Below are 55228 nucleotides of genomic sequence, written 5' to 3' on the forward strand. Positions count from 1 at the left end.
CTGCCGGCTGGCATAGGGCAAGGCGTCGCCGGTGCGCTGGGCCAGGTGGAAGGTGCCGCTGGCGTCGGCCAGGTAGAGTTCCAGGTGATCGAGCGGCGGGTAGGCCAGTTCCAGCAACCAGGCGCGGGGCGCAGCCGAGGGCAAGGCGGTGTAGCGCAGCTGGACTTTCAGCCAGAACACCGAGGTGGAGTAACCGGCGTTGAGGACCTCGGCACGATGCGGGCGAAAATGCTCGGCGAACGAGGGCGCACTGACCTGCGCAATGCTGGCATTGCCATCGCGGTCTTCGAACACTTGCATCACTTGCCCCAGCGGCAAGCTGCGGGTGGAGTCGTCGAAATCGACCGCCGGGGCCAGTAACGGCAACCAGCCCAGCACAACAATCAGCAAATAGCGCATACAGCCCCAGCATGGCCTGTCCCGGTCGCGTCGCGTAGCCTCCTGTCCGTTTGAGGCGATGCAATCCGGCAGTAACCGTTATCGGTTTATTCGAGCACTCTAGCATAGCTTTCCGAGCCTGCCAGATGCCACTGAAAACTTTACGCCGAAGGCTCTAGAACGCCACTTTCAGCGATTTCACAAGTACAGTTCAAACGCCCGTTGAAAAATCCCCGGCGCCGGGGCGGACCCAGCAAAAGCGTTTGGTGATAAGCTCGCGCACCATGAATACCTACAGCTCCCGCCCCGTTGTCCTCTGTCTCTCCGGCCACGACCCCAGTGGCGGTGCCGGCTTGCAGGCAGATATCGAAGCCCTGATTGCGCAAGGCTGTCATGCCGCTCCGGCCGTGACCGCCCTGACCGTTCAGGATACCGTCAATGTCACTGACTTCCGTGTCCTCGACCGCGAGTGGGTACTGGCCCAGGCCAATGCCGTGCTGGCCGATTCGACCGTAGCGGCGGTCAAGCTGGGCATGCTCGGCTCGACCGAAATGGTCGATACCGTGGTCGAACTGCTCAGTGCCCACCCGCACCTGCCGCTGGTCTGCGACCCGGTCCTGCGCGCTGGCGGTGGTGGCCGCCTGGGCAAGGATGAAGTCGGCTACGCCATGCGCGAACGCCTGCTGCCGCTGGCAACCATTGCTACCCCCAACCTTCCCGAAGCGCGCATCCTGGCCGAGCTGCCCGACGGCAGCGCCGATGAATGCGCCGAAAAACTCCTGCCGTTTGTCAGACACCTGCTGATCACCGGCGGTCACGGTGACGAACACGAAATCCACAACCGCCTGTACAGCCGCGACGGCCAGCGTCATACCTGGACCTGCCAGCGCCTGCCCGGCAGCTACCACGGTTCCGGCTGCACCCTGGCCAGCGCCCTGGCCGGCCGCCTGGCCCTTGGCGAGCAACTGCAAAGCGCGGTGCGTTCGGCCCTGGACTACACCTGGCGAACCCTGCGCGACGCCGAGCAACTGGGCAAAGGCCAGTACGTGCCGCGCCGCCTGCCCCTGGATTTCTGTTCCTGATCTTCGCTTGAGGTCTACACCATGAAGTTACGCGGCCTGTATGCCATCACTGACAGCCAGTTGCTGGCCGGCAAGTTCCTGCCCTATGTCGAAGCGGCGCTTGAAGGCGGCGTGACCTTGCTGCAGTACCGTGACAAAAGCCAGGACGAGTCCCGTCGGCTGCGCGAAGCCGAAGCCCTGGCCAAGCTGTGTGAGCGCTACAAGACCCAACTGATCATCAACGATGACGCCGAACTGGCCGCACGCCTGGGCGTCGGCGTGCACCTGGGGCAGACCGACGGGCCGTTGACCCCGGCGCGGACCCTGCTCGGGCGCAACGCCATCATTGGTTCAACCTGCCACGCGCAACTGGACCTGGCCGAGCAGGCCGCCCGAGAAGGCGCCAGCTACGTCGCCTTTGGCCGCTTCTTCAACTCGGTGACCAAGCCGGGCGTGCCCGCCGCCGACATCGCCTTGCTGGAACAAGCGCGCACCCGCATCAAGCTGCCGATCTGCGTGATCGGCGGCATCACCCTCGACAACGCCGCCCCGCTGGTCGCCCACGGCGCCGACCTGCTGGCGGTGATTCATGGCCTGTTCGGCGCCGACAGCACGCAGGAAGTCACCCGCCGTGCCCACGCCTTCAACGCCCTGTTCGCATCTGCCTGATTGAGAGAGCCCATCATGTCTCGTTCCGAAACCCTGTTTGCCAACGCCCAGAAACACATCCCCGGTGGCGTCAACTCGCCGGTGCGGGCGTTCAAGAGCGTTGGCGGCACGCCACTGTTCTTCAAGCATGCCGCTGGCGCCTATGTCACCGATGAAGATGACAAACGCTACGTCGACTACGTTGGTTCCTGGGGCCCGATGATCCTTGGCCACAGCCACCCGGACGTGCTCGACTCGGTGCGCAAGCAGCTGGAACACGGCTTGTCTTACGGCGCGCCAACCGCCATGGAAACCGAAATGGCTGACCTGGTCTGCTCGATCGTGCCCTCGATGGAAATGGTCCGCATGGTCAGCTCCGGCACCGAGGCGACCATGAGCGCCATCCGTCTGGCCCGTGGCTACACCGGCCGCGACAGCATCATCAAGTTCGAAGGCTGCTACCACGGCCACTCCGACAGCCTGCTGGTCAAAGCTGGTTCCGGCCTATTGACCCAGGGCGTGCCAAGCTCGGCCGGCGTGCCGGCAGCCTTCGCCAAACACACCCTGACCCTGCCGTTCAACGACATCGACGCGGTCGAGAAGATGCTCGCCGAAGTCGGCCAGGAGGTCGCCTGCATCATCGTCGAGCCGGTAGCCGGCAACATGAACTGCGTGCCACCGGCGCCGGGCTTCCTCGAAGGCCTGCGTACGCTGTGTGACAAGCATGGCGTGGTGTTGATTTTCGACGAAGTGATGACCGGCTTTCGCGTCGCCCTGGGTGGCGCCCAGGCGCACTATGGTGTTACTCCGGACCTGTCGACCTTCGGCAAGATCGTCGGCGGCGGCATGCCGGTCGGTTGCTTCGGCGGCAAGCGCAAGATCATGGAACAGATCGCGCCGCTGGGCCCGGTCTACCAGGCCGGCACCCTGTCGGGCAACCCGCTGGCCATGGCCGCCGGCCTGACCACCCTCAAGCTGATCAGCCGCCCGGGCTTTCATGACGAGCTGAGCGCCTTCACCAGCCGCCTGCTCGATGGCCTGCAACAGCGCGCCGATGCTGCTGGCATCCCGTTCGTCACCACCCAGGCCGGTGGCATGTTCGGCCTGTACTTCAGTGGCGCCGACGATATCGTTACTTTCGATGACGTCATGGCCAGCGATGCCGAGCGCTTCAAGCGCTTCTTCCACCTGATGCTCGAAGGTGGCGTGTACCTGGCGCCAAGCGCCTTCGAAGCCGGCTTTACCTCGATCGCCCACGGTGACACCGAGCTGCAGATCACCCTGGATGCGGCTGAGAAGGCGTTTGCCAAGCTGTAATTCAGTGGACCATCGCGGGGCAATCGTGCGCCTGCAGGCGCACGATTGCCCCGCGATGGGGCCTTGCAAAGCAGAAAATCGAGTAAAGACTTTGTAAGGTAGGCGCTGCTTATCCCATAATGTGCCACCAGACACTTTGGCCGCAGCTTTGCAGAGGTATGTCGATCCCCATGAACCGCACCGGCCGCGCCCTCGCCCTGGGCTGCCTGTTGCTTCTTCAGCCCCTGCTGGCCACGGCAGGCGGTAACTCGTTGCTGATTCCGGCAACGGGCCGCTGCACCCTCGATTCCCAGCCCGAAGACCTGCCGCAAGCCCTCGCCGCCTGCCAGGACGCGGCAAAGTCCGGGGATGCCCAGGCCCAGTACGAGTTGGGTGAGTTCTACTACGAGGGCACCAACACCCCGCGCGACCTCAACCAGGCCCTGAGCTACTTCGAGCAAGCCTCGCTGCAAGGCCACGCCGAGGCGCAATACCGCCTGGGCAGCATGTTCTACAAGGGTGAAGGTGTGGCGGCCAACAATGTGCAGGCCTACATCGTGCTGAAGATGGCGGCGGTCAACGGCGCCGAAGATGCCCTGGACATGGCCGACGAGGTGTCTGCGAAGATGCCCCGCGATGAACTGGAAGTCGCCACCCAGGTGCTGGGGCAGATTTTCCGCAAGTACCTGCTGGAGCTGCAGACCGCCGAAGGCCGCACGCCCTTCTCGCCGCTGCCCTGATCCCCGCTTACTTTTCCGGCATTGGCATCGGGAATGGCATTACATTGCCAGTACCGCGTGCTTCGCTGATCTTCGGCGTGCCCAGACGCTCCACCTCGTCGATACGCACGATCGAATGCATCGGCACAAAGCTGCGCACCACGCCTTCGAACTGGGCCTTGAGCTTTTCTTCGCTCGGGTCGACCACCACCTGGGTGCGCTCGCCAAAGACAAACTCCTCGACCTCAAGGAAGCCCCACAGATCGCTTTGGTAGATCTGTTTGGCGTACATCTCGTACACCTGGCCCTGGTTGAGAAAGATCACTTTGTAGATCGGAGCTTCGCGTTTGGTCATTTTTGGCGGGGACAATCAAGGGTGGTAAAGAAGTCGCAAACTATAACATAGGCACCGGGCCGACAACGCTAGGATCCACGGCGCCGGGCCCTTATAATGTGCGGTTCTTCGAATTACCAGATGATCTCCCATGGCCAAGAAGCTTTACATCGAAACCCACGGTTGCCAGATGAACGAGTACGACAGCTCGCGCATGGTCGATCTGCTGGGTGAACATCAAGCCCTTGAAGTCACGGCCCGCGCCGAAGACGCCGACGTCATCCTGCTCAACACCTGCTCGATCCGCGAGCGTGCCCAGGACCGGGTGTACTCCCAGCTGGGCCGCTGGCGTGAACTCAAGGACCTCAAACCGGACATGGTCATCGCCGTCGGCGGCTGCGTGGCCAGCCAGGAAGGCGAGTCGATCCGCAAGCGCGCGCCGTATGTCGACGTGGTCTTCGGCCCGCAGACCCTGCACCGCCTGCCGGAGATGATCGACGCGGCGCGCACCACGCGTCTGCCGCAGGTCGATGTGTCGTTCCCGGAGATCGAAAAATTCGACCACCTGCCCGAGCCACGTATCGACGGCCCCACCGCCTATGTCTCGGTAATGGAAGGCTGCAGCAAGTACTGCACCTTCTGCGTGGTGCCCTACACCCGCGGCGAGGAAGTCAGCCGGCCGTTCGACGACGTGCTGGCCGAGGTCATCCACCTGGCCGAGAACGGCGTGCGTGAAGTCACCCTGCTGGGGCAGAACGTCAACGGCTACCGCGGCCAGACCCACGACGGCCGCCTGGCCGACCTTGCCGAGCTGATCCGCGTGGTCGCCGCCGTCGATGGCATCGAGCGCATCCGCTACACCACCTCGCACCCGCTGGAATTTTCCGACAGCCTGATCCAGGCCCACGCCGAGGTGCCGGAGCTGGTCAAGCACCTGCACCTGCCGGTGCAATCGGGCTCCGACCGGGTGCTGGCGGCGATGAAGCGCAACCACACTGTCCTCGAATACAAGTCCAAGTTGCGCAAGCTCAAGGCGGCGGTACCGGGCATCTGCATCAGCTCGGACTTCATCGTCGGCTTCCCCGGCGAAACCGAGAAAGACTTCGAGCAGACCATGAAGCTGGTGGCCGACGTCGGTTTCGATTTTTCCTACTCGTTCGTCTACAGCCAGCGCCCGGGCACCCCGGCCTCGGACTTGCCGGACGAAACCCCGGAAGAACTGAAAAAAGAGCGCCTCAAGGCCCTGCAGCACCGCCTCGACACCCAGGGCTTCGAGATCAGCCGACAAATGGTCGGTACGGTCCAGCGCATTCTGGTCACCGACTACTCGCGCCGCGATCCTGGCCAGTTGCAGGGGCGTACCGAGAATAATCGTATCGTCAACTTTCGCTGCGACAATCCCAAGCTGATCGGCCAGTTCGTCGATATCCATATCGACGACGCGCGCCCACACTCGCTGTTCGGCTCGCTGGCCCACTGAGCTGTCCTGCCGGGCCTGGTTACAGGCCCGGCGACCCTTGATCGTTTCAGCGCTTTCGCCCTGCAGCGGCTAGGGTTATCCTTGAGACCATATCCTTTGCCGTTGGGCGGCTGAAAAACGACCTTGAACGCACCTATCGAACCACATCGTTTCATCCTCGAGCCTTTCGAGGCCCATCGCTTCGCCAACCTGTGCGGGCAGTTCGACGAGCATTTGCGCCTGATCGAACAGCGCCTGGCCATCGAAATCCGCAACCGCGGCAATCAGTTCGAACTGATCGGCGAACCCAAGCACACCTCCTCTGCCGAGCAACTGCTGCGCCGCCTCTATCGCGAAGCCAAGGCCACCGAGCTGTCGCCGGAAATGGTCCACCTGTACCTGCAGGAATCGGCCGTCGAAGAGCTGGAGAACCCGGCCGTCAACGAAGTCAGTGTTTCCTTGCGCACGCGCAAGGGCATGATTCGTCCGCGCGGGCTGAACCAGCAGCGCTACGTGAAGGAAATCCTCGGCAACGACATCAACTTCGGCATCGGCCCGGCCGGTACCGGCAAGACCTACCTGGCCGTGGCCTGCGCGGTTGATGCCCTGGAGCGTGAACAGGTGCGACGCATCCTGCTGGTGCGTCCGGCGGTCGAAGCGGGTGAAAAACTCGGCTTCCTGCCCGGCGACCTGGCACAGAAGATCGACCCGTACCTGCGCCCGCTGTATGACGCGCTGTACGAGATGCTCGGCTTTGAACACGTGGCCAAGCTGATCGAACGCCAGGTGATCGAGATCGCACCGCTGGCCTACATGCGCGGCCGCACCCTGAACAACAGCTTCATCATCCTCGACGAAAGCCAGAACACCACGGTCGAGCAGATGAAGATGTTTCTCACCCGGATCGGTTTCGGCTCCACCGCGGTGATCACCGGGGACATCACCCAGGTCGACCTGCCGCGTGGCACCAAGTCGGGCCTGGCCCATGTCATCGAGGTGCTCAAGGGCGTGCCGGGCATCAGCTTTACGCACTTCCAGCCCAAGGACGTGGTCCGCCACCCGTTGGTGCAGCGCATTGTCGAGGCCTACGAGCGCTTCGACAGCCAGCAGCAGAACCCGACCGAAGGCAAACACCGCGATGCTTGAGCTCGATCTGCAGCTGGCAAGCGATGCGAACCACCCGACCGAAGATCAATTCCGCCAATGGTGCGAGCTGGCCCTGCGCCAGCGCACGGCCGACTCGGAAATGACCATCCGTCTGGTCGATGAAGCCGAAGGCCGCGAACTGAATCACACCTGGCGGCACAAAGACTACGCCACCAACGTGCTGTCGTTCCCGGCCGATGTGCCTGACGAGTTGCTCGACATTCCGCTGCTCGGCGACCTGGTGATCTGCATCGCCGTGGTCGAACGCGAGGCTGTCGAACAGGGCAAGGCGCTCGAGGCCCACTGGGCGCACCTGGTCATCCATGGCTGCCTGCACCTGCTGGGCTACGACCACATCGACGACGATGAGGCCGAGGAAATGGAAGCACTGGAACGAACGTTGCTTGCTGAACTGGGTCATCCGGACCCGTACGCCGACGACGAACACGACGACAATTCAACACTGATATCTGCAAAGGATCACGAGTAACCGCCATGAGCGAAGATCGATCGAGCAACGGGCAAAAGTCCTGGCTGGGCAAACTGACCCAGGCTTTTGCCCACGAGCCGAAAAACCGTCAGGAGCTGCTTGAGCTGCTGCGCGAAGCCCATCAGAACAAGCTGCTCGACAGCGAGGCGCTGACCATTGTCGAGGGCGCCATCCAGGTCGCCGACCTGCAGGTGCGCGACATCATGGTGCCGCGCTCGCAGATGATGAGCATCAAGGCGACCCAGTCGCCGCGTGAGTTCCTGCCGGCGGTGATCGACGCCGCCCACTCGCGCTACCCGGTGGTCGGCGAAAGCCACGATGACGTGCTCGGCGTGCTGCTGGCCAAAGACCTGCTGCCGTTGATCCTCAAGGAGAACGGCGACAGCTTCAACATCAAGGACCTGCTGCGCCCGGCCACCTTCGTGCCCGAGTCCAAGCGCCTGAACGTGCTGCTGCGCGAGTTTCGCGCCAACCACAACCACATGGCCATCGTCATCGACGAGTACGGCGGCGTGGCGGGCCTGGTGACCATCGAAGACGTCCTCGAGCAAATCGTCGGCGACATCGAAGACGAGCATGACGTCGAGGAAGACAGCTACATCAAGCCACTGCCCAGCGGCGACTTCCTGATCAAGGCGCTGACGCCGATCGAGAACTTCAACGAGTTCTTCGACAGCCAGTTCTCCGACGACGAGTTCGACACCGTCGGCGGCCTGGTGATGAGCGCCTTCGGCCACCTGCCCAAGCGTAACGAGACCACCGAGATCGGCCCGTACCGTTTCCGTATTCTCAACGCTGACAGCCGCCGGATTCACCTGCTGCGTCTGACCCCTATTACCCGTTAAGGACAACCATGCGCTGGATCACCCGCCCCGGCTGGCCCGGTAACCTGCTGGCCGTGGCGGCCGGTGCAATCACCACCCTGGCCCTGGCGCCGTTCGACATCTGGCCGCTGGCATTGCTTGCGGCCGGCCTGTTCTACCTCGGCCTGCGCGAGCTCAGCCCGCGCCAGGCCCTGGGCCGCGGCTGGTGCTTCGGCTTTGGCCTGTACGCCGCCGGCACCAGCTGGATCTACGTCAGCATCAATACCTACGGCGGCGCCACGCCGCTGCTGGCCACCGGGCTGTTGCTGGCGTTCTTTGCCGCCATTGCCTGGTTCTTCGCCCTGCCCGCCTGGCTCTGGGCGCGCTGGCTACGGCGCAACGAGGCGCCGTTGGCCGATGCCCTGTGCTTCGCCGCCTTATGGGTCGGCCAGGAGGCGTTCCGCGGCTGGTTCCTTACCGGTTTCCCCTGGCTGTACTCCGGTTACAGCCAGCTCGACGGCCCGCTGTCGGGCCTGGCGCCGCTGGGCGGCATGTGGCTGATCTCGTTCTGCCTGGCGCTGTGCGCGGCGCTGCTGTGCAACCTGCCACGCCTGCGCGCGCGCACGTCGTTTCTGGCAGTGGCCGTGGTCTTGCTGCTGGCCCCCTGGGCCATCGGCCTGGCGCTGAAAAACCACGCCTGGACCAGCCCGGCGGGCAAGCCGCTGACCGTTGCTGCGCTGCAAGGCAACGTCGAGCAGGAAATGAAGTGGAACCCCGAACACGTCAACGCTCAACTGGCCCTGTACCGCGACATGAGCTTCAGCTCCAAGCCGGTCGACCTGCTGGTGTGGCCGGAAACCGCGGTGCCGATCCTCAAGGACCAGGCCCAGGGCTACCTGGACATGATGGGCAACTTCGCCGCCGAGCGTAATACCGCCTTGATCACCGGGGTTCCGGTACGTGAAGTGGTGCACGAGCAACGCCGCTATTACAACGGCATCACTGTCACCGGCGAAGGCGATGGCACCTACCTCAAGCAAAAACTGGTGCCATTTGGCGAGTACGTGCCGCTGCAGGACATGCTCCGTGGCCTGATCGCCTTCTTTGACCTGCCAATGTCGGACTTCGCCCGTGGCCCGGCCGATCAGCCACTGTTGCAGGCCAAGGGCTATCAAATCGCGCCGTACATCTGCTACGAAGTGGTTTATCCGGAGTTTGCCGCAAGCCTGGCGGCCCGCAGCGATATCCTCCTGACCATCAGCAACGACACCTGGTTCGGCACCTCGATCGGCCCCCTGCAGCATCTGCAGATGGCGCAGATGCGTGCCCTGGAAGCCGGCCGCTGGATGATCCGCGCCACCAACAACGGTGTCACCGGCCTGATCGACCCGTTCGGGCGCATCACCGCACAGATCCCGCAGTTCGAGCGTGGCATCCTCTATGGCGAAGTGGTGCCGATGCAGCAACTCACCCCGTACCTGCAGTGGCGCTCCTGGCCATTGGTGATTCTCTGCGCGCTGCTGCTGGGCTGGGCCCTGCTGGCCAGCCGGATCGCCAAGACCGTCTAGTAGAACAGCTTGTAGCCGAGCAGGCCGACTGCCTCATTGAGCAGTTGGCCGCTCTGCCACAACGACTTGCCTTCCGGCAGCCAGCCACCGAAGGGTCGGGCATGGTCACGACCCAGAAAGCCCACCGGTGCCGGCACCACGACAAACCCCGCCTGCTCGAAGCTCCAGCGTGAACGCTGCATGTGCCAGGCCTGGGTCACCACCACTACGCGCTTGATCCCCAGAGGCTGCAACAACTCGGCACTCATCTGCGCGTTTTCCCAGGTGGTACGGCTGCGCTCTTCCTTCCAGCGCACGCTGACCCCGAGGTCTCGCTGCAAGGAATCGGCCATCAGCTGCGCTTCGCTGGGCGGCGTACCGTAATGCAATCCGCCGCTGGTCAATACTGGCAACCCCGAGGCCTTGGCCAGTTGCGCGGCGTAACGCATGCGCTCCATGGCCACGCCCGTGGGCTGGTCCTGCGAGTCCCAGGCAGGGTCGCCGCGCTCGCGCCCGGCCCCGAGGATGACGATGGCATCGGCCTGTTGCGCAAGCCCCGCCCACTGGCTGCTGGCCAGGGCCGGCTCGCTTTCCAGTTGCCGGGCAGCCTGCTCCACCACGATCGGCAGGCTCATCAGCCACAAGCCGCCCAGGCCCAGGACAAAGCACAGGGTCGACAGCCGCGGCCAGGAATTGCGCAGCCACCAGGCAGCAATCAGCAAAAGAAACAGGATGCCGGGCGGCATGATCATTTGTTTGATGAGATAGCGAATGGGCACAGGACACCTCCTTGGAGGTGCGCAGCCTAAGAGGAACGGCACCTGGCAACAATAGTCAGGTGCCGCTCCGGGAAGTTTTTGCTGCAGTGGCGCACTCCGCCTTGCGCCGGAAAAACCCGAACAGCTACTTGAAATGCAGCGTCCTGGACTTCGCTGTGGTAGCGGAGCGCTTGTCCTTGAGCCAGACAACTCTGGCCGCAGGTGGCGTCTCCACGTGTGGCAATGCGCCGACGCGTCCATGCCCGCCCTCCGGAAGGGATTCCAGATAGGCCTTGATCACTTCGAATTCAGCGCGGCTCAAACCACGCAACTCCAATTCAGCAGGCACTTCATCGCGTAATCGAACGGAGGTTCTGGCGACCTCGAGGGCCAGGCCCAGACGATCGATCAGCCGTTCGTAAAGCTCCGGTTTGGTTACTTGTTGCTGCGACTCTCCCATCCGTTCACCTCATTGAAGATAAATATATCTCCCCCCACACATGAGCTTAGCGTTACTCGCAAAAGCAGCCGGACGCCGCGACCAACGGCCCGCCGCGCCAAAGGCGGTGCAATCAGGGTTTCCCTCGGTGGACAGGGGTCATGTATGCTAGGGCGTTCACCATACTTGACACCGGATTGCCGATGCAGCGGTTTGATCGCTGCCTGGATAAGGTCTCCCATTTCTCAGCGCAAAGTAGCCATGCACGAACTCTATCAGCCCCGCGAAATCGAAGCCGCCGCCCAGTCTTACTGGGATGAGCGAAAGTCTTTTGAAGTCAGTGAACAGCCAGGCAAGGACACGTACTACTGCCTATCGATGTTCCCGTACCCAAGCGGCAAGCTACATATGGGCCACGTGCGCAACTACACCATCGGTGACGTGATCGCCCGTTACCAGCGCATGCTCGGCAAGAACGTCCTGCAGCCAATGGGCTGGGACGCCTTCGGCATGCCGGCGGAAAACGCCGCGATGAAGAACAACGTCGCCCCGGCCAAGTGGACCTACGAAAACATCGACTACATGAAGACCCAGCTCAAGAGCCTGGGCCTGGCATTCGACTGGTCGCGTGAAGTCACCACTTGCAAGCCGGACTACTACCGCTGGGAACAGTGGCTGTTCACCCGCCTGTTCGAAAAAGGCGTGATCTACCGCAAGAACGGTACCGTGAACTGGGACCCGGCCGACCAGACCGTGCTCGCCAACGAGCAGGTCATCGACGGTCGCGGCTGGCGTTCGGGCGCGCTGATCGAAAAGCGCGAAATCCCGATGTACTACTTCAAGATCACCGACTACGCCGACGAGCTGCTGGAAAGCCTCGACGAGTTGCCGGGCTGGCCTGAGCAGGTCAAGACCATGCAGCGCAACTGGATCGGCAAGTCCCGCGGCATGGAAGTGCAGTTCCCCTTCGACCAGGCCAGCATCGGCCACGCCGGGGTGCTGAAAGTCTTCACCACCCGTCCGGACACCCTGATGGGCGCCACCTACGTGGCCGTTGCCGCCGAGCACCCGCTGGCCACCCAGGCCGCCCAGGGCAACCCCGAGCTGCAAGCCTTCATCGATGAATGCAAGAGCGGCAGCGTCGCTGAAGCCGACATCGCCACCCAGGAGAAAAAGGGCCTGGCCACCTCGCTGTTCGTCGAGCACCCGCTGACCGGCGAGAAGTTGCCGGTGTGGGTCGCCAACTACGTGCTGATGCACTACGGCGATGGCGCAGTAATGGCGGTACCGGCACACGACGAGCGCGATTTCGAGTTCGCCCACAAGTACAACCTGCCAGTGAAGGCCGTGGTGCGCACCAGTGCCGGCGATGAAGTCGGCAACGAGTGGCTGGCCGCCTATGGCGAGCACGGCCAGCTGATCAATTCCGGCGAATTCGACGGCCTGGACTTCGCCGGCGCGTTCGACGCCATCGAAGTGGCGCTGATCAAGAAAGAGCTGGGCAAATCCCGCACCCAGTTCCGCCTGCGCGACTGGGGCATCAGCCGCCAGCGCTACTGGGGCTGCCCGATCCCGATTATCCACTGCCCGTCCTGTGGCGATGTGCCGGTACCGGAAGAGCAACTGCCGGTCATCCTGCCAGAAAACGTCGTGCCCGATGGCGCCGGCTCGCCGCTGGCGCGCATGCCCGAGTTCTACGAGTGCAGCTGCCCGAAATGCGGCACCGCGGCCAAGCGTGAAACCGACACCATGGACACCTTCGTCGAGTCGTCGTGGTACTTCGCCCGCTACGCCTCGCCTAACTACGAAGGCGGCATGGTCGACCCGAAAGCGGCCAACCACTGGCTGCCGGTCGACCAGTACATCGGCGGTATCGAACACGCGATCCTGCACCTGCTGTACGCGCGCTTCTTCCACAAGCTGATGCGCGACGAAGGCCTGGTCACCTCCAACGAGCCGTTCAAGAACCTGCTGACCCAGGGCATGGTCGTTGCCGAAACCTACTACCGCGTTGCCAGCAACGGCGGCAAGGACTGGTTCAACCCGGCCGACGTCGAGATCGAGCGCGACGCCAAGGCCAAGATCATCGGCGCCACGCTGAAAACCGACGGCCTGCCGGTCGAGATCGGCGGCACCGAGAAGATGTCCAAGTCCAAGAACAACGGCGTTGACCCGCAGGCGATGATCGAAGCCTACGGCGCCGACACCTGCCGCCTGTTCATGATGTTCGCCTCGCCGCCGGACATGAGCCTGGAATGGTCCGACTCCGGTGTCGAAGGTGCCAACCGCTTCCTGCGCCGCGTCTGGCGCCTGGCCCAGGCCCACGTGGCCCAAGGCCTGCCGGGCAAGCTGGATGTCGCCAGCCTCGATGACGGGCAAAAAGTGATCCGCCGCGCCATCCACGCAGCCATCAAGCAGGCCAGCACCGATGTCGGCCAGCACCACAAGTTCAACACCGCCATCGCCCAGGTGATGACCGTGATGAACGTACTGGAGAAAGCCCCGCAAGCCAGCGAACAGGACCGCGCCCTGCTGCAGGAAGGCCTGGAAGCTGTAACCTTGCTGCTGGCACCGATTACCCCGCACATCAGCCACGAGCTGTGGCAGCGCCTGGGCCACCAGGACGCAGTGATCGATGCGGCCTGGCCGGTACTGGACGAGAGCGCCCTGGTCCAGGACAGCATCGTCCTGGTCATCCAGGTCAACGGCAAGCTGCGTGGCCAGATCGAAATGCCGGCCGCGGCCAGCCGTGAAGAAGTCGAAGCCGCCGCGCGCAGCAACGAGAACGTGCTGCGCTTCACCGAAGGCCTGAGCATCCGCAAGGTCATCGTGGTACCGGGCAAGCTGGTCAACATCGTCGCCAACTGACAGGAAAAGCCGGCCCGCCACAGCGCGGGCCGGCGCACAGAATCGGCCCACAAGGGAGCTACAACATGATCAAACGCAATCTGCTGGTAATGGGCCTGGCCGTGATGCTCAGCGCCTGCGGTTTCCAGCTGCGCGGTACCGGCAACACGGAACTGGCGATCAAGGAACTGGACCTGAGCGCGCGTAACGCCTACGGCGATACCGTGCTGCAGTTGCGCCAGGCATTGCAAAGCAACGGCGTCAATGTCCACGCCGGCGCGCCTTACAAGCTGGTGCTGACCAACGAACAAGAGTCCCAGCGTGCGGCAACCTACGCCGGTTCCGGGCGCTCGGCCGAGTACGAACTGACCACCGTGCTGAGCTACAGCATCGAAGGTCACAACGACACCAACCTGCTCAACGACAAGCTCGAAGTGCGCAAGATCTACGTGCATGACGGCAACAACATCACCGGTTCCGACCAGGAAGCCAACCAGACCCGCAAGGAAATGCGCCGCGACCTGGTGCAGAACATGCTGGTACGCCTGCAACTGCTGACTCCGAGTCAGCTTGAAGGCCTGCAACAAAAGGCTGACGAACGTGCGCAAGCCGAAGCCGACGCCCTGGAAGCCGCCCGCCGTGCCCAGGACGAAACGCCTCAGCAGTCGCCGCTGCAACTGCCGCGCAACTGAGACTGAACGGGGCACTTCGGTGCCCCGTCTGCCATCATGAAACTCACTCCCGCCCAGCTCAACAAACACCTGCAAGGCAGCCTCGCGCCGGTTTACGTGATCAGCGGCGATGACCCGCTGCTGTGCCAGGAAGCGGCCGACGCCGTGCGTGCCGCGGCGCGCCAGCAAGGCTTCGATGAACGCCAGGTGTTCAGCGCCGACGCCAACTTCGACTGGGGCACCCTGCTCCAGGCCGGGGCCAGCCTGTCGCTGTTCGCCCAGCGCCGCCTGCTCGAGCTGCGCCTGCCCTCCGGCAAGCCTGGCGACAAGGGCGCGGCGGCGTTGATCGAGTACTGCGCCAAGCCTGCCGAAGACACCCTGCTGCTGATCAGCCTGCCCAAGCTCGATGGCAGTGCGCAGAAGACCAAGTGGGGCAAGGCGCTGATCGAAGGCCAGCACGTCCAGTTCGTGCAGATTTGGCCGGTAGACAGCCACCAGTTGCCGCAATGGATCAGCCAGCGCCTGTCCCAGGCCGGGCTGAGCGCCCAGCGCGACGCGGTTGACCTGATCGCCGCCCGGGTTGAAGGCAACCTGCTGGCAGCAGCCCAGGAGATCGAGAAGCTCAAGCTGCTGGCCGAAGGCAATCAGATCACGGTTGAAACGGTCCAGGCGGCGGTAGCCGACAGTGCCCGTTTCGATGTGTTCGGCCTGGTCGATGCGATCCTCAATGGCGAGGCGGCCCACGCCTTGCGCATGCTTGAGGGCTTGCGCGGCGAAGGGGTCGAGCCACCGGTGATTCTCTGGGCCCTGGCCCGGGAACTGCGCCTGCTGGCCGGGCTTGCCCAGCAGTTCAGCCAGGGCGTGCCGCTGGACAAGGCCTTCAGCCAGGCCCGGCCGCCGGTGTGGGACAAGCGCAAGCCGCTGATGAGCAAAGCCCTGCAACGCCATTCGGCGCAGCGCTGGAGCCAGTTGCTGCAGGATGCCCAGCGCATCGATGCGCAGATCAAGGGCCAGGCCCAGGGTTCGCCGTGGACCAGCCTGGCGCGCTTGTCGTTGTTGATGGCGGGGCAGCGCCTGGCTTTGCCGGCGGAGTGAAGCCGGGGGCTGCTTTGCAGCCCATCGCTGGCAAGCCAGCTCCCACGACCGTCCCTGTGGGAGCTGGCTTGCCAGCGATGGCTTCAACGCCTATATTGCGCCCCACACCCACCCTGCAGGACTCCCTGTCATGAGCAAAAAACCCGCAAAGCCCGGGCCCAACAAGGCCAAATCCATCGTCGCCCAGCCCTTGTTCCGCAGCCGCCAGGAACGCGCCGGCAAAGGCAAAGGCAGCTACCGCCGCGAAGCCTTCCAATCGAGAGATTGGGAGGCTTCTTACTTTTTGGCCGCATAAAGGCAAGAATCCGGCAGGCATGGTATGGTCGGCACCTGACCTGAAATACCTGGACCTGTGCATGCCCCTTTGTCTTTCCCGTCGCTGGCAACCTCGCCAGCTGATTGCCGCCTCCAGCCTCATCCTGCTTGTCGCCTGCGCGGAGAAACCCACCGCCGCCGATGCGCTGCCGCTGGCCCCTGCCCAACCGGCTCCAGTCGTCACCCTGCCCACCCCTGCCGTCGACACGCTCAGCGAGATCCAGCCGCTGCAAAGCTTCGCCCAATGGCAGGCGGGATTCCGCCAGCAAGCCCTGCAAGCGGGTATCAATGCCAGCACCTTCGACCGCGCATTCCTCGGTGTCACACCCGACATGGACGTGATCAAGGCCGACCGCAGCCAGCCTGAGTTTACCCGGCCGGTATGGGAGTACCTCGATGGTGCGCTGTCGCCACTGCGGGTACGCAACGGCAAAGGCCTGCTGGAAAAACATGCCGAGTTGCTGAGCCAGATCGAACAACGCTACGGCGTCGACCGCAATGTGCTGGTGTCGGTGTGGGGAATGGAGAGCAACTTTGGCCAGTTCCAGGGCAACAAATCGGTTATCCGCTCTCTCGCCACCCTGGCCTATGAAGGCCGCCGCCCGGCATTCGCCCAGGCGCAGTTGATCGCGGCGCTGCAAATCCTGCAAAACGGTGATATCCAGCCCGACGCCATGAAGGGCTCGTGGGCCGGGGCCATGGGCCAGACCCAGTTCATCCCCACCACCTACAACACCCATGCCGTGGATTTTGACGGCGACGGCCGCCGGGATATCTGGAACAGCTCGGCTGACGCCCTGGCCTCGACTGCGCATTACCTGCAGAGCTCCGGCTGGAAACGCGGCGAACCCTGGGGTTTTGAGGTGCAGCTGGCGCCTGGCTTCGACTACTGGCTGGCCGATGGCAGCCAGCGCAAGCCGGTATCGGAATGGCTGCAGATGGGCCTGAAACTGCCCGCCGGCGTACGTTTGCCAGCCGGCAGCGAGCAGCTGTCCGCCGCCCTGCTGTTGCCGGCCGGTTATCGCGGCCCGGCATTCCTGGTACTGGACAACTTCCGCGCGATCCTCAAGTACAACAACTCGTCGTCCTACGCCATGGCCGTCGGCCTGCTCGGCCAGCGCTTCGATGGCTCGGGCTACATTGCCGGCTCATGGCCCAAGGATGACCTGCCACTGAGCCGCAGCGAGCGTGTCGAGCTGCAGACCCTGCTCAGTGCCCGCAACTACGACGCCGGCGCCGCCGACGGCATCATCGGCGCCAACACCCGCAAGGCCATCCGCAGCGCCCAGCAGGCCTTGGGCTGGCCGGCTGATGGCTATCCGACGCACAAGCTGCTCGATAGCTTGCGTCAGCGCTGAAGCACCTCGCGGGGCAGGTCACTCTGGCCTGCCCCGCGATGGCGCTCAAACAAATCCTGCTCCAGTCGCAAACACTTGCCATCGGCATCCAGGCACACCCTGGCCCCCATCGGCAACGTCAGGTTCGGGTCGCAATGACCACTGCGCCAGCCGGCCAGCACCGGCACCTGCAGCGGTGCAAAGAACTGGCGCAGCAAGGGCGCCAGCGCCTCTAGTGCAATCCCGGCGAAATCCCCGACCAGCACGCCACGAATCCCTTCGAGCTTGCCCGCCAGACGCAATTGCGTCAGCAGGCGGTCGACCCGGTACAGCGGCTCGTTGACGTCTTCGATAAACAGAATACCGCCATCACAGTGGAGTTCTGCCGGGGTGCCCAGGGTCGCGCACAACAACGACAGATTACCCCCCAGTAAAGGCCCGCTGGCAGTGCCTGGCAGGATGGTGGTCAATGGCCAGGCCTGAGGGTGCTCAAGACGGTCACCGGCGCCCAGCTGGCCGCGCAGCTGCTCGAACAGCGAAGAGAGTGTCGGCTCCTGCTTGTTGCCCAGCAGCTCCGACTTGAGCATGGCACCATGGAAAGACACAAACCCGGCATGACGGGCAATCGCCGTGTGCAGCGCGGTAATGTCGCTGTAGCCGACCAACGGCTTGGGATGCCGGCGCAGCAAGTCGAAATCGATGTTTTCCAGCAGGCGCATGCTGCCGTAGCCACCGCGCAGGCAGATGATGGCATCGACATCCTTAGCGGCAAATGCACTGTGCAGGTCTTGCAGGCGCTGCGCATCGCTACCGGCCAGATAACCCTCGGCGGCGGTCACTCCCGGGTAGATCCGGCAGCGATAGCCGCGCGCTTCGAACCACTGGTTGACCTTGAGCGTATCGACCTGGGCGGGACCTGCCGGGGCGATGATTGCGATCAGCCCGCCAGCGGGCAAGGCGCTCGGTAACGGCAAGGCATGCGCCAGCACGCCAGCCTCTTGAGTAAAAGGTAGGTTCATCCAGACAACTCCTTGTGTGGACAGGTCGGCAAACAAAAATGCCGATGTCGCTTTGCAGCAGACATCGGCATCGAGACAACCAGGCTGTCGATCAGAGCTTGATCTTGGCCTCATGCGCCTGCTGGTCGGCATGGTACGAAGAACGCACCAGCGGACCGGAAGCAACGTTCTTGAAGCCCATCTTGTAACCTTCTTCGGCGAACCAGGCGAAGGTGTCCGGGTGCACGAAACGCTGCACCGGCAAGTGGCTGCGCGACGGCTGCAGGTACTGGCCGAGGGTCAGCATGTCGATGTTGTGCTCGCGCATGCGATGCATCACTTCGATCACTTCTTCGTCGGTTTCGCCAAGGCCCAGCATCAGCCCGGACTTGGTCGGTACGTGCGGCACCAGTTCCTTGAACTTCTGCAGCAGGGTCAGCGACCATTGGTAGTCCGAACCCGGACGCGCGGCCTTGTACAGGCGAGGTACGGTTTCGAGGTTGTGGTTGAACACATCCGGCGGGGTTTCGGCGGTAATCGCCAGGGCCACATCCATGCGCCCGCGGTAGTCCGGCACCAGGGTCTCGAGCTGCACACCCGGCGACAGCGCGCGGATCTCACGGATACAGTCGGCAAAATGCTGGGCACCACCGTCGCGCAGGTCGTCGCGGTCCACCGAGGTGATCACCACGTACTTCAGGCGCAGGTCGGCAATGGCCACGGCGAGGTTCTTCGGCTCGTCGACGTCCAAGGGCTTCGGCCGGCCATGGCCGACGTCGCAGAACGGGCAGCGACGGGTGCAGATGTCACCCATGATCATGAAGGTCGCGGTGCCGCCCGAGAAGCACTCGCCCAGGTTCGGGCAGGAGGCTTCTTCGCAGACGCTGTGCAGCTTGTGCTTGCGCAGCAGTTGCTTGATGCGGTCGACTTCCGGCGAAACCGGGATACGCACGCGAATCCAGTCAGGCTTCTTTGGCAGCTCGTCAGTGGGGATGATCTTTACCGGGATACGCGCGACTTTTTCCGCGCCACGCAGTTTGACACCCGCCTCGACCTTCGGCCGAGGCGCTGGCGTCACGCTTTGCACTGGTTCTTGCACAACAGTAGTCATATTCAGAAGATTCCGCCCGTAAGGGTCGTCTGCTCAGCATAGTCGAGGTGCTTGACCAGCTGCCCGCGCAGCCTTGCCCTTACCTCAGAGAGTTCGATCGAGCCTGCCTGGTCGCGCAGCTGGGTCATGGCCAGCCCCGCATACCCGCAGGGGTTAATCCGGCGGAATGGCGCCAGGTCCATGTCCACGTTCAAGGCAAGGCCGTGGAACGAACAGCCATTGCGAATCCGCAGGCCGAGCGAGGCGATCTTCGCCCCGTCGACATAAACGCCTGGGGCATCGGCCTTGGCCGCCGCCTCGACGTTGTAACTGGCCAGCAACTCGATCAGGCAACGCTCGATGCGGCTGACCAGATCGCGCACGCCAAAACCCAGGCGGCGTACATCCAGCAGTAGGTACGCCACCAGCTGACCCGGGCCGTGATAGGTCACCTGGCCGCCGCGATCGGTCTGCACCACCGGGATGTCACCCGGTACCAGCAGATGCTCGGCCTTGCCGGCCTGGCCCTGGGTGAACACCGCCGGGTGTTCAACCAGCCATACCTCATCCGCGGTGCCCGGGCCACGCTGGTCGGTAAACCGACGCATGGCCTCCAGCACCGGCTCGTAAGGCAGCAGGCCGAGGTCGCGAAAGCCGAGGCACGCGGGCATCAGAGCACCATTTTCACGATTCCGGTCGCGCGCAGGGCGCTGTTGATATCGTGCAACTGGTCTTCACCCGTGGCGATGATGTGCAGTTGCACCGTGGTGTACTTGCCTTCCTTGCTCTGACGTTCAGCCAGGGTACTCATGTCGACCGTGGCGTACTTCTTGAGGATCTCGATCACCGTGTCCTTGAAATTGACCACGGTGTCGCCGATGACCTTGATCGGGTAATCGGCGCAGGGGAATTCGATTTTGTGCGACTTGTCAGCTTCGGTCATAGCAGTAACGGCCTCGTAAGCCGTGGCAACAACAACGCCCCCGCATGAGTGGCGGGGGCGTGGCAGGTCACGATATCAGTTGAACAACCCGTAGAAGAATAGCCGAATGCTATCCCACACACGACGGAAGAAACCACCTTCCTCAACGCCATCCAGCGCGATCAGGTCGGCACTGTGGACAACCTTGTCATCCAGTTTGACTTCCACTTTACCGATCACGTCACCTTTGTTGATCGGAGCGATCAATTGCGGGTTCATGGTCATGCTTGCGGCCAGCTTTTTCAATTGGCCTTTAGGCAAAGTCATGGTCAGGTCTTCGGCGAGACCGGCTTTGACCTGATTGGTTGCGCCCTTCCAGACCGGTGCCTGGGCAAGCTCGGTACCCTTCTGGTAGAAGGTCTGGGTTTCGAAGAAGCGGAAGCCGTAGGTCAGCAGCTTCTGGGTTTCGGCCGCACGCGATTGCTCGCTGTTGGTACCGAAGACCACGGCGATCAGGCGCATGCCGTCACGTACTGCCGAAGACACCATGCAGTAGCCGGCTTCGTCGGTGTGGCCGGTTTTCAGGCCGTCGACGGTCTTGTCGCGCCACAGCAGCAGGTTGCGGTTAGGCTGCTTGATGTTGTTCCAGAAGAACTCTTTCTGCGAGTAGATCGCATAGTGAGCCGGGTCTTCGTGGATGATCGCGCGCGCCAGCACTGCCATGTCGTGGGCCGACGAGTAGTGCTCGGGGTTCGGCAGGCCGGTCGGGTTCATGAAGTGGCTGTTGCTCATGCCCAGGTCGCCGGCGGTCTTGTTCATCATGTCGGCGAAGGCGTCTTCGCTGCCGGCGATGTGCTCGGCGAGGGCGACGCTGGCGTCGTTACCCGACTGGATGATGATGCCGTGCAGCAGGTCGCTGACGCTGACCTGGGTGCCGACCTTGATGAACATCCGCGAACCGCCGGTGCGCCAGGCGTTTTCGCTGACGGTGACCGGGTCGTTTTCGCCGATCTGCCCGCGGCGGATATCCAGGGTCGCGATGTAGGCGGTCATCAGCTTGGTCAGGCTCGCCGGAGGCAGACGCTGGTCACCATTGTTCTCGACCAGGATGTTGCCGCTGGAGGCTTCCATGAGCACGTAGGACTTGGCAGCCAGTTGCGGCGGCGACGGCATCATTTGCTCTGCCGCGAAGGCGGCGGGGGCAATCATCAGCGGTACAAGCAGGCAAAGGCGTTTGGCAAAGCTGGTTATGTTCATCCGTCTCTCGAAATGGCTAATGGGCTCATGCCCTCATGGGCAAAACGTTTACAGGCGCATGGCCTGACGGGCAAAACCGCCATTGTACATGGCGGCTGCGCCCGGCTGCATGACAAACCGATCAGTCCCCCCGATCAGTCTGCCGTGACGACTTTGGGCTGCCCCAGATTGGCCAGGCGCACGCTGTCCTGCATCTGCTGGGCTTCACCCTGGCTGTTGATCGGCCCCAGGCGGACCCGGTGCAGGGTCTGCTGGTTGCGCACGATCGAACTGATGAACACCGGTGCGCTGACCATGCTGCTGAGCTTGGAGCGCAGCAGTTCGGCGGCATCGGGGTTGGCAAAAGCGCCGACCTGCAAGTAAAGACCATTGCTGGCCATCGTGTTGTTGCTGGCGACTTGCAGGGGTACGACCGCAGCGGCGTGCTGCTGCGGCGGTGGCGTCCATTGCTCGACCGTGCCGGTGCTGGCCGGCAGCGCCTGGGTCTGGGCCACTTGCGGCTGGTCGAGGACCATCGGCGCCGGCTGGCCCCGCTGGGCCCACCATTGTTTCGGGTCGATGCCTTCGACGCGCACCCGCGCGGTGCCGGTCTCGGCATAGCCGAGCTTCTTCGCCGCCGCGTACGACAGGTCGATGATGCGGTCGGAATAGAACGGCCCGCGGTCGTTGACCCGCAGGATCACGCTGCGCTGGTTATCGAGGTTGGTAACCTTGACGTAGGCCGGCAGCGGCAGGGTCTTGTGCGCCGCGCTCATACCGTAGAGGTCATAGACCTCGCCGTTGGCGGTGTTCTGGCCGTGGAACTTGGTGCCGTACCAGGATGCCGTGCCCTCGGCGCGGTAGTTGCGCGAGTCGGGGATCGGGAAGTAGGTCTTGCCCAGCACGGTGTAGGGGTTGGCCTTGTAGTTGCCGGTGTGCACGGTCGGGGTCGCGTCGGGGATCTTCGAGACGTCGACGTCCCACCAGGGCGCGCCGTCCTTGTGGGCCCGGTTGATGTCCAGGCCGGGCTTGGCCCGCACGACATTGGCATTACCCTGGGTGGAGGTGCTCGGGCGGCTGCTCGAACAGCTCACCAGCACCAGGCCCAGGGCCGCGCAACCCAGCAGTTTCAGCGATGTAGCGGAGAACATTACGCGCATTACTTGGCGCCCCGTGCTTGAACCAGCAGGTCCGAGAGCTGATGCACTGCCATGGCATACATCACGCTGCGGTTATAGCGAGTGATCGCGTAGAAGTTTTTCAGGCCCAGCCAGTATTCCGGGCCATTGTCACCTTCGAGCCGGAAGGCGGTGACCGGCAGATCATCGCGCAGCGCATCATGACTCGACCAGCCCAGTGCCCGCAACTCCCCGACCGTCTTGACCGCGTCGATGCCCGGGCTCAGGCCCTCGTCGACGCGTTCGCCACGCACCGTGGCGCGGCTGACCACCTGTTCGCCGGCTACCCAGCCATGACGCTTGAAGTAGCTGGCAACGCTGCCGATGGCATCGTCCGGGTTGTTCCAGATATTGATGTGGCCGTCGCCGTCAAAATCCACGGCGTAGGCGCGAAAGCTGCTCGGCATGAACTGCGGCAAGCCCATGGCCCCGGCGTAGGAGCCCTTGAGGGTCAGTGGGTCGACCTGCTCTTCACGGGCCAGCAGCAGGTACTCGCGCAGCTCCTTGCGGAAGAATTCGGCACGCGGCGGGTAATCGAAGCCCAGGGTCGACAGCGCATCGATCACCCGGTAATTGCCGGTGTTGCGGCCAAAGAAGGTTTCGACGCCGATGATCGAGACGATCACCTGGGCCGGCACGCCGTACTCCTGTTCGGCGCGGGCCAGGGTGGCCTCATGCTGGCGCCAGAAGTCGACGCCGCGGGCGACGCGGGCGTCGGTGAGGAACATCGGCCGGTAGTCTTTCCAGGGTTTTACCCGTTCAGCCGGGCGCGAGATCGCGTCAAGGATCGACTGCTTGCGCTGAACCTCGCGAAACACCCCCATCAGTTGCTCACCGGCAAAACCGTAGTCGCGGGTCATTTCGCCGACGAACTCGGCCACCTGGGGCGAGCCGTCGTAGTCGCCGGCAGCAGCGCCTTGCGCGCCGCCGAGCAAACCTACAAAGCCGACCCAGGGCGCACAACGAGCCGCCCAGCCACGCATTGCTTGCATGTAATTCTTCACCTTATTCAAACCTGCGCAATCCATTTGCGATGCGTATGGATCGACATTAAAACCCCAAACGCTGACAGCAGCGTCACCAACGAAGTTCCGCCATAACTAATGAAGGGCAGCGGCACCCCCACCACGGGCAACAAGCCGCTGACCATACCGATATTGACGAACACATAAACAAAGAAGGTCATGGTCAGGCTGCCAGCCAGCAGCTTGCCGTAAAGCGTCTGGGCCTGGGCGGTAATCACCAGGCCGCGGCCGATCAGCAGCAGGTAGATCAAAAGCAGCGCGCAGATGCCGACCAGGCCGAACTCCTCGCCAAGCACGGCAATGATGAAGTCGGTGTGGCTTTCCGGGAGAAAGTCCAGGTGCGACTGGGTGCCCAGCAGCCAGCCCTTGCCGAACACCCCGCCCGAGCCGATCGCCGCTTTCGACTGGATGATGTTCCAGCCGGTGCCCAGCGGATCGCTTTCCGGGTCGAGAAAGGTCAGTACCCGCTGCTTCTGGTAGTCGTGCATGACGAAGAACCACATCGCTACCGCCACCGGCACTGCCGCCGCCACCACGCTGAGGATCCAGCGCCAGCGCAGGCCACCCATAAACAGTACGAAGGCGCCGGAGGCGAGGATCAGCAAGGCGGTACCCAGGTCTGGCTGGCGCACAATGAGGATGAACGGCAGGCCGATCAGGATCAGGCTGATCACCACGTGCTTCAAATGCGGCGGCAGCGAGCGCTTGGCCAGGTACCAGGCGATGGTCGCCGGCATGATGATCTTCATGAACTCCGAGGGCTGGAAGCGGATCACCCCGGGAATGTTGATCCAGCGCGTGGCGCCCATGGCGTTGTGGCCCATGACGTCGACCACCACCAGCAGGATCACCCCGACCACATAGGCAAGGGGCACCCAGCGCGCCATGAAACGTGGTTCGAGCTGGGCAATGACGAACATCGACACCAGGCCGATGCCGAACGAACTGGCTTGCTTGAGCAGCAGGTCCCAGTTCTTGCCGCTGGCCGAATAGAGCACGAACAGGCTGCCGGCAGCCAGGGTCAGCAGCAGGATCAGCAACGGGCCGTCGACATGGATGCGCTGCAGGAAGCTTGCGCGACGACGCATTACGTCCTCGCTGGAAAGCATGCGATCGAAATTGTTCTTCACTGGGCCGATTCCTGAACGACGGTGGCGGGAGCGAACTCGGATTTGAGCCGGCCATGCTCGTCGAGCAACCAGGCGTCCATTACCTGACGCATCACCGGCGCCGCGACGCGGCCACCCGCTTCGCCGTTTTCGATCATCACCGAAACCACGATCTTCGGGTTCTCTGCCGGGGCGAAGCCGACGAACAGGGCGTGGTCGCGGTGGCGTTCCTGAACCTTGTTGCGGTCGTACTTCTCGCCCTGCTTGATCGCTACCACCTGGGCGGTACCACTCTTGCCGGCAATCCGGTACTGGGCACCGGCGGCGGCGGCGCGGGCGGTACCGCGGGCGTTGTGCATCACCTGCTCCATGCCATGGGTGACCCTGGCCCAGTCGGACTTGTCACGCAAGACGATGTCTTCCATCGGGTTCTCGTCCACCGGTGGCTGGCCTTCGATGGTCTTGGCCAGGTGCGGACGGTTCCACTTGCCCTTGCTGGCGATCAGGGCGATGGCCTGGGCCATCTGCAGCGGCGTGGTCTGCATGTAGCCCTGGCCGATACCGAGGATCAGCGTCTCGCCCGGGAACCAGGCCTGGCGGCGGGTGGCGCGCTTCCATTCGCGAGTCGGCATCAGGCCGGCGGACTCCTCGAACATGTCGAGGGAGACTTTCTGCCCGAGGCCGAACTTGTTCATGTAGCTGGACAGACGGTCGATGCCCATCTTGTGCGCCAGGTCGTAGAAGTAGGTGTCGTTGGAGCGCATGATCGCCAGGTCGAGGTCGACCCAGCCGTCGCCGCTGCGGTTCCAGTTGCGGTACTTGTGGTCATAGTTGGGCAGTTGGTAGAAGCCCGGGTCGAACACCCGGCTGCTGGCGGTGACCACACCACTGTCGAGGCCGGCGATGGCCACTGCCGGCTTGATGGTCGAACCCGGCGGGTACAGGCCGCGCAGCACGCGGTTGAACAGCGGCCGGTCGATCGAATCGCGCAGCTCGGCATAGGCCTTGAAGCTGATGCCGGTGACGAACGGGTTGGGGTCGAAGCTTGGCTGGCTGACCATCGCCAGTACTTCGCCGGTATTTGGGTCGAGTGCGACAATGGCGCCGCGGCGCCCGCCCAGCGCGGCCTCGGCAGCTTCCTGCAGCTTGATGTCGAGGCTCAGGACGATGTCTTTGCCGGGGATCGGGTCGGTGCGCTTGAGCACCCGCAATACCCGGCCACGGGCGTTGGTCTCAACTTCTTCGTAACCCACCTGGCCGTGCAGTTCCGGCTCGTAGAAGCGCTCGATGCCGGTCTTGCCGATATGGTGGGTGCCGCTGTAGTTGACCGGGTCGAGGGTCTTCAGCTCTTTCTCGTTGATCCGCCCGACATAACCGACCGAGTGAGCAAAGTGCGCTCCCTGCGGGTAATGGCGCACCAGCTGCGCGACCACCTCGACGCCGGGCAGGCGGAACTGGTTCACCGCAACCCGGGCGATCTGTTCTTCGGTCAGCTCGAACAGGATCGGCACCGGCTCGAACGGCCGGCGGCCCTGGCGCATGCGCTTTTCAAACAGGGTGCGGTCGTCCGGGGTCAGCTCGAGCACCTCGACGATCACATCGAGTACCTGCTGCCAGTCGCCGGAGCGCTCACGGGTCATGGTCAGGCTGAAGCTTGGCCGGTTATCGGCGACGATCACCCCGTTGCGGTCGAAGATCAGCCCGCGAGTCGGCGGAATCGGCTGCACATGCACCCGGTTATTTTCCGACAGGGTCGAGTGATAGTCGTACTGGATCACCTGCAGGTAATACAGGCGGGCGATCAACACGCAAATCAGCAGGACGATCGCCACTGCACCGACCACGACGCGGCTACGCACCAGACGGGCGTCTTTCTCGTGATCCTTGAGGCGAATCGGCTGCGACATTGAAAAGGCTTAAGGCTTATTTGTGGTAGGGGTGCCCGGACAATACGGTCCAGGCGCGGTACAGCTGTTCGCCGATCAGTATCCTTACCAACGGGTGGGGCAGTGTCAGCGGCGACAGCGACCAGCGCTGCTCGGCCCGCGCACAGACTTCCGGCGCCAGCCCTTCGGGGCCGCCGACCATGAAGTTGACGGTACGCGAATCCAGCCGCCAGCGGTCCAGTTCGACCGCCAGTTGCTCGGTACTCCAGGGCTTGCCATGGACCTCCAGGGTGACAATCCGTTCCCCTGGCTGGACCTTGGCAAGCATGGCCTCACCCTCCTGACGGATCAGGCGGGCGACGTCGGCATTCTTGCCCCGGGTATTGAGCGGTATTTCCACCAGCTCCAGCGACAGCTCCGCGGGCAGGCGCTTGGCATATTCATGCCAACCGTCCTCGACCCACTTGGGCATGCGCGAGCCGACCGCGATCAGACGCAGACGCACGAGCCTTCCTTATTCCCGATCTTTCAGCTTGTCTGCAAAGTCGTGGGTGTTTTCCGGGCTGTGGTGCTTGCCATCGGCGGCACGGCTCTGCTCGGCACCCATCCACAGACGCTCAAGGTCGTAGAACTGACGGGCAGCGGCAGTCATCATGTGGACGATGACATCATTCAGGTCCAGCAGGACCCAGTCGCTGTCGCCCTTGCCTTCTTCGCCCAGTGGCTGAACGCCCTTGGCCTTGACCTGCTCACGGACCTTTTCCAGCATCGCGCTGATCTGGCGGTTGGAGGTACCGGTGGCGATGATCATGTAGTCGGTCAGGCTGTGCTTTTCTTTTACGTCGATAACCTGGATGTCCTGGGCCTTGACGTCTTCCAGGGCGGACTTGGTCAGTTCGACCAGCTCTTCGGCGCTGACGTTGTGTTTTTGCTTGGTCATATAAAACTCATTCAACTCAATAGTTTGAGGCGCTTCTCAGCACCCTCAGTTCGGCGCACGGTAAAGGTTGTGCGCATCGATGTAGGCCAGTACTGCGTCCGGCACCAGAAACCGCACCGACTTGCCGCTGGCCAGCAGCTGTCGGATCTGCGTGGCTGACACCGCAAGCGGCGTCTGCCAGACGAATGCAATATTCCCGGCAGGCCCTTCAAGGGCCTGCGGATCACTGACCGAACGTGCGGCCAGCAGGTTGCGCAAGGCATCCGGCGGCTCGACGTCGGCATCCGGGCGTTGCAGCACCAGGATGTGACAGTGTTGCAGCAATTCTTCCCAACGGTGCCAACTGGGCAGGCCGCAGAATGCGTCCCAGCCCAGCAGCAGAAACAGTTGCTCCGAGGCGGCCATTTCAGCACGCATCAGTTCCAGCGTTTCGATGGTGTACGACGGCTTGTCACGGGCCAGTTCGCGGGCATCGACCGACAGCGTAGGCACGCCCTGAACCGCGCACCGGACCATCGCCAGCCGGTCCTGGGCCGACACTTGCGGCGTATCACGGTGCGGCGGGCGGGCGTTGGGCATCAGCCGCAGCTCGTCGAGCGCCAGCACTTCGGCGACCTCCAGCGCACTGCGCAGGTGTCCGATGTGCACCGGGTCGAAAGTCCCGCCGAGCACGCCGATGCGCCGGGCGGGCGACATCGTCGAGACTGGGGCGAGCGGTTTGCGCTCGGCCAAGTCAGAGCGACTCCTGTCCGCGCAGCTGACCGTCGCCGATCACCACGTATTTTTCGCAGGTCAGGCCTTCCAGGCCAACCGGGCCTCGGGCGTGCAGCTTGTCGGTGGAAATCCCGATCTCCGCGCCCAGACCGTACTCGAAACCGTCGGCAAAGCAGGTCGGGGTGTTGATCATTACCGACGACGAATCGACCTCGGCCATGAACTGGCGAGCCTGCGCCTGGTGTTCGGTGACGATCGAATCGGTATGGTGCGAGCCATAGCGATTGATGTGTTCGATGGCCTGGTCCAGACCGTCCACTACGCGGATCGACAGAATCGCCGCGAGGTATTCGGTGTTCCAGTCCGTTTCGGTCGCCGGCAGCGCCTCTATGATTTTCAGCGTGCGCTCACAACCGCGCAATTCGACGCCTTTTTCCCGAAATTGGCGGGCCATTTCCGGCAGGAACTCGGCCGCGACCGACTGATCGACCAGCAGGGTTTCCATCGCCCCGCAGATGCCGTAGCGGTAGGTCTTGGCGTTGAAGGCGATGCGCCGGGCCTTGTCCAGCTCGGCGTGCTCAGCCACATAGACGTGGCAGATACCATCGAGGTGCTTGATCACCGGCACCCGCGCGTCGCGGCTGATGCGCTCGATCAGGCCCTTGCCGCCACGCGGCACGATGACGTCGACGAACTCCGGCATGCTGATCAGCGCACCGACCGCTTCGCGATCGGTGGTTTCGACCACTTGCACCACCGCCGCCGGCAAGCCGGCCTCGGCCAGGCCGCGCTGGATGCAGGCGGCAATGGCACGGTTTGAGTGGATGGCTTCGGAGCCGCCGCGCAGGATGGTGGCGTTGCCAGACTTCAGGCACAGGCTGGCAGCGTCGATGGTCACGTTCGGACGCGATTCGTAAATGATGCCGATCACCCCCAGCGGCACGCGCATCTTGCCGACCTGGATACCCGATGGCCGGTAGCTCATGTCGCGGATCGCGCCGACCGGGTCCGGCAGGCTGGCCACCTGGCGCAGGCCGACGATCATGCCGTCGATGCGTGCCGGGGTCAGCGCCAGGCGCTCGAGCATGGCCGCTTCCAGGCCATTGGCGCGGCCAGCAGCGAGGTCCAGTTCGTTGGCGGCGGTCAGCTCGGCGCGGGCAGCGTCCAGGGCGTTGGCGGCGGCTTGCAGGGCGCGGTTCTTTTGCGCAGTGCTGGCACGGCCGATCACGCGCGACGCCGCGCGGGCAGCGCGACCCAGGCGGGTCATGTAGTCAAGAACGGACTCAGTCATGGGCTCAGTGGTCTTGGCGAAGGGGAAAATCGGATGATTATAACTGTCGTGTGGCCCCACGCCCAGCGGTGACAGGCGGATGGTCGAAAAGAGTGCCGGCCCCTCGCTTCATAATGGCCATTCAGGGTTGGTTAAGACAGAAATTGCTATCATCGCCCACCTGTCCACCCGCGAACCTGCCCGCATGCCAGACTCCGCCCCCTGCCCGCCCAAGGCCCTGCCCGACAGCTTCTTCGACCGCGACGCTGGCGAATTGGCCAGGGCCCTGCTGGGCAAGGTCATCCGCCACCGCTACGGCCCGTACTGGCTGGCGGCACGGATTATCGAGACCGAGGCCTACTACCTCAGCGACAAGGGCAGCCACGCTTCGCTCGGCTACACCGAAAAACGCCGGGCGCTGTTCCTCGACGGCGGGCACATCTACATGTATTACGCCCGCGGCGGCGACTCGCTGAACTTCAGCGCCCACGGGCCGGGCAATGCGGTGTTGATCAAATCGGCCTACCCCTTCGTCGACGCCTTGTCGGATGACAACAGCCTGGCACAGATGCAACTGAACAACCCTGACGCCAGCGGCCAGGCGCGCCCGCCCGAACGCCTGTGCGCCGGCCAGACTCTGCTGTGCAAGGCCCTGGGCCTGAAAGTGCCGCACTGGGACGGCAAACGCTTTGATGCCGAGCAGCTGTTTGTCGAGGACTGCGGTATCAAAGTGAAACAAATTATCCAGACCACCCGCTTGGGGATTCCCCACGGCCGCGATGAACATCTGCCCTACCGTTTCGTCGACGCCGACTTTGCCCGCCATTGCACACGGAACCCGCTGCGCCGGGGCCAAGTCGAAGGCCGGGACTACTTTTTACTGACACAAGGAAACTGACACGATGGGCCCATGGCTCGACAGCCTGACCACCTGGCTCAGCGCCAACCCGCAGTGGCTGGGATTAGCGATTTTTCTGGTGGCCTGCGTGGAATGCCTGGCGATTGCCGGGATTATCGTCCCCGGCACCGTTTTGCTGTTCGCCGTCGCGGTACTGGCCGGCAGCGGTGCCTTGAGCCTGGGCGAAACCCTGTTGCTGGGCTTTGCCGGTGGTTTGCTCGGCGACGCGATCTCCTACACCTTAGGCCGGCGCTTTCACCAGAACATCCGCCGCTTGCCGCTGCTGCGCCACCATCCGGAATGGATCGGCAGCGCCGAAACCTACTTTCAGCGCTATGGTATCGCCAGCCTGCTAGTCGGGCGCTTCATCGGCCCGCTGCGGCCGATGCTGCCCATGGTCGCCGGCATGTTCGACATGCCGCTGCCGCGTTTTATCGCCGTCAGCCTGCTGGCCGGGGCCGGTTGGGCAGTGGCTTACCTGCTGCCGGGCTGGGCAACCGGCGCGGCCATGCGCCTGCCGTTGCCGGAAGGCTTCTGGCCACAGGCTGGGGTAGTGATGGGCGGCCTGGCGGTGCTGGTCGGCCTGAGCATCAACAGCAGCCTGCGCAGCATGCGCCGCGGCACCCGGCTGATTGCCGGGATGAGCTTGCTGGCCCTGACCGGGCTGTTTCTCGGCTGGCCATACCTGACCCAGTTCGACCAGGGCCTGATGACCCTGATCCAGGAGAACCGTAGCCGTGCCATCGACGGCACGGTGGTGCTGATCACCCGCCTCGGCGATTTCCGAACCCAGTTCTTCCTCGGCGGCCTGCTCACCGGCCTGTTATTGCTGGCCCGCCAGTGGCGCCCGGCGATTTTCGCCGGCAGCACCCTGATCGGCACGGCCCTGGCCAATGGCAGCCTCAAGTGGCTGTTTGCCCGGGCGCGCCCGGAGGTACTCACTGATCCGCTGACCACCTACAGCATGCCCAGCGGCCACAGCTCGGCGTCGTTTGCGTTCTTCCTGGTACTGGCGGTGCTGGCCGGGCGCGGGCAGCCGCCGCGCATGCGCCTGACCTGGATCATGCTGGGTTGCATTCCGGCACTGGCGATCGCGCTGTCACGGGTGTACCTGGGGGCGCACTGGCCGACCGACATCCTCGCCGGCGCCATGCTCGCCTGCTGCGTGTGCGCTACCAGCCTGACCCTGACCCAATACCGGCAACCGCTCACCGCCCTGCCGCTACGGGTCTGGTGGCTGATCCTGCCGGCCTGCGTCGCCCTGCTGGCGTTCTTCGCCCTGCACTCGCTGCCGCACGCCTTGCTGCGCTACCAGTACTGAGGCATCAGGCGAACAGCTCGCCTTGCAGCCGGTCAAGCAGCGCCTGGATAGCCTCTAGGCGCTTGTGCGGTGAGTCGATGGCCAGCAGGTCGAGTTTGTCTTCTTCAACGAACGGCAGCAGGTAGGCGAGCTGGTTGGCCAGGGCCTGCTGGCCGTGGACCGTCACCGGCATGCCCAGCGCCTCGACCATCGGGTGCTCGCCCAGGGCTTGCAGCAGCGCCAGCAAGTCGTGATGGTCATCTTCCAGCGGCTCGTCGGCAAGCTCCGGCAGCCACGACACATCAGCGACCAGCAACTGGTCCTTCTGCACCTCGAACGGCCCGACACGAAAGCGCCGGGTGCCTTCGACCCGAATCCCCAGCAGGCCGTTGTCCTGCTGCTGAAAATCGCGAATCAGCGCCTCGCAGCCAACCTGCGAGAAACCGCTGGGCGCAGCGCCAACCTGCTCGCCCTCAAGGATGCACACCACGCCAAAACCGCCGCCCTGCTTCATGATGCGACCGATCATGTCCAGGTAACGCGCCTCGAAGATCTGCAGATCGAGAAAGCAGCCCGGGAACAGCACGGTATTGAGCGGAAACAGGGGTAACGTCATTGCAACTCCTCAAGCAACCAGGCTAACCGCCAGTGGCAGGAATACCGCCGTGGCAACCCCCATCAGGCTCATCGCCAGGGCCGCGAAGGCCCCGCATTCTTCACTTTCCTGCAGCGCTACCGAAGTACCAACCGCATGCGCAGTCACGCCTAAAGCCATGCCGCGCGCTTCAGGGCTGTGCACACCACAACGCGACAGCAGCGCCGGGCCGAAAATCGCCCCGATCACCCCGGTGATCAACACGAACACCGCCGCCAGCGCGGCCACGCCGCCAATCTGCTCGGCCACCAGCATGGCAATCGGCGAGGTCACCGATTTTGGCGCCATGGTCATCAGGATCATGTGCTCGGCGCCAAACCACCAGCCCAGCAACAGGCAGGCGCCGGTGGCGAACACCCCTCCGATTACCAGCGTAGTAAAGGTCGGCCAGAACAGCTGGCGAATGCGCCGCAGGTTGAGATAGAGCGGCACCGCCAGGGCCACGGTCGCCGGGCCCAGAAGGATGTTCATGATCTCGGTGCTTTTGCGATATTCGCTGTAAGTCAGGCCACAGCCCAGCAGTACGCCAATGACTACCAGCATCGACACCAGCACCGGCTGCAGGAAGATCCAGCGGGTTTTTTCGTAGGCCGCCAGCACCAGCTGGTAGGCGCCCAGGGTGATGCCGATGCCAAACAGCGGATGGTGAATGACGGCGTTGACGGCGCCGCTCCAGTCCAGGCTCATGGCTGCTCCTCATGGCTGCCCTGGCGGGCCATCAGCTTGTGCATCAGCACGCCGACGAACACCAGGGTGAGCAGCGCCGACAGCACCAGGGCACCGACGATGGCCCAGAAGTCGGCGGCGATATCCGCGGCATAGACCATCACCCCCACCGCCGGCGGCACCAGCAGCAGTGGCAAGTAGCGCAGCAGGCTGTTGGCCGCCTCGCTCAGGGGCGCGCCCACCTCGCCACGCAGCATCAGGTACACCAGCAGCAACAGCAGGCCGATGATCGGCCCGGGGAGGATCGGCACCACCAGGTGATTGATCGCCGTTCCGAGCAACTGGAACAGCACCAGCCAGGTCAAACCACGCAACAGCATAAGCATCTCCTTGAGGCCTGGCGGCCATTATAAGCACGCTAACGACCGGGCTATAAGCCGATCTTCGCCGACTTGACCACTTCCTGCAGGCGTGCTGATCTTAGACTTTCGAATCTGCCGAAGTCATAACAAAACCAAAGACAATCTGGAGAGTCACAATGCCCTATGTACCTGTTGCAGAGCTTTCGCAGTACGTTGGAAAGGAACTGGGACGTTCCGAATGGCTGACCATCGATCAACAGCGCATCAACCTGTTTGCCGAGGCGACAGGCGACTTTCAGTTCATCCATGTCGACCCGGACAAGGCGGCAAAAACGCCATTTGGCAGCACCATCGCTCACGGTTTTCTCACCCTGTCGCTGATCCCCAAGTTGATGGAAGGCATTCTGGTTGTGCCTGAAGGCCTGAAAATGGCCGTCAACTATGGCCTGGACAGCGTGCGTTTCATCCAGCCGGTGAAAGTCGACAGCAAGGTGCGGCTCAAGGTCGATCTGGCCGAGGTGACCGAGAAGAAACCCGGACAGTGGCTGCTCAAGGTCACCGCCACCCTGGAAATCGAAGGCCAGGAAAAACCTGCCTACATCGCCGAACCGCTGTCGCTCTGCTTCATCTGAGCCAGGCACTGGGTGAAACCGTCCTGGCGACTGTTTCACCCCCCGCGTTCTACGGCATACTCGGGGCCTCACTTGTCCGGACCCCGCCATGCGCCCACTCGTTCCCCTTGCCCTGACCCTGCTACTGGCCGCTTGCGGTGACGGCGAACCCCTGTCGCCGCCTGATGCGCGCCTGCCCGATGGCGGCCGCTATCGGGGCGAGGTGGTCAACGGCCTGCTGCAAGGTGCCGGGCGCATCGACTACCCCAACGGCAGTTGGTACAAGGGCAACTTCCTCAATGGCCAGTGGCATGGCCAGGGTGAATGGCATGGCAGCAATGGCGAGGTCTACCGCGGCGGGTTCCAGCAGGGCCTGTTCCACGGCCTGGGGACCCTGAAAACACCGGGCAGCAGCTACACCGGTGGGTTCAAGCTCGGCCGCCGCGACGGCGAAGGCACCCTCAAGGAACCCGGCCTGCTTTACCGTGGCCAGTTCAAGGACGACCAGTACCACGGCGCCGGCCATCTCGAACTGGCTGACGGCAGCCAGTACCAGGGCCTGTTCGCCCGCGGCAAACCCAATGGCGAAGGCATCCGCAGCGACGCCAGCGGCAACCAGTTCAGCGGCCGTTTCGTCAACGGCCAGCTCGAAGGCAGCGGTACCTTCAACAGCGCCGAAGGCGACCAGTACATCGGTGCCTTCCATGACAACCGCCTGGAAGGCCGCGGCCGTTACGAAAACACCGATGGTGACGTGTGGATCGGCCAGTTCAAGGACGGCTCGCTCAGCGGCAAGGGCGAGCTGATCGGCAGCGACGGCAGCCACTACAAGGGTTATTTTCGCGACTGGCGGTTTTCCGGTAACGGGCGCCTGCAGTTGCCGGACGGCAGTGTCTATGTCGGCGGCTTCGAGAACGACACCTACCAGGGCAACGGCCGCCTGACCCTGCTCGACGGGCGCAATGAAAGCGGCCAGTGGCTCAATGGCCAGCGCGTGCGCGACGAGCACGGCAAACTGCTGCCCGACCCGCTGGAACTGGCGCTGCTCAACCAGGGCGGCCTGCTCGACCAAGCGCTGGCCAAGGTGCCGGCCTCGACCCCGGACATCGAACTCTACAGCCTGGCCCTGGGGGGCGATGGCAAACAGAGCGTGTTCCTGCGCGAGGCCGATTACGTCAGCAACATGCTCAAGAGCCGCTTTGGCGCGGTCGGCCAGATCAGCCTGGTCAACCACCGCGACCACCTCAGCGACCGGCCCATGGCCACCCGCGAGAACCTTGCCCGCGCCGTGCGCACCCTGGCCGAACGCAGCGGCCCGGAAGACCTGGTGTTCATCTACCTGACCAGCCACGGCAGCCACGAGCACGAACTGGTACTCGACCAGCCGCGCCTGCAACTGGCAGACCTGCCCGCCGATGCCCTGGCCACGACCCTGGCGCCCTTGAAAGACCGCGACAAGATCATTGTCATCTCGGCCTGTTATTCAGGCGGCTATATCGCCCCGCTCAAAGACGAGCGGACCCTGATCATGACCGCCTCGCGCGCCGACCGGGTGTCGTTCGGCTGCTCCGAAGAAGCCGACTTCACCTACTTTGGCGACGCCCTGTTCGCCCAGGCCCTGAACCAGACCGACGACCTGCAGCAGGCCTTCGAGCGGGCCAGCGCCAGCGTCTCCGAGCGCGAGGCCATTGAAGGCTTCGATGCCTCCGAGCCGCAGATCTGGGCACCCAAGGGCGTACTCGATCACTGGCAGCGCCTGCGCCAGCAACAAGCGCGCAAAGCCTTGCAAAGTGATGCGGGCAAGCAACAGGCCGAGCATGCAAAAAATGCTGGCAACCACTAAGCTGACTGTATCAAGGGAGAGACATCATGTACTTGACGCCTCAGCACATCCTGCTTGCCGGAGCCACCGGTCTTACCGGTGAACACTTACTTGATCGGCTGCTCAACGAGCCCACCGTCAGCCGCGTATTGGCCCCCACCCGTCGCCCACTGGCCGAACACCCGCACCTGGAAAACCCGGTGGGTGACCCGGCGGTGTTCCTCCCGCAACTGGCAGGTCGCGTCGACATCGCCTTCTGCTGCCTGGGCACCACGATCAAGCAGGCAGGGTCCGAGCCGGCCTTTCGCGCGGTCGACCTGGACATGGTCGTCGCCTTCGGCAAACGCGCCCGCGAGATGGGCGCGCGGCACCTGCTGGTGGTCAGCGCCCTGGGTGCCGACCGCAGGTCGCCGATCTTCTACAACCGGGTCAAAGGCGAAATGGAGGCCGCATTGAAGGCCCAGGACTGGCCGCAACTGACCATCGCCCGGCCTTCGCTGTTGCTGGGTGACCGCATCGAACCGCGGATGTCGGAACGCTTGGCCGGGCCGCTGTCGAAGCTGATCCCGGGCAAGTACCGGGGCATCGAGGCCTGCCAACTGGCCAGGGCGCTGTGGCGTTTGGCGCTGGAAGAGCAGGACGGGATCCGGATTGTCGAGTCGGATGAATTGCGCCGGTTGGGCAAGTAGCAATCGCGGGGCAAGCCCGCTCCCACAGAGTGTGTGGGAGCGGGCTTGCCCCGCGATCAGGCCAGCCGCTACAACCCGCCCGTCGCCTGAAAGCCAATTCCCAGCGCGGTCAATACCGACAGCGGCAGCAGTACGGTATCAAGCAAGGCACTGCCCGGCAGGTCCAGCCCGGGATACTTCGGCGCCTCGGCGCCAAAGCGGTCAATAGCGCAACAACCGCCCTGCAGTGCATACAGATCCAGGCGCGTACCGGCATACACCACCGGCGCGCCCGGCTTGGCCGCATCCAGGGTGCGCACGCTGGCGCAACCGCTAGCCATCACGCACAGCAGTATCACGCCCAGCAGGCGCTTCATTCATCCGCGCCCAGATGATGCTCGCCCCAACGCGGCAGCATGTCCTGGGGAATGTTCAGCAGGTTGAGGATCCGTGCGACAACAAAGTCGATCAGGTCGTCGATGGTCTGCGGCTGATGATAAAAGCCCGGCGCCGCCGGCAGGATCACCGCGCCCATGTTCGACAGCTTGAGCATGTTCTCCAGGTGGATGGTCGAGAACGGTGCCTCACGCGGCACCAGGATCAACTGCCGACGCTCCTTCAGGGTCACGTCTGCAGCCCGCTCGATCAGATTGTTGCAGGCGCCGGTGGCAATCGCCGACAAGGTCCCGGTCGAGCACGGCACCACCACCATCGCCGCCGGCGCGCCAGAGCCCGAGGCGACCGGCGACATCCAGTCTTCCTTGCCATACACGCGGATCTGCCCGGCGGCAGCGCCGGTGTACTCGGTGAGGAAGGCTTGCATGGCTTGCGGTTTGGCCGGCAGCAACACATCAGTCTCGGTGGCCATCACCAGTTGCGCGGCCTTGGAGATCAGAAAATGCACCTCGCGGTCTTCGCGCACCAGGCAATCGAGCAGGCGCAGCCCATACTGCGCCCCCGAAGCCCCGGTCATGGCCAGGGTGATGCGTTCCGGCCCGCTCATTTCAGCGCCTCGGCCAGCTTGCCGTGCAGGCCGCCGAAGCCGCCATTGCTCATGATCACCACCTGGGTGCCGGGCTTGGCCTGGCTCTTGACCCGTTCGATGATCGCTTCAAGGCTGTCGGCCACCACAGCCGGCACCTTGCATTCGGCGGCGGTGGCGGCCAGGTCCCAGCCCAGGTTCGGCGGTGCGTACCAGATCACCTGGTCGGCATCGTTGACGCTCTCGGGCAGGCCATCGCGGTGGGCGCCGAGCTTCATCGAGTTGGAGCGCGGCTCGATCACGGCAATCAGCGGAGCATCGCCGATGCGTTTGCGCAAGCCATCGAGGGTGGTGGCGATAGCGGTCGGGTGGTGAGCGAAGTCGTCATAGATGGTCACGCCCTGTACTTCAGCGACCTTTTCCATCCGCCGCTTGACGCTCTTGAACGCGCTCAATGCGGCAATACCCATGGCCGGTACCACGCCGACATGACGCGCCGCCGCCAAAGTAGCCAGGGCGTTGGCGACGTTGTGCTGGCCGGTCAGCTCCCACTCGACCACGCCCTGGGTTTCGCCTTCGAAGCTGACTTCGAAACGCGAACCGTCGGCGCTGAGCAGTTTGACCTGCCACTGCCCGCCTTCACCGGTGGTCTGCACCGGCGTCCAGCAGCCCATCTTGATCACGCGCTCAAGGGCCGGCTCGGTGGTCGGATGGATCACCAGGCCTTCGCTTGGAATGGTTCGCACCAAGTGGTGGAACTGTCGCTCGATGGCGGCCAGGTCTGGGAAGATATCCGCATGATCGAACTCAAGGTTATTGAGGATCGCGGTACGGGGACGGTAGTGCACGAACTTCGAGCGCTTGTCGAAGAAGGCGCTGTCATATTCGTCGGCCTCGACCACGAAGAACGGCGTGCCGCCCAGGCGCGCCGAGACCGAGAAATTCTGCGGCACGCCGCCGATCAGGAAGCCCGGGCTCATGCCGGCGTGCTCCAGCACCCAGGCAAGCATGCTGCTGGTGGTGGTCTTGCCATGGGTGCCGGCAACCGCCAGCACCCAGCGGCCTTGCAGCACGTGGTCGGCCAGCCACTGCGGGCCCGACACGTAGGGCAGGCCCTTGTTCAGTACGTACTCGACTGCCGGGTTGCCCCGCGACAGGGCGTTGCCGATCACCACCAGGTCGGGCGCCGGGTCCAGTTGGGCGGCGTCATAGCCCTGGGTCAGTTCGATGCCCTGGGCTTCAAGCTGGGTGCTCATCGGTGGGTAGACGTTGGCATCGGAGCCGGTGACCCGATGGCCAAGCTCCTTGGCCAGCACGGCCAGCGAACCCATGAAAGTGCCGCAAATACCGAGAATATGAATGTGCATGATCGACCTCGCAAAACGTCGAGGCAGGGTAGCCTAGGGCGCGACAAATCGCATCCTGTGTTTCGCTCAGGCGTCCCGGGCGATGCCGTGTTTGCGAAGTTTTCGATACAAGGTATTACGGCTAACCCCCAACTGCGCGGCGACATGGGTCATGTGCCAGCGCTGCTGCTCCAGCACTGCCAGCAAGGCGTTGCGCTCGGCGCTGTCCAGCAGCGGCGCGGGGTTATCCACAGGTGAGGAGCTTTTGATAAGTGTCGGCGGCTGGCGAACTACCGCCGGCAGGTCGGCAAACTCGACGCGGCCCTCTTCGCTCAGCGCCACCAAGGTACGCAACACGTTACGCAACTGGCGCACGTTGCCCGGCCAGGCGAAGTCGAGCAACGCCCGGCGCGCCGCAGGGTCCAGGCTTACGCTTTGCTCACCGGCCTCTTCGGCCAGGATGAAGTCGAGCAACTGCGACTTGTCGCTGCGCTCGCGCAAGGCCGGCAGATCGATTTCCAGGCCGTTGAGACGGTAGTAAAGGTCTTCGCGGAAACTGCCATCCTCGACCCGCTCGAGCAAGTTGCGGTGGCTGGCGCTGATGATGCGCACGTTGACGGCCTGCGGTTCGCCACCGATGGGCACCACCATGCGGTCTTCGAGCACGCGTAAAAGACGGGTTTGCAGGGCCAGCGGCATGTCGCCAATTTCGTCCAGCAATAGCGTGCCACCGTCGGCCTGCTGCAGCTTGCCGCGCATGCCCTCCTTGCGCGCCCCGGTAAAACTGCCGCCGCGATAGCCGAACAGCTCGCTCTCGATCAGGCTCTCGGGGATCGACGCACAGTTGAGGGCAACAAACGCCTTGCTGCTGCGTTGGCTGGCCTGGTGTACGGCTTTGGCGAAGGCCTCCTTGCCGCAACCGGTCTCGCCGCGCAGCAGCAATGGCACATCGCGTTCGAACACACGAACGGCCCGGCGAAAATCGTTCTGCAGGGCCGGATCGACCAGGCAGATACCACCGGGCTGCGAGGTTTTCGCCGGGGCAACAAACGGCGCCGCTGCCGGCGCCAGCGAACGCACCTGGCCGCGCAGACTGGCGAACAGTACCCGGCCGTCGCGGGTGCGTAGCGGCCAACTGGTGTTGGCCTGGGCAGTGGCGCGGCTGAACAACTCATCCTGCGCACAATCGAAGAACATATCCACAGGCTTGCCGAGCACACCGCCACGGATGGTGCCCAGCAGGTTCAAGGCGCTCTGGTTGACCGCGCAGATCCGCCCGTCGCCATCAAAAGCCAGCAGCCCTTCGCTGAACATTCCTACCGATTCGGCCTGCAGATGAAAACGCAGGAGGAACTGGTTATCGAAATAGCGCAAAAAGTAGCTGCTCTCGATCATCTTCGCCGAGAGGTTGACCAGCGCCATGGTGTGGAACTGGCTCTGGCGCGAAACATCAGCGCGGGCAGACGAGACATCGAGCACCGCCAGCAACTCGCCGTGCGGGTCGAACACCGGGCTGGCCGAGCAGGTCAGGCCGGTATGACGGCCACGAAAGTGCTCATCCTGGTGGATGGTTACCGCCTGGCGCTCGACCAGGCAGGTGCCGATGCCGTTGGTACCTTCACGTGCCTCGCTCCAGTCGGCACCCAGCCACAGCCCGGCGCGCTCGAAGATGCGCCGTTCGGTAGGCGCGGTGACGCAATTGAGGATGACCCCGCGGGCATCGGTGAGCAGCACCGCATGGCCGGCACCGGACAGCTGCTGGTGCAGGCTGTTCATCTCGTTGCCGGCGATCTGCAGTACCTGCTGCAAGCGCTCGCGGCTTTCCAGCACGCGGCCGTGCTCAAGCACGGTCGGGGCCATGCTCTGGGCCGGATCCAGGTGATAGTCCTCAAGGCAACGCAGCCAGGAACGGGCAATCGACGGATCGCTGCCGGGGCCCTGTGCCAGGGCCTTGCCCTGGGTCACGGTGAGGACTTGCCGGGCATGCCGGCTAAGGTGATTGCTCTGCACTTTTTATTGTTCTCCGCAGACGAGATAAGCCCAGCATCCTCCACCCGTCGGCGCAATGCAATGCTGGCTTGACCGTCGGGTCACGCTTTGTGTCAGCAACGGTACAAAGTGTCACCCAGGCTGTACCGGCGCTGCTACAGCGCCCTTCCTGCACCTGCGTAAAAACCTGCCAAGCCCTTGATTTAACTGGGGTCGGCAACACTGGCCCAACCCTTGCTCTATGCTTTACATCCTCCCCAACAAGCACAATAGCCAGGAGAAACATCATGCGTTATGCACATCCCGGTACCGAAGGCGCCAAGGTTTCCTTCAAGAGCCGTTACGGGAACTACATCGGTGGCGAGTTCGTTGCCCCAGTCAAAGGCCAGTACTTCGAAAACACCTCGCCGGTGAACGGCCAGCTGATCGCCGAATTCCCCCGCTCGACTGCCGAAGACATCGAAAAAGCCCTGGATGCCGCCCACGCCGCCGCTGATGCCTGGGGCACAACCTCGGTGCAGGCACGTTCGCTGATCCTGCTGAAAATCGCCGACCGTATCGAACAGAACCTCGAACTGCTGGCCATCACCGAAACCTGGGACAACGGCAAGGCCATCCGCGAAACCCTCAACGCTGACATCCCGCTGGCTGCCGACCATTTCCGCTACTTCGCCGGTTGCCTGCGCGCCCAGGAAGGCAGCGCCGCCGAAATCGACGGCAACACCGTCGCCTATCACATCCATGAACCACTGGGTGTGGTCGGCCAGATCATCCCGTGGAACTTCCCGATCCTGATGGCCGCGTGGAAACTCGCCCCGGCCCTGGCCGCCGGCAACTGCGTGGTACTCAAGCCGGCCGAGCAAACCCCGCTGGGCATCAGCGTGCTGCTGGAGGTGATCGGCGACCTGCTGCCGCCTGGCGTGCTCAACGTGGTGCAAGGTTATGGCCGCGAAGCCGGTGAAGCCCTGGCCACCAGCAAGCGCATCGCCAAGATCGCCTTTACCGGCTCTACCCCGGTCGGTTCGCACATCATGAAATGCGCCGCCGAAAACATCATTCCGTCAACCGTCGAGTTGGGCGGCAAGTCGCCGAACATCTTCTTCGAAGACATCATGCAGGCCGAGCAGAGCTTCATCGAGAAAGCCGCCGAAGGCCTGGTGCTGGCATTCTTCAACCAGGGCGAAGTGTGCACCTGCCCATCGCGAGCACTGGTGCAGGAGTCGATCTACCCGGCGTTCATGCAAGAGGTGATGAAGAAGATCAAGCAGATCAAGCGCGGCGACCCGCTGGACACCGACACCATGGTCGGCGCCCAGGCCTCCGAGCAACAGTTCGACAAGATCCTCTCGTACCTGGAAATCGCCGAGAAGGAAGGCGCCGAGCTGCTCACCGGCGGCAAGGTGGAAAAACTCGAAGGCAGCCTGTCGACCGGCTATTACATCCAGCCGACCCTGCTCAAGGGCACCAACCAGATGCGCGTGTTCCAGGAAGAAATCTTTGGCCCGGTGGTGAGCGTCACCACCTTCAAGGACGAAGCCGAAGCCCTGGCGATTGCCAACGACACCGAGTTCGGCCTCGGCGCCGGAGTCTGGACCCGCGACATCAACCGCGCCTACCGCATGGGCCGCGGCATCAAGGCCGGTCGCGTCTGGACCAACTGCTACCACCTGTACCCGGCCCACGCCGCGTTCGGTGGCTACAAGAAGTCCGGCGTCGGCCGTGAAACCCACAAGATGATGCTCGATCACTACCAGCAAACCAAAAACCTGCTGGTCAGCTACGACATCAACCCGCTGGGCTTCTTCTAAACGAGATACAGCGCGGCTCCGACCCGGGGCCGCGCTGGCTCGCTTCCTGCAAGACCATCACCAGACAAACCGGCACCCGCCGGTATTGATAAAAACAACAGGTGAATCCTATGCCAAGCGATCATACCGGCAGCGTGCCGGCAGGCTCTTCTGTCGACTTCGAAAAAGTCGGCTCCGACTATTTCCAACAACGTGAACTGAAAAAGGGCGCCGCCGGCTGGGTATTGCTGGTGGGCCTGGGCGTCGCCTACGTGATTTCCGGCGACTATGCCGGCTGGAACTTCGGCCTGGCCCAGGGTGGCTGGGGCGGCATGTTCCTCGCCACCTTGCTGATGGCGACCATGTACCTGTGCATGTGCTTCTCGCTGGCCGAGCTGTCGTCGATGATCCCTACCGCCGGTGGTGGCTACGGTTTTGCCCGCAGCGCCTTCGGGCCCTGGGGCGGGTTTCTCACCGGCACGGCGATCCTCATCGAATACGCGATTGCCCCGGCGGCCATTGCCGTGTTCATCGGCGCCTACTGCCAGTCGCTGTTCGGCATTGGCGGCTGGATGATCTACCTGGCCTTCTACATCATCTTCATCGGCATCCACATTTTTGGGGTCGGTGAAGCGCTCAAGCTGATGTTCATCATCACCGCCGTGGCCGCCATTGCCCTGGGCGTGTTCCTGGTGGCGATGGTGCCGCACTTCGACGTCAACAACCTGTTCGATATCGCCCAGACCGACGCCGTCGGCGCCAGCAGCTTCCTGCCGTTCGGCTATGTCGGGGTATGGGCGGCGATCCCTTACGCGATCTGGTTCTTCCTCGCCGTCGAAGGTGTGCCGCTGGCTGCCGAAGAAACCAAGAACCCCAAGCGCGACCTGCCCCGCGGCCTGATCGGCGCCATGCTGGTGTTGCTGGCCTTTGCCCTGCTGATCCTGGTGGTCGGCCCGGGTGGTGCCGGTGCCGAGGCGCTCAAAGCCTCCGGTAACCCGTTGGTGGAGGCGCTGTCGAAAGCCTACGGCGGTTCGACCTGGATGGGCGGTTTCGTCAACCTGGTGGGCCTGGCCGGCCTGATCGCCAGCTTTTTCTCGATTATCTACGCCTATTCGCGGCAGATTTTTGCTTTGTCGCGTGCCGGCTACTTGCCACGCAAGCTCTCGGAAACCAACAAGAGCAAAGCGCCGGTACTGGCCCTGGTGATCCCCGGGATCATCGGCTTTGGCCTGTCGCTGACCGGCCAGGGCGACCTGCTGATCCTGGTCGCGGTGTTCGGCGCTACGCTGTCTTATGTACTGATGATGGCCGCGCACATCACCCTGCGCATCCGTCGGCCAAAAATGGAGCGGCCGTATCGCACCCCGGGCGGCATCTTCACTTCGGGCGTGGCCCTGGTGCTGGCCTGCATCGCGGTGGTGGCCGGCTTTCTGGTCGACCCACGGGTAGTGATTGGCGCCGCGGCGATTTATGCGGTATTGATTGCCTACTTTGCTTTCTACAGCCGGCACCACCTGGTCGCCGGGACCCCGGAAGAAGAATTCGCCGCGATCCAGAAGGCCGAAGAGGCCCTGCACTGATCAACGCCACTTACGCCGCAGGCCAGCCCTGCGGCGTTCTGGAGAGTCTGTATGGCAAGTTTTGTTCACACGGCAGGCAACCAGACCTACCGTTTCGACAGCCTCAAGGAAGTCATGGCCAAGGCCAGCCCGGCGCGTTCGGGTGACTTTCTCGCCGGTGTCGCCGCCAGCAACGATGGCGAACGGGTGGCGGCGCAGATGGCCCTGGCCGACATCCCGCTCAAGCATTTTCTGACTGAAGCGCTGATCCCCTACGAAGACGATGAAGTCACCCGGCTGATCATCGACACCCATGATGCCAATGCCTTTGCCGCCGTCAGCCACCTGACCGTCGGCGGGCTGCGTGACTGGCTACTCAGCGAAGCCGCCGATGAAGACAGCCTGCGTGCCCTGGCCCCGGGGCTGACCCCGGAAATGGCTGCGGCCGTGTCGAAAATCATGCGCGTGCAGGACCTGGTGCTGGTGGCGCAGAAGATCCGCGTGGTCACCCGTTTTCGCGGCACCATGGGCCTGCGCGGGCGGCTTTCGACCCGCCTGCAGCCCAACCACCCGACCGACGAGCCGGCCGGGATTGCCGCGAGCATTCTCGACGGCCTGCTCTACGGCAACGGCGATGCAATGATCGGCATCAACCCGGCCACCGACAGCATTGCCTCGATCTGCGCCCTGCTGGAGATGCTCGACGCCATCATCCAGCGCTATGACATCCCCACCCAGGCCTGTGTGCTGACCCACGTGACCACCTCGATCGAGGCGATCAACCGCGGCGTGCCGCTGGACCTGGTGTTCCAGTCGATTGCCGGAACCGAAGCGGCCAACGCCAGCTTCGGCATCAACCTCAATGTGCTCAAAGAGGGTTACGACGCAGGTCTGAGCCTCAACCGCGGCACCCTCGGGCAGAACCTGATGTACTTCGAGACCGGCCAGGGCAGCGCCCTCTCGGCCAACGCCCACCATGGCGTCGACCAGCAGACCTGCGAAACCCGCGCCTACGCCGTGGCCCGCCATTTCAAGCCGTTTCTGGTCAACACCGTGGTCGGTTTCATCGGCCCGGAGTACCTGTACAACGGCAAGCAGATCATCCGCGCCGGGCTTGAAGACCACTTCTGCGGCAAGTTGCTCGGCGTGCCCATGGGCTGCGACATCTGCTACACCAACCATGCCGAAGCCGACCAGGACGACATGGACATGCTCCTGACCCTGCTGGGTGTGGCCGGAATCAACTTCATCATGGGCATCCCCGGCTCCGACGACATCATGCTCAACTACCAGACCACTTCATTCCATGATGCGCTCTACGCCCGCCAGACCCTGGGCCTCAAGCCTGCGCCGGAGTTCGAAAGCTGGCTGGCGCGCATGGGCATCTTCACCCAGGCCGACGGCCGGGTGCGTTTCGGTGACAACCTGCCACCGGCCTTCCGCCAGGCCCTGGCGCAACTGGGATAAGCGAGTCGACTATGGCCAATACTCCCCAACACGACAACAGCGCCAATCCCTGGCTGGAACTGCGCCGCCTGACCCCGGCGCGCATCGCCCTGGGCCGCACCGGCACCAGCCTGCCGACCGGCGCCCAGCTGGACTTTCAGTTCGCCCACGCCCAGGCCCGCGACGCCGTGCACCTGGCCTTCGACCATGCCGGCCTGCGCCAGCAATTGAGCGAGCGCGGACGTGAAAGCCTGCTGCTGCACAGCGCCGCCGCCGATCGTCACAGCTACCTGCAACGCCCCGATCTGGGGCGCCGCCTGCACGAAGATTCAGCACAACGGCTGCGCGAACACGCCCAGGCCAACCCCGGCGGCGTCGATCTGGCCATCGTCGTTGCCGACGGTCTCTCGGCCCTGGCCGTGCATCGCCATACCCTGCCGTTTCTCGCCCGCCTGGAAGAACAGAGCGCCGCCGACGGCTGGTCGACCTCTCCGGTGGTGTTGGTCGAACAAGGCCGGGTGGCGGTGGCCGATGAAGTGGGCGAGCTGCTCGGGGCGAAAATGACCGTGATCCTGATCGGCGAACGCCCGGGCTTGAGCTCGCCGGACAGCCTCGGGCTGTACTTCACCTACAACCCCAAGGTCGGCCTCACCGACGCCTACCGCAACTGCATCTCCAACGTGCGCCTGGAAGGCCTGAGCTACGGCATGGCCGCCCACCGCCTGCTGTACCTGATGCGCGAGGCCTGTCGGCGGCAGTTGTCGGGGGTCAATCTGAAGGACGAAGCCCAGGTGCAAACCCTTGAGTCAGACACCGATACAGCAAAAAGCGGAAATTTCCTGCTGAGTAAACCTTAAGAACATAGATTGCGCTTTCTAATTGCTTTCAGGCAGCATCTGCCAAGGCTGCCGGCGATTCGCCGCAAACTCCCATGGACCCTGAGGCCTGCTTATGCGAATCATCAAAGCAACCCTGGAACATCTGGACCTGCTTGCCCCGCTGTTCGTCAAATACCGCGAGTTCTACGGCCAGCTGCCCTACCCGGACTCCTCGCGCTCGTTCCTGAAAAAACGCCTGGAACGTGGCGAGTCGACCATCTACCTGGCCCTGCCGGACGATGACGACAGCAAACTGATGGGCTTTTGCCAGCTCTATCCGAGCTTCTCGTCGCTGTCGCTCAAGCGCGTGTGGATTCTCAACGACATCTATGTCGCCGAAGACTCCCGGCGCATGCTGGTGGCCGACCACCTGATGCGCGAAGCCAAGAAGCTGGCCAAGGAAACCAACGCCGTGCGCCTGCGGGTATCGACCAGCAGCGACAACGAAGTGGCGATGAAAACCTACGAATCCATCGGTTTTCACGAAGACACCGAGTTCAAGAGCTACATCCTGCCTATCCACTCGGACTGATCCGGGCGCAACGGCAGGCGCGATGCCTGCCGTTCACATCCATTCGACATCCGCCGCTACAAACTGCGCAGGCACAATCTGTTCGTAACCGTATAATGCGCCTCTTCATTGTGTGTGAAACTTTACCCATCTTCCGGGTAGCGACCGTCCGCATTCGCACTGCCAGCCATCGCAAGCCCGTCGCCCGGGTCAAGAACACAAGGTGCTGTACATGGATTTCAACCCGCTGGACCTTATTCTGCATCTCGACGCCTACCTGGACCTGTTGGTCAACAACTACGGCCCGTGGATCTACGCGATCCTGTTCCTGGTGATCTTTTGCGAGACCGGTCTGGTGGTCATGCCGTTCCTGCCGGGTGACTCCCTGCTGTTCATCGCCGGCGCCGTGGCCGCAGGCGGCGGTATGGACCCGGTGCTGCTCGGCGGCCTGCTGATGGCGGCGGCAATCCTGGGCGACAGCACCAATTACGTGATTGGCCGAACAGCAGGCGAACGCTTGTTCCGCAACCCCAACTCGAAGATCTTCCGCCGCGACTACCTGCAGCAGACCCACGACTTTTATGAGCGTCATGGCGGCAAGACCGTGACCCTGGCGCGCTTCCTGCCGATCCTGCGCACCTTTGCGCCGTTCGTCGCCGGCATCGCCAAAATGCACTACCCGCGTTTCCTCGGTTTCAGCGTCGCCGGCACCGTGCTCTGGGTAGGCGGCCTGGTCACCCTCGGCTACTTCTTCGGCAACGTGCCGTTCATCAAGCAGAACCTGTCGCTGATGATCGTCGCCATCATCCTGCTGTCGCTGGTGCCGATGATCATCGGCATCGTGCGCAGCCGCATGGGCCGCAACGAAGCCAAGGTTCACTAAGCCCGGTTTATGTGGTCGCTGAGCGCCTGGCGCCGTCGCCGTACCCTGGCCCGACACCCGCTCGACCCGCAGCGCTGGCAGCGGGTGCGCGAGCGCCTGCCGATGCTCGATGGCCTGAGCGACGAAGAAGACCAATGGCTGCATGAAGCCTGCGTATTGTTCCTCGATAGCAAGCACCTGACTGCCCTGCCCGGGGTCGAGCTGGACGGCGAGCAGCGGCTGTTTCTCGCCGCCCAGGCGCAACTGCCGCTGCTGCACCTGGGCGAGCTGAACTGGTACCAGGGTTTTCACGAAATCATCCTCTACCCCGACGACTTCGTAAGCCCCCAGCGCCATCGCGACGCCAGCGGCATCGAACACGAATGGGACGGCGAACACAGCGGCGAAGCCTGGCAACAGGGCCCGGTGATCCTGGCCTGGCCTGGCGTGCTGGCCAGTGGCGGCTGGGAAGGTTACAACCTGGTGATCCACGAACTGGCGCACAAGCTCGACATGCTCAATGGCGATGCCAACGGCCTGCCGCCGCTGCACAGTGACCTGCGCGTCAGCGACTGGGCCCAGGTCATGCAAGCGGCCTTTGACGACCTCAACGCCCAGCTCGACCGCAACCCCGACGCCGAAACCGCCATCGACCCCTATGCCGCGGAAAACCCGGCAGAATTCTTCGCCGTCACCTGCGAATACTTCTTCAGCGCCCCGGACCTGCTCAACGACGCCTACCCCGCGGTGTACCAGCAATTGCGCGGCTTCTACCGCCAGGACCCGCTGGCCCGCCTGCAGCAGTTGCAGCGCCACCACCCGCATTACCAGGACGCGCAGGACTGAGCCTGCCGGACATCCGCCCGGGCGTGGCAAGCGCGCTGGAATGTGCCTATAATCGCGACCAATTTTTGGCCAAACATGGGGGCACTGCCCAATGAGCTACAGCAAGATTCCGGCTGGCAAAGACCTGCCGAACGACATCTACGTCGCCATCGAGATTCCAGCCAACCACGCGCCGATCAAATACGAGATCGACAAGGACAGCGACTGCCTGTTCGTTGACCGTTTCATGGCTACCCCGATGTTCTACCCGGCCAACTACGGCTACATCCCCAACACCCTGGCAGACGACGGTGACCCCCTCGACGTGCTGGTTGTTACCCCGTACCCGGTAGCGCCAGGCTCGGTCATCCGCGCCCGTCCGGTCGGCATCCTGAACATGACCGACGACGGCGGCGGCGACGCCAAAGTCATCGCCGTACCGCACGACAAACTGTCGCAACTGTACGTCGACGTCAAAGAATACACCGACCTGCCAGCCCTGCTGATCCAGCAGATCGAGCACTTCTTCGCGAACTACAAAGATCTCGAGAAAGGCAAGTGGGTCAAGATCGAAGGCTGGGATGGCGCTGACGCCGCCCGCGCTGCGATCACCAAGTCGGTTGCCGCTTACAAAGGCTAAGCAACCCACAACAAAAAGCCCCGCACATGCGGGGCTTTTTGTTTCAGGGCAAGAACAACCCATCAAGGTAGGAGCGGCGGTGCGACGCCTCGACTTGTCCAGCGATAGCTGACTGTCAGCCACATCGCATCGCGGGGCAAGCCCGCTCCCACAGCAAAGACAGCTACCTTCTTAAGCCCTATTCATTCCCAAGCCCACATCATCAACAATCGCCTTGGCGAGCCCGCTCAGATAAAAAGCGGCCCACATCATGTCGCCGTCTTCATCCATAACCCCCGCCCGGATCAGCTTGTGCACACATCCCAGCAGGGTTGAAGCCTGCTCCAGCGCGTAATCGCACGGCACGCCCGGCGTAATCCGAAATAGCCCCATGGGCAATTGCTGGCTGCTGATAAAGCTCGCGATACCTACCGTCTCGTCGTACGAATCCTTGCTCATGCCATCACTCCCTCTTCCACGGCCAGCAGCTTGCTCAGCGCATGCTCGACCAACGCCCTGGCCATCTCGGCCGAATGCAGCACATTCACCAGCATGCCCTGGCCGGGTTCGTTGGCATGGGCTCGGCAGAATTCGTCGGTGGTTTCATGGATACCGCGCAGCAGTTCGCTGGCATAGGCCAGGGAATCAGAAGGAATCAGGTCGCTGTGGATGGAGAAGTAGGGGGTGGTGATGTTGTTGCGAGATATATCGGAATACGGTGGGTCGGGGACGATCTTCTTCATGACGTACCTCCTATATCTATCAGGAGCTACCTCCGCATCCCTCTCACAGGATTAGGGTGGCAGCCGTACGCGGGGTGAGAGACCGGTAGACATAGGAAACCCGGCCAGACCGAGGTCTGCCCGCGCACAGCTGCCATAACTAGCTGCTTCTACTATCTACTCGAGCTCTCACACCCGGTCGCCAACGTAGCGACCCGAGGAAATTAACCCTGTAGCACCTTTATCACAACAGTGAAAAGGCAGCAGCGTGCGTAGGATAGTTCCGAACGCCATTCAAGTGGATTTTTTTGCCGCGAAACCTCCTACGCGAGCCTAAGCAACCGCCTGTAATCCAGCCATTTTCCAGCTTTGAAAATGAACCTCGCGTTTATAGCCCGGGCTGTACGAGCCCACTAAACTCGGGCCTCATGAATACATCCGGTGATCGTCTCAAAGCGCTCCTGAGCGAGTGCAACCTGTCCCCTTCCGACTTTGCTGCGCAGCGCAAGGTTACGCCGCAGCACGTCAACAACTGGTTCAAGCGCGGCGTGCCCCTGGCCCGGCTGGATGAAATCGCCGAACTGCTGTGCGTGCGCAGCCGCTGGCTGCGCAACGGCGAAGGCCCCAAGCACCCCAACCCCTTGCCGCGCCTCAACAGCCAGGCCGCCCGCCCAGGCGTTGAAGGCCCCGATGCCAGCGCACTGGCGGCGCACAGCTACAACGACATCCAGGTGCCGTTCTACAGCATCCAGACCCGCCAGCTAAAAGCGGTCGAAGACCGTTACCTGCGCCTGCCGCTGCGTGCCCTCGACGCCGTCGGCGTCGACCCGGGCGATGCCCTGTGCCTGAGCATGCCCGGGCACAACATGAGCCCGCTGCTGCCACGCGGCACCACCCTGGCCGTCGACCGCAGCCTGACCCGGGTGGTCGAAGGCGAAATCTATGCCTTGCTGCACAACGGCCGCCTGCGCATCAACAGCCTCAGCCGCCGCGCCAACGGCGCCTTGCGCCTGCACAGCCAGGACAGCGACGAATACCCCACCGAAACCTACAGCCCGGCACAACTGAAAACCCAGCGTCTGGAAGTACTGGGCTGGGTATTCTGGTGGGGCCACCTGCGCGACAGCCGCCCGGGCTGAGCACCGGCCAGTGATTTTTTGCTGGGCATCGCCGGCCAATCCCAGTATGCTACGCCGCACATTTAGCCCGACGGCCCAGCCCGTCCGCGGTCCTGGTGCGGCACTCCACAGCTTGCCCGCCACCTCCCGGCCCCAGCGCCGGAGCAACGATTTTAAGGCGGTTGCGGCTTACCAAAAATTAGCCAAGCCCGTCCCCGGAAGCCGGCCACAAGCCGGCTTTTTAATGCCTGAAACATTCCCCTGCGCACACCTGAGCTGCCAAGCCCACACTTCGAACCACACCGAGAAAAACTCGACTACTTTTACTCGGTCGTAACCTGTTCTCACTGGAGTGGTCATGAAACTCATCGGCATGCTCGATTCCCCCTACGTGCGCCGCGTCGCGGTATCGCTGGAGCTGTACGGCATCAGCTTCGAACACCAGGCGCTGTCAGTGTTTCGCAATTTTGCCGAGTTCGCCGCGATCAATCCGGTCGTCAAGGCGCCGAGCCTGGTGCTGGACGACGGCACGCTGCTGATGGATTCGACGCTGATTCTGGATTACTTCGAAGCCCTGGCCGTACCCGACAAAAAGTTATTGCCACAAGACCCGCTGGCCCGCGCCAGCGATTTGCAGGTGATTGGCCTGGCGCTGGCGGCCAGTGAGAAGTCGGTGCAGATCTACTACGAGCACAACCTGCGCCCGCAAGAGAAGCTGCACACGCCCTGGCTGGAGCGGGTGACCGGGCAGTTGCAGGCGGCGTACGCGCAGCTCGACGGCTTGCTCGCCGAACAGCCGAGCAAGTGCCCCACCCTGCCCTTGAGCCAGGCAGAAATCACCACGGCGGTGGCCTGGTCGTTCACCCAGTACGTATGCGCCGAGGTGGTTGCGGCCAGCGACTATGCGCATGTGCAGCGTCTGGCGCAGAAGATCGAAGGGCATCCGGCGATGCTCAAGTACCCGATCGAATAGCGTCCGGCGCCAACCCCTCGCGCAGCATCTGCACGAAGGCATCCCGGGCCGGATGCCTTGCTGCCTGGGCATGCCAGTAGAAGGCGTTGCTGATGGCCTTGAGTTCGGCGAACTCATGGCCGCTCCAGCCGGCGCCCTTGCGGTATTGCTCGAAGATGCCCCTGGGCACCAGCGACACTCCGGCGCCAGCACTGACGCAACTGACGATGGCGCCATAGCTGGCAATGCCGACAATCGGCAGTTTTTGCCCCTGTTCGAGCAACCAGTGCTCCAGAGCCGCGCGGTATGGGCAACCTTCCGGCCACATGAAGATAGCCTTGCCCTGCAGGTCTTCAGCGCTGCGAATCGGCCCCAGCGATTCAGGCGCGATCAGCACCAGGTCTTCCTGGTACATGGGCGTGCGCTTGAGCAACGGCCGCTCGACCTCCACTGCGACAATCGCCCCGTCGAGGCGATGGTTGAGCACGTCATCGAGCAGTTGCGACCAAGTGCCCGTGCTCAATTCCAGTGATACCTGTGGGAAGCGCGCATGGTATTCGGCCAGTAACCGCGGAAGCCGGCCACTGGCCGAGGACTCGATGGCGCCGATACGCAGGCGCCCGCTGGGCATGGCGTGCGGGCTCAGGGCGGCCTTCGAGGCTTCGGCCAGGGCGAGCATCTGGGTGGCGTATTCAAGGAAGGTTTCGCCTGCCGGGCTGATCTTCAAACCGCGACCATGGCGAAAGAACAGCGCAACGCCCAGCTCTTGTTCAAGCGCCTTGATCCGCGCAGTGATGTTCGACGGCACGTAGTGCAACACCTCGGCCGCACGGGCGATGCTGCCGGTGTCGTAGACCGTCTTGAACATGCGAATCTGCATCAGCTCCATACATCACCCAAAGTGAACGATACGCTCAGTATAAGTCGATTGTGGTGAGCATAGGCCTTTCTGATACTGAAGCTCCCAGCCCCCCGGAGCCTCTTGCGATGCCACGCGCCCAATCCCTGAAAATCGTCCTGGCGACCCTGTTTGTGGTGCTGTGCTGGGCCTACTCACCCACGGGCATCCATATCGCCCTGCAAGGCTACGAACCGGGCCATCTGGCCTTGGCGCGGTTTATCGTGGCGTCGGTATTCATGGCCTTTGTCGCACTGTGGCGAGGGATCAGCCTGCCCCGGCTCAAGGACTTGCCGCTGTTGATGCTGCTCGGTTTTTTCGCAGTGTTTGCCCACCATGTGGCGATCAACTTCGGCCAGCGCGGGATCAGTGCCGGGGCATCCAGTGTGCTGGCGCAATCCACACCATTGTTCAGCCTGTTGATCGGCTGTTTTGTTCTGCGTCAGAAGGCCAGCGCCTGGCACTGGGGCTGCCTGGTGCTGGGCATGCTTGGCGCGGCGATGGTGGTTGCCGGGGATCACGGGCCAGGCGCACTGAACGCCCACGGCCTGCTGGTGCTGTTGGCCGCGCTGTCGTGGAGTATCTACTTCACCCTGCAGAAACTTCATGGCCATCGGTACGACGGCCTGACCATGGTCTGCTACACCATCTGGGCCGGCACCGCCTTGCTGCTGGTGTATATGCCGGGCCTGGCCGGCGCCGTGAAGGCCGCGCCACTGCAGGCAGACCTGGCGGTGTTGATGCTGGGCGTATTTCCCAGCGCCCTGGCCTACCTGGGCTGGGCCTTTGTACTGAGCCACACGCAGGTCAGCCGGGCAACCATGGCGCTGTACCTGATCCCGCCCTGCGCCATGCTGATCGCGGCCTCGCTGCTCGGCGAGCAGCCTTCGCTGATGGTGATAGTCGCAGCGGTGGTCGTGTTGATCAGTGTGCTGGCCTTGAACATTCCATCACGGCGGCGAATTCAACGGCCTGAACAGTTGCACCAATAGCCGGCCAAGTATGTAGAACAGTGGTACCGCGAACAGCAGGCTGAACAGCACGATGTTCATCGCTTCACCGGCAATGACCTGCGGATCGCAACTGATCGGCCCGCTATTACCGCGCCCAAGGCGGATGCACCCGGACTTGGGGTGGGCCGTCCAGTACGCCGCCGCGATGCACAAGCCGACCATCACTGAAAGCAGCAGCATCACTACTTGATCGCTGCCGCTTATCTGCAACCGTTGCCAGCGTTCTCTCACGCGCAGCTTCAGCATGCCGCGCTCTGAATCACGTCCTTGTTCATGCTCAACTCCTTTGCATAACGGCGCACCGTCAGGCCGCCTCGGCAAATTTCACCTTGAAGTAATCCAGCAGGGTTTTGCCCCGGTAAAAAACCTCGCGTACCTCGGCACTTTCTTTAAGCAGCGCCTCACTGGGGAGCGCATGCTGATCTGCCGGCAAGGGCCGGGACCACTCCTGCACCGCTTTGGGGAACAGGGCCCTGGGGCGATTGTTGACCCAGTTGGAGATATGGCAGGGCAAGGTCCAGCCGCCGAACGCCTGGACGAACAGAAAGCCGAACACGTACTGCAGCCACGGGAAATTCTCCCGATAGCCAAGGCGGGCCATGTGGAAATACGCCACCGTGCCCTCTTCGAATTCTTCTGACGGTGGCGCCGGCAAGGCTGCCGGGCCCTCTTCCATGTAGGCGCGAATCGCCTCCCACTCGGCCACCGCAGCGCGCAGGCTGCCGCAGGCCACAGTCAACCAGAGGACGTTACCGCTGGCGGCGTCACGCAGGCCGATCATCAGTTTGAACTCGGGCAGCACCGCGTATTCGGTGACCAGTTTGCCGGCCGAGACACAGGCGATAACCTCTTCCCACGGCACATAATGGGGGGCTGCACCTTTCTTCGGCACCATCGCCACTTCGCGTCGCTGGCGGTTGAAACGGATCGGCGGCTGGACTCTGAGCTCGCGCACGGTCTTGCAGAAAATGAACACGTACATCAGCGCCAACGCGCCGATAAAGCCCCAGATCGGCGGCGAGGCGAGA

At 63.3% G+C, this 55228-nt stretch carries 59 protein-coding genes (2 of these 59 only partly in view); 30 read left to right on the forward strand and 29 right to left on the reverse strand.

The features are described from left to right. A protein-coding gene (locus UB48_RS18860; RefSeq protein ID WP_045199830.1) for a hybrid sensor histidine kinase/response regulator crosses the window boundary here: on the reverse strand, positions 1-399 show its 5' portion. Its footprint begins 1593 nt before the window's first position; the window shows 399 of its 1992 coding nt (coding positions 1-399); it begins with the start codon at positions 397-399; its stop codon lies off the left edge, out of view. A gap of 263 nt (positions 400-662) precedes the next feature. Here UB48_RS18860 and UB48_RS18865 point away from each other — a divergent pair, with 263 nt between their 5' ends. From UB48_RS18865 to UB48_RS18880, 4 genes are all read left to right on the forward strand, one after another. Then, entirely contained in the window at positions 663-1460 is a 798-nt protein-coding gene (locus UB48_RS18865; protein ID WP_045199832.1) for a hydroxymethylpyrimidine/phosphomethylpyrimidine kinase, read from the forward strand. 21 nt (positions 1461-1481) lie between these two features. Next, positions 1482-2108: a thiamine phosphate synthase gene (gene thiE, locus UB48_RS18870; protein WP_045199834.1), complete on the forward strand. Its 627-nt coding sequence runs from the start codon at positions 1482-1484 to the stop codon at positions 2106-2108. A 15-nt stretch (positions 2109-2123) separates the two neighbouring features. After that, positions 2124-3404, forward strand: coding sequence for a glutamate-1-semialdehyde 2,1-aminomutase (hemL, locus tag UB48_RS18875; RefSeq protein ID WP_045199836.1), 1281 nt, complete (start codon positions 2124-2126; stop codon positions 3402-3404). A 170-nt stretch (positions 3405-3574) separates the two neighbouring features. Further along, a complete protein-coding gene (locus UB48_RS18880) occupies positions 3575-4123 on the forward strand; it encodes a tetratricopeptide repeat protein (RefSeq protein ID WP_045199838.1) in 549 nt (182 codons plus the stop codon). 7 nt (positions 4124-4130) lie between these two features. On the opposite strand, the gene UB48_RS18885 is transcribed toward UB48_RS18880, so the two are convergent. Then, positions 4131-4457 (reverse strand): DUF1820 family protein, encoded by a 327-nt coding sequence (locus tag UB48_RS18885; RefSeq protein WP_010222917.1) that lies wholly within the window; start codon positions 4455-4457, stop codon positions 4131-4133. A gap of 130 nt (positions 4458-4587) precedes the next feature. On the opposite strand from UB48_RS18885, the gene miaB reads away from it, so the two are divergent. The 5 genes from miaB to lnt all read left to right on the forward strand — a co-directional run bounded on the left by miaB (position 4588) and on the right by lnt (position 9902). Further along, positions 4588-5916 carry a tRNA (N6-isopentenyl adenosine(37)-C2)-methylthiotransferase MiaB gene (miaB, locus tag UB48_RS18890; protein WP_045199840.1) on the forward strand — a complete coding sequence of 443 codons (1329 nt, stop codon included), beginning with the start codon at positions 4588-4590 and terminating at the stop codon, positions 5914-5916. Between the two features lie 123 nt (positions 5917-6039). Next, positions 6040-7041 (forward strand): PhoH family protein, encoded by a 1002-nt coding sequence (locus tag UB48_RS18895; RefSeq protein WP_045199842.1) that lies wholly within the window; start codon positions 6040-6042, stop codon positions 7039-7041. Beyond that, entirely contained in the window at positions 7034-7531 is a 498-nt protein-coding gene (ybeY, locus tag UB48_RS18900; RefSeq protein ID WP_045199843.1) for an rRNA maturation RNase YbeY, read from the forward strand. Before UB48_RS18895 ends, ybeY begins: the two co-directional genes overlap by 8 nt. Before the next feature lie 5 nt (positions 7532-7536). Further along, a complete protein-coding gene (locus tag UB48_RS18905; protein WP_010222913.1) occupies positions 7537-8376 on the forward strand; it encodes an HlyC/CorC family transporter in 840 nt (279 codons plus the stop codon). Positions 8377-8384: 8 nt separating this feature from the next. Next, a complete protein-coding gene (gene lnt / locus UB48_RS18910) occupies positions 8385-9902 on the forward strand; it encodes an apolipoprotein N-acyltransferase (RefSeq protein ID WP_045199845.1) in 1518 nt (505 codons plus the stop codon). Here lnt and UB48_RS18915 read toward each other — a convergent pair. Together UB48_RS18915 and UB48_RS18920 are read right to left on the reverse strand one after the other, a co-directional pair. Next, positions 9899-10660 (reverse strand): YdcF family protein, encoded by a 762-nt coding sequence (locus tag UB48_RS18915; protein ID WP_045199847.1) that lies wholly within the window; start codon positions 10658-10660, stop codon positions 9899-9901. The genes lnt and UB48_RS18915 overlap by 4 nt on opposite strands. Positions 10661-10784: 124 nt before the next feature. After that, positions 10785-11099, reverse strand: coding sequence for a hypothetical protein (locus tag UB48_RS18920; protein ID WP_045199850.1), 315 nt, complete (start codon positions 11097-11099; stop codon positions 10785-10787). 240 nt (positions 11100-11339) lie between these two features. Here UB48_RS18920 and leuS point away from each other — a divergent pair, with 240 nt between their 5' ends. From leuS to UB48_RS18945, 5 genes are all read left to right on the forward strand, one after another. After that, complete coding sequence (leuS, locus tag UB48_RS18925; protein WP_045199852.1) at positions 11340-13946, forward strand: leucine--tRNA ligase; 2607 nt, start codon at positions 11340-11342, stop codon at positions 13944-13946. Between the two features lie 65 nt (positions 13947-14011). Further along, complete coding sequence (gene lptE / locus UB48_RS18930; RefSeq protein WP_045199854.1) at positions 14012-14617, forward strand: LPS assembly lipoprotein LptE; 606 nt, start codon at positions 14012-14014, stop codon at positions 14615-14617. A gap of 36 nt (positions 14618-14653) precedes the next feature. After that, positions 14654-15691: a DNA polymerase III subunit delta gene (holA, locus tag UB48_RS18935; protein ID WP_045199856.1), complete on the forward strand. Its 1038-nt coding sequence runs from the start codon at positions 14654-14656 to the stop codon at positions 15689-15691. Between the two features lie 130 nt (positions 15692-15821). After that, positions 15822-15986, forward strand: a complete 165-nt coding sequence (gene arfA / locus UB48_RS18940) for an alternative ribosome rescue factor ArfA (protein ID WP_045199858.1) — start codon at positions 15822-15824, stop codon at positions 15984-15986. Positions 15987-16047: 61 nt separating this feature from the next. Beyond that, entirely contained in the window at positions 16048-17364 is a 1317-nt protein-coding gene (locus UB48_RS18945; protein WP_045200053.1) for a lytic murein transglycosylase, read from the forward strand. Here the strand turns inward: UB48_RS18945 and UB48_RS18950 are convergent. The 13 genes from UB48_RS18950 to UB48_RS19010 all read right to left on the reverse strand — a co-directional run bounded on the left by UB48_RS18950 (position 17355) and on the right by UB48_RS19010 (position 29732). Continuing rightward, complete coding sequence (locus UB48_RS18950; RefSeq protein WP_045199860.1) at positions 17355-18362, reverse strand: LD-carboxypeptidase; 1008 nt, start codon at positions 18360-18362, stop codon at positions 17355-17357. The two genes, UB48_RS18945 and UB48_RS18950, sit on opposite strands and share 10 nt — an antisense overlap. Before the next feature lie 91 nt (positions 18363-18453). Further along, complete coding sequence (lipA, locus tag UB48_RS18955) at positions 18454-19452, reverse strand: lipoyl synthase (protein ID WP_010222903.1); 999 nt, start codon at positions 19450-19452, stop codon at positions 18454-18456. A 2-nt stretch (positions 19453-19454) separates the two neighbouring features. After that, positions 19455-20102 carry a lipoyl(octanoyl) transferase LipB gene (lipB, locus tag UB48_RS18960; protein ID WP_045199863.1) on the reverse strand — a complete coding sequence of 216 codons (648 nt, stop codon included), beginning with the start codon at positions 20100-20102 and terminating at the stop codon, positions 19455-19457. Beyond that, positions 20102-20374: a DUF493 domain-containing protein gene (locus UB48_RS18965; protein WP_045199865.1), complete on the reverse strand. Its 273-nt coding sequence runs from the start codon at positions 20372-20374 to the stop codon at positions 20102-20104. The genes lipB and UB48_RS18965 overlap by 1 nt, the downstream gene beginning before the upstream one ends. A gap of 75 nt (positions 20375-20449) precedes the next feature. Beyond that, positions 20450-21610 carry a D-alanyl-D-alanine carboxypeptidase family protein gene (locus UB48_RS18970; protein ID WP_045199868.1) on the reverse strand — a complete coding sequence of 387 codons (1161 nt, stop codon included), beginning with the start codon at positions 21608-21610 and terminating at the stop codon, positions 20450-20452. Positions 21611-21744: 134 nt separating this feature from the next. After that, a complete protein-coding gene (locus UB48_RS18975; RefSeq protein WP_045199870.1) occupies positions 21745-22749 on the reverse strand; it encodes a septal ring lytic transglycosylase RlpA family protein in 1005 nt (334 codons plus the stop codon). Next, positions 22749-23759, reverse strand: coding sequence for a lytic murein transglycosylase B (mltB, locus tag UB48_RS18980; RefSeq protein WP_045200056.1), 1011 nt, complete (start codon positions 23757-23759; stop codon positions 22749-22751). Before mltB ends, UB48_RS18975 begins: the two co-directional genes overlap by 1 nt. A gap of 17 nt (positions 23760-23776) precedes the next feature. Beyond that, a complete protein-coding gene (gene rodA, locus UB48_RS18985; RefSeq protein ID WP_045200058.1) occupies positions 23777-24880 on the reverse strand; it encodes a rod shape-determining protein RodA in 1104 nt (367 codons plus the stop codon). Positions 24881-24918: 38 nt separating this feature from the next. Beyond that, the gene (mrdA, locus tag UB48_RS18990; RefSeq protein WP_045199872.1) at positions 24919-26808 is read right to left on the reverse strand and encodes a penicillin-binding protein 2; all 1890 of its coding nucleotides are present in this window, start codon (positions 26806-26808) and stop codon (positions 24919-24921) included. Positions 26809-26824: 16 nt separating this feature from the next. Then, positions 26825-27292 (reverse strand): 23S rRNA (pseudouridine(1915)-N(3))-methyltransferase RlmH, encoded by a 468-nt coding sequence (rlmH, locus tag UB48_RS18995; protein WP_045199875.1) that lies wholly within the window; start codon positions 27290-27292, stop codon positions 26825-26827. 9 nt (positions 27293-27301) lie between these two features. Next, complete coding sequence (gene rsfS, locus UB48_RS19000) at positions 27302-27727, reverse strand: ribosome silencing factor (RefSeq protein WP_045199877.1); 426 nt, start codon at positions 27725-27727, stop codon at positions 27302-27304. A gap of 45 nt (positions 27728-27772) precedes the next feature. Continuing rightward, positions 27773-28423 carry a nicotinate-nucleotide adenylyltransferase gene (nadD, locus tag UB48_RS19005; RefSeq protein WP_177329171.1) on the reverse strand — a complete coding sequence of 217 codons (651 nt, stop codon included), beginning with the start codon at positions 28421-28423 and terminating at the stop codon, positions 27773-27775. A 37-nt stretch (positions 28424-28460) separates the two neighbouring features. Beyond that, positions 28461-29732: a glutamate-5-semialdehyde dehydrogenase gene (locus tag UB48_RS19010; RefSeq protein WP_045199881.1), complete on the reverse strand. Its 1272-nt coding sequence runs from the start codon at positions 29730-29732 to the stop codon at positions 28461-28463. Between the two features lie 184 nt (positions 29733-29916). Here UB48_RS19010 and UB48_RS19015 point away from each other — a divergent pair, with 184 nt between their 5' ends. Both UB48_RS19015 and UB48_RS19020 read left to right on the forward strand, forming a co-directional pair. Then, positions 29917-30609, forward strand: a complete 693-nt coding sequence (locus UB48_RS19015) for a DNA-3-methyladenine glycosylase (RefSeq protein WP_045200060.1) — start codon at positions 29917-29919, stop codon at positions 30607-30609. Positions 30610-30613: 4 nt separating this feature from the next. Beyond that, positions 30614-31930, forward strand: coding sequence for a bifunctional DedA family/phosphatase PAP2 family protein (locus tag UB48_RS19020; protein WP_045199883.1), 1317 nt, complete (start codon positions 30614-30616; stop codon positions 31928-31930). Between the two features lie 4 nt (positions 31931-31934). On the opposite strand, the gene UB48_RS19025 is transcribed toward UB48_RS19020, so the two are convergent. From UB48_RS19025 to UB48_RS19035, 3 genes are read right to left on the reverse strand one after another with little or no spacing between them, the layout of a single operon-like run. Continuing rightward, positions 31935-32525 (reverse strand): LON peptidase substrate-binding domain-containing protein, encoded by a 591-nt coding sequence (locus UB48_RS19025; protein WP_045199885.1) that lies wholly within the window; start codon positions 32523-32525, stop codon positions 31935-31937. Positions 32526-32534: 9 nt separating this feature from the next. Then, on the reverse strand, positions 32535-33245 hold the full coding sequence (locus tag UB48_RS19030; RefSeq protein WP_176794315.1) for an LrgB family protein: 711 nt from the start codon (positions 33243-33245) through the stop codon (positions 32535-32537). Between the two features lie 2 nt (positions 33246-33247). After that, positions 33248-33610 (reverse strand): CidA/LrgA family protein, encoded by a 363-nt coding sequence (locus UB48_RS19035; protein ID WP_045199889.1) that lies wholly within the window; start codon positions 33608-33610, stop codon positions 33248-33250. Positions 33611-33768: 158 nt separating this feature from the next. Between UB48_RS19035 and UB48_RS19040 the strand changes: the two genes are divergently transcribed. The 3 genes from UB48_RS19040 to UB48_RS19050 all read left to right on the forward strand — a co-directional run bounded on the left by UB48_RS19040 (position 33769) and on the right by UB48_RS19050 (position 36714). Continuing rightward, entirely contained in the window at positions 33769-34224 is a 456-nt protein-coding gene (locus tag UB48_RS19040; protein ID WP_045199890.1) for a MaoC family dehydratase, read from the forward strand. 88 nt (positions 34225-34312) lie between these two features. Continuing rightward, positions 34313-36046 (forward strand): C13 family peptidase, encoded by a 1734-nt coding sequence (locus tag UB48_RS19045; protein WP_045199892.1) that lies wholly within the window; start codon positions 34313-34315, stop codon positions 36044-36046. A gap of 26 nt (positions 36047-36072) precedes the next feature. Then, on the forward strand, positions 36073-36714 hold the full coding sequence (locus UB48_RS19050) for an oxidoreductase (protein ID WP_045199893.1): 642 nt from the start codon (positions 36073-36075) through the stop codon (positions 36712-36714). A gap of 68 nt (positions 36715-36782) precedes the next feature. Here UB48_RS19050 and UB48_RS19055 read toward each other — a convergent pair whose 3' ends face one another. The 4 genes from UB48_RS19055 to UB48_RS19070 form a co-directional block, all read right to left on the reverse strand. After that, positions 36783-37070 (reverse strand): YceK/YidQ family lipoprotein, encoded by a 288-nt coding sequence (locus tag UB48_RS19055; RefSeq protein WP_045199896.1) that lies wholly within the window; start codon positions 37068-37070, stop codon positions 36783-36785. Beyond that, a complete protein-coding gene (gene ubiX, locus UB48_RS19060; RefSeq protein ID WP_045199899.1) occupies positions 37067-37696 on the reverse strand; it encodes a flavin prenyltransferase UbiX in 630 nt (209 codons plus the stop codon). Before ubiX ends, UB48_RS19055 begins: the two co-directional genes overlap by 4 nt. Continuing rightward, entirely contained in the window at positions 37693-39042 is a 1350-nt protein-coding gene (gene mpl / locus UB48_RS19065) for a UDP-N-acetylmuramate:L-alanyl-gamma-D-glutamyl-meso-diaminopimelate ligase (RefSeq protein WP_045199905.1), read from the reverse strand. Before mpl ends, ubiX begins: the two co-directional genes overlap by 4 nt. Before the next feature lie 66 nt (positions 39043-39108). Then, the gene (locus tag UB48_RS19070; RefSeq protein ID WP_045199907.1) at positions 39109-41031 is read right to left on the reverse strand and encodes a sigma-54-dependent Fis family transcriptional regulator; all 1923 of its coding nucleotides are present in this window, start codon (positions 41029-41031) and stop codon (positions 39109-39111) included. A 266-nt stretch (positions 41032-41297) separates the two neighbouring features. Here UB48_RS19070 and UB48_RS19075 point away from each other — a divergent pair, with 266 nt between their 5' ends. From UB48_RS19075 to ppa, 8 genes are all read left to right on the forward strand, one after another. After that, entirely contained in the window at positions 41298-42818 is a 1521-nt protein-coding gene (locus UB48_RS19075; RefSeq protein ID WP_045199909.1) for an aldehyde dehydrogenase family protein, read from the forward strand. Between the two features lie 110 nt (positions 42819-42928). Then, entirely contained in the window at positions 42929-44377 is a 1449-nt protein-coding gene (gene eat / locus UB48_RS19080; RefSeq protein ID WP_045199911.1) for an ethanolamine permease, read from the forward strand. Between the two features lie 51 nt (positions 44378-44428). After that, positions 44429-45823, forward strand: a complete 1395-nt coding sequence (locus UB48_RS19085; RefSeq protein ID WP_045199913.1) for an ethanolamine ammonia-lyase subunit EutB — start codon at positions 44429-44431, stop codon at positions 45821-45823. Between the two features lie 11 nt (positions 45824-45834). Beyond that, complete coding sequence (eutC, locus tag UB48_RS19090) at positions 45835-46659, forward strand: ethanolamine ammonia-lyase subunit EutC (RefSeq protein ID WP_045199914.1); 825 nt, start codon at positions 45835-45837, stop codon at positions 46657-46659. Positions 46660-46753: 94 nt separating this feature from the next. Continuing rightward, positions 46754-47212, forward strand: a complete 459-nt coding sequence (locus UB48_RS19095) for an N-acetyltransferase (protein ID WP_045199916.1) — start codon at positions 46754-46756, stop codon at positions 47210-47212. Positions 47213-47423: 211 nt separating this feature from the next. Then, positions 47424-48074 carry a DedA family protein gene (locus tag UB48_RS19100; RefSeq protein WP_038998563.1) on the forward strand — a complete coding sequence of 217 codons (651 nt, stop codon included), beginning with the start codon at positions 47424-47426 and terminating at the stop codon, positions 48072-48074. 9 nt (positions 48075-48083) lie between these two features. Beyond that, on the forward strand, positions 48084-48899 hold the full coding sequence (locus UB48_RS19105) for a zinc-dependent peptidase (RefSeq protein ID WP_045199918.1): 816 nt from the start codon (positions 48084-48086) through the stop codon (positions 48897-48899). Between the two features lie 91 nt (positions 48900-48990). Then, positions 48991-49518 (forward strand): inorganic diphosphatase, encoded by a 528-nt coding sequence (ppa, locus tag UB48_RS19110; RefSeq protein WP_007933577.1) that lies wholly within the window; start codon positions 48991-48993, stop codon positions 49516-49518. A gap of 171 nt (positions 49519-49689) precedes the next feature. On the opposite strand, the gene UB48_RS19115 is transcribed toward ppa, so the two are convergent. Both UB48_RS19115 and UB48_RS19120 read right to left on the reverse strand, forming a co-directional pair. Beyond that, positions 49690-49956, reverse strand: a complete 267-nt coding sequence (locus tag UB48_RS19115) for a DUF3077 domain-containing protein (RefSeq protein WP_045199922.1) — start codon at positions 49954-49956, stop codon at positions 49690-49692. Further along, positions 49953-50240, reverse strand: coding sequence for a hypothetical protein (locus tag UB48_RS19120; protein ID WP_045199924.1), 288 nt, complete (start codon positions 50238-50240; stop codon positions 49953-49955). Before UB48_RS19120 ends, UB48_RS19115 begins: the two co-directional genes overlap by 4 nt. A gap of 407 nt (positions 50241-50647) precedes the next feature. Between UB48_RS19120 and UB48_RS19125 the strand changes: the two genes are divergently transcribed. Beyond that, positions 50648-51358: an XRE family transcriptional regulator gene (locus UB48_RS19125; RefSeq protein WP_045199926.1), complete on the forward strand. Its 711-nt coding sequence runs from the start codon at positions 50648-50650 to the stop codon at positions 51356-51358. Between the two features lie 337 nt (positions 51359-51695). Next, positions 51696-52310: a glutathione S-transferase family protein gene (locus UB48_RS19130; protein WP_045199928.1), complete on the forward strand. Its 615-nt coding sequence runs from the start codon at positions 51696-51698 to the stop codon at positions 52308-52310. Here UB48_RS19130 and UB48_RS19135 read toward each other — a convergent pair. Continuing rightward, the gene (locus UB48_RS19135; protein ID WP_045199931.1) at positions 52291-53178 is read right to left on the reverse strand and encodes a LysR family transcriptional regulator; all 888 of its coding nucleotides are present in this window, start codon (positions 53176-53178) and stop codon (positions 52291-52293) included. The two genes, UB48_RS19130 and UB48_RS19135, sit on opposite strands and share 20 nt — an antisense overlap. 98 nt (positions 53179-53276) lie before the next feature. On the opposite strand from UB48_RS19135, the gene UB48_RS19140 reads away from it, so the two are divergent. Next, on the forward strand, positions 53277-54179 hold the full coding sequence (locus UB48_RS19140) for a DMT family transporter (protein ID WP_045199933.1): 903 nt from the start codon (positions 53277-53279) through the stop codon (positions 54177-54179). Here the strand turns inward: UB48_RS19140 and UB48_RS19145 are convergent. Both UB48_RS19145 and UB48_RS28225 read right to left on the reverse strand, forming a co-directional pair. Continuing rightward, positions 54138-54446: a hypothetical protein gene (locus tag UB48_RS19145; protein ID WP_045199935.1), complete on the reverse strand. Its 309-nt coding sequence runs from the start codon at positions 54444-54446 to the stop codon at positions 54138-54140. The genes UB48_RS19140 and UB48_RS19145 overlap by 42 nt on opposite strands. A gap of 58 nt (positions 54447-54504) precedes the next feature. After that, positions 54505-55228, reverse strand: the 3' portion of a protein-coding gene (locus UB48_RS28225; RefSeq protein WP_082075475.1) for a hypothetical protein. Its footprint extends 308 nt past the window's final position; the window shows 724 of its 1032 coding nt (coding positions 309-1032); its start codon lies off the right edge, out of view — the gene reads right to left on this strand; its stop codon occupies positions 54505-54507.

The organism is Pseudomonas sp. 2(2015) (genome assembly GCF_000955865.1).
Lineage (GTDB): Bacteria > Pseudomonadota > Gammaproteobacteria > Pseudomonadales > Pseudomonadaceae > Aquipseudomonas.

Excerpts from the sequence above, each read along its gene's own strand:
- UB48_RS18865 (WP_045199832.1), top strand. The coding sequence starts at position 663 with ATGAATACCTACAGCTCCCGCCCCGTTGTCCTCTGTCTCTCCGGCCAC.
- thiE (WP_045199834.1), top strand. The coding sequence starts at position 1,482 with ATGAAGTTACGCGGCCTGTATGCCATCACTGACAGCCAGTTGCTGGCC.
- hemL (WP_045199836.1), top strand. The coding sequence starts at position 2,124 with ATGTCTCGTTCCGAAACCCTGTTTGCCAACGCCCAGAAACACATCCCC.
- UB48_RS18880 (WP_045199838.1), top strand. The coding sequence starts at position 3,575 with ATGAACCGCACCGGCCGCGCCCTCGCCCTGGGCTGCCTGTTGCTTCTT.
- UB48_RS18885 (WP_010222917.1), bottom strand. The coding sequence starts at position 4,457 with ATGACCAAACGCGAAGCTCCGATCTACAAAGTGATCTTTCTCAACCAG.
- miaB (WP_045199840.1), top strand. The coding sequence starts at position 4,588 with ATGGCCAAGAAGCTTTACATCGAAACCCACGGTTGCCAGATGAACGAG.
- ybeY (WP_045199843.1), top strand. The coding sequence starts at position 7,034 with ATGCTTGAGCTCGATCTGCAGCTGGCAAGCGATGCGAACCACCCGACC.
- UB48_RS18905 (WP_010222913.1), top strand. The coding sequence starts at position 7,537 with ATGAGCGAAGATCGATCGAGCAACGGGCAAAAGTCCTGGCTGGGCAAA.
- lnt (WP_045199845.1), top strand. The coding sequence starts at position 8,385 with ATGCGCTGGATCACCCGCCCCGGCTGGCCCGGTAACCTGCTGGCCGTG.
- UB48_RS18920 (WP_045199850.1), bottom strand. The coding sequence starts at position 11,099 with ATGGGAGAGTCGCAGCAACAAGTAACCAAACCGGAGCTTTACGAACGG.
- leuS (WP_045199852.1), top strand. The coding sequence starts at position 11,340 with ATGCACGAACTCTATCAGCCCCGCGAAATCGAAGCCGCCGCCCAGTCT.
- lptE (WP_045199854.1), top strand. The coding sequence starts at position 14,012 with ATGATCAAACGCAATCTGCTGGTAATGGGCCTGGCCGTGATGCTCAGC.
- holA (WP_045199856.1), top strand. The coding sequence starts at position 14,654 with ATGAAACTCACTCCCGCCCAGCTCAACAAACACCTGCAAGGCAGCCTC.
- arfA (WP_045199858.1), top strand. The coding sequence starts at position 15,822 with ATGAGCAAAAAACCCGCAAAGCCCGGGCCCAACAAGGCCAAATCCATC.
- UB48_RS18945 (WP_045200053.1), top strand. The coding sequence starts at position 16,048 with ATGCCCCTTTGTCTTTCCCGTCGCTGGCAACCTCGCCAGCTGATTGCC.
- UB48_RS18950 (WP_045199860.1), bottom strand. The coding sequence starts at position 18,362 with ATGAACCTACCTTTTACTCAAGAGGCTGGCGTGCTGGCGCATGCCTTG.
- lipA (WP_010222903.1), bottom strand. The coding sequence starts at position 19,452 with ATGACTACTGTTGTGCAAGAACCAGTGCAAAGCGTGACGCCAGCGCCT.
- lipB (WP_045199863.1), bottom strand. The coding sequence starts at position 20,102 with ATGCCCGCGTGCCTCGGCTTTCGCGACCTCGGCCTGCTGCCTTACGAG.
- UB48_RS18965 (WP_045199865.1), bottom strand. The coding sequence starts at position 20,374 with ATGACCGAAGCTGACAAGTCGCACAAAATCGAATTCCCCTGCGCCGAT.
- UB48_RS18970 (WP_045199868.1), bottom strand. The coding sequence starts at position 21,610 with ATGAACATAACCAGCTTTGCCAAACGCCTTTGCCTGCTTGTACCGCTG.
- UB48_RS18975 (WP_045199870.1), bottom strand. The coding sequence starts at position 22,749 with ATGCGCGTAATGTTCTCCGCTACATCGCTGAAACTGCTGGGTTGCGCG.
- mltB (WP_045200056.1), bottom strand. The coding sequence starts at position 23,759 with ATGCAAGCAATGCGTGGCTGGGCGGCTCGTTGTGCGCCCTGGGTCGGC.
- rodA (WP_045200058.1), bottom strand. The coding sequence starts at position 24,880 with ATGCGTCGTCGCGCAAGCTTCCTGCAGCGCATCCATGTCGACGGCCCG.
- mrdA (WP_045199872.1), bottom strand. The coding sequence starts at position 26,808 with ATGTCGCAGCCGATTCGCCTCAAGGATCACGAGAAAGACGCCCGTCTG.
- rsfS (WP_045199877.1), bottom strand. The coding sequence starts at position 27,727 with ATGACCAAGCAAAAACACAACGTCAGCGCCGAAGAGCTGGTCGAACTG.
- nadD (WP_177329171.1), bottom strand. The coding sequence starts at position 28,423 with ATGTCGCCCGCCCGGCGCATCGGCGTGCTCGGCGGGACTTTCGACCCG.
- UB48_RS19010 (WP_045199881.1), bottom strand. The coding sequence starts at position 29,732 with ATGACTGAGTCCGTTCTTGACTACATGACCCGCCTGGGTCGCGCTGCC.
- UB48_RS19015 (WP_045200060.1), top strand. The coding sequence starts at position 29,917 with ATGCCAGACTCCGCCCCCTGCCCGCCCAAGGCCCTGCCCGACAGCTTC.
- UB48_RS19020 (WP_045199883.1), top strand. The coding sequence starts at position 30,614 with ATGGGCCCATGGCTCGACAGCCTGACCACCTGGCTCAGCGCCAACCCG.
- UB48_RS19025 (WP_045199885.1), bottom strand. The coding sequence starts at position 32,525 with ATGACGTTACCCCTGTTTCCGCTCAATACCGTGCTGTTCCCGGGCTGC.
- UB48_RS19035 (WP_045199889.1), bottom strand. The coding sequence starts at position 33,610 with ATGCTGTTGCGTGGTTTGACCTGGCTGGTGCTGTTCCAGTTGCTCGGA.
- UB48_RS19040 (WP_045199890.1), top strand. The coding sequence starts at position 33,769 with ATGCCCTATGTACCTGTTGCAGAGCTTTCGCAGTACGTTGGAAAGGAA.
- UB48_RS19045 (WP_045199892.1), top strand. The coding sequence starts at position 34,313 with ATGCGCCCACTCGTTCCCCTTGCCCTGACCCTGCTACTGGCCGCTTGC.
- UB48_RS19050 (WP_045199893.1), top strand. The coding sequence starts at position 36,073 with ATGTACTTGACGCCTCAGCACATCCTGCTTGCCGGAGCCACCGGTCTT.
- UB48_RS19055 (WP_045199896.1), bottom strand. The coding sequence starts at position 37,070 with ATGAAGCGCCTGCTGGGCGTGATACTGCTGTGCGTGATGGCTAGCGGT.
- ubiX (WP_045199899.1), bottom strand. The coding sequence starts at position 37,696 with ATGAGCGGGCCGGAACGCATCACCCTGGCCATGACCGGGGCTTCGGGG.
- mpl (WP_045199905.1), bottom strand. The coding sequence starts at position 39,042 with ATGCACATTCATATTCTCGGTATTTGCGGCACTTTCATGGGTTCGCTG.
- UB48_RS19075 (WP_045199909.1), top strand. The coding sequence starts at position 41,298 with ATGCGTTATGCACATCCCGGTACCGAAGGCGCCAAGGTTTCCTTCAAG.
- eat (WP_045199911.1), top strand. The coding sequence starts at position 42,929 with ATGCCAAGCGATCATACCGGCAGCGTGCCGGCAGGCTCTTCTGTCGAC.
- UB48_RS19085 (WP_045199913.1), top strand. The coding sequence starts at position 44,429 with ATGGCAAGTTTTGTTCACACGGCAGGCAACCAGACCTACCGTTTCGAC.
- eutC (WP_045199914.1), top strand. The coding sequence starts at position 45,835 with ATGGCCAATACTCCCCAACACGACAACAGCGCCAATCCCTGGCTGGAA.
- UB48_RS19095 (WP_045199916.1), top strand. The coding sequence starts at position 46,754 with ATGCGAATCATCAAAGCAACCCTGGAACATCTGGACCTGCTTGCCCCG.
- UB48_RS19100 (WP_038998563.1), top strand. The coding sequence starts at position 47,424 with ATGGATTTCAACCCGCTGGACCTTATTCTGCATCTCGACGCCTACCTG.
- UB48_RS19105 (WP_045199918.1), top strand. The coding sequence starts at position 48,084 with ATGTGGTCGCTGAGCGCCTGGCGCCGTCGCCGTACCCTGGCCCGACAC.
- ppa (WP_007933577.1), top strand. The coding sequence starts at position 48,991 with ATGAGCTACAGCAAGATTCCGGCTGGCAAAGACCTGCCGAACGACATC.
- UB48_RS19115 (WP_045199922.1), bottom strand. The coding sequence starts at position 49,956 with ATGAGCAAGGATTCGTACGACGAGACGGTAGGTATCGCGAGCTTTATC.
- UB48_RS19120 (WP_045199924.1), bottom strand. The coding sequence starts at position 50,240 with ATGAAGAAGATCGTCCCCGACCCACCGTATTCCGATATATCTCGCAAC.
- UB48_RS19125 (WP_045199926.1), top strand. The coding sequence starts at position 50,648 with ATGAATACATCCGGTGATCGTCTCAAAGCGCTCCTGAGCGAGTGCAAC.
- UB48_RS19130 (WP_045199928.1), top strand. The coding sequence starts at position 51,696 with ATGAAACTCATCGGCATGCTCGATTCCCCCTACGTGCGCCGCGTCGCG.
- UB48_RS19135 (WP_045199931.1), bottom strand. The coding sequence starts at position 53,178 with ATGGAGCTGATGCAGATTCGCATGTTCAAGACGGTCTACGACACCGGC.
- UB48_RS19140 (WP_045199933.1), top strand. The coding sequence starts at position 53,277 with ATGCCACGCGCCCAATCCCTGAAAATCGTCCTGGCGACCCTGTTTGTG.
- UB48_RS19145 (WP_045199935.1), bottom strand. The coding sequence starts at position 54,446 with ATGCTGAAGCTGCGCGTGAGAGAACGCTGGCAACGGTTGCAGATAAGC.